The sequence below is a fragment of the Demequina mangrovi genome (assembly GCF_000759715.1).
Classification (GTDB): Bacteria; Actinomycetota; Actinomycetes; order Actinomycetales; family Demequinaceae; genus Demequina; species Demequina mangrovi.
The window spans coordinates 1-46,773 of record NZ_BBLU01000012.1 but is presented as its reverse complement, the minus strand read 5'-3'; the positions used below and the strand labels follow the sequence as shown (position 1 = coordinate 46,773).

46 protein-coding genes and 1 tRNA gene are annotated in these 46,773 nt (G+C 72.6%); 37 read left to right on the top strand and 10 right to left on the bottom strand.

The features are described 5' to 3' along the window. The 10 genes from TR42_RS15350 to TR42_RS10490 all read left to right on the top strand — a co-directional run. Positions 1 to 1,016, top strand: a 1,016-nt coding sequence (locus TR42_RS15350; RefSeq protein WP_042215613.1) for a tetratricopeptide repeat protein, incomplete at its 5' end; no start/stop codon positions are given. Next, entirely contained in the window at positions 1,013 to 2,014 is a 1,002-nt protein-coding gene (locus TR42_RS10525; RefSeq protein ID WP_042215612.1) for an HAD-IIA family hydrolase, read from the top strand. The genes TR42_RS15350 and TR42_RS10525, both read left to right, overlap by 4 nt. Before the next feature lie 11 nt (positions 2,015 to 2,025). Next, positions 2,026 to 2,199, top strand: coding sequence for a hypothetical protein (locus TR42_RS15035; protein WP_161786637.1), 174 nt, complete (start codon positions 2,026 to 2,028; stop codon positions 2,197 to 2,199). A gap of 2 nt (positions 2,200 to 2,201) precedes the next feature. Continuing rightward, positions 2,202 to 3,023 carry a TlyA family RNA methyltransferase gene (locus TR42_RS10520; protein WP_174435467.1) on the top strand — a complete coding sequence of 274 codons (822 nt, stop codon included), beginning with the start codon at positions 2,202 to 2,204 and terminating at the stop codon, positions 3,021 to 3,023. Further along, positions 3,020 to 3,886, top strand: a complete 867-nt coding sequence (locus TR42_RS10515) for an NAD kinase (RefSeq protein ID WP_042215608.1) — start codon at positions 3,020 to 3,022, stop codon at positions 3,884 to 3,886. The genes TR42_RS10520 and TR42_RS10515 overlap by 4 nt, the downstream gene beginning before the upstream one ends. Beyond that, positions 3,886 to 5,568, top strand: a complete 1,683-nt coding sequence (gene recN / locus TR42_RS10510) for a DNA repair protein RecN (protein ID WP_042215606.1) — start codon at positions 3,886 to 3,888, stop codon at positions 5,566 to 5,568. The genes TR42_RS10515 and recN overlap by 1 nt, the downstream gene beginning before the upstream one ends. Before the next feature lie 5 nt (positions 5,569 to 5,573). Further along, positions 5,574 to 6,704, top strand: a complete 1,131-nt coding sequence (gene steA / locus TR42_RS10505; RefSeq protein ID WP_052405956.1) for a putative cytokinetic ring protein SteA — start codon at positions 5,574 to 5,576, stop codon at positions 6,702 to 6,704. Beyond that, on the top strand, positions 6,701 to 7,579 hold the full coding sequence (locus TR42_RS10500; RefSeq protein WP_042215604.1) for a copper transporter: 879 nt from the start codon (positions 6,701 to 6,703) through the stop codon (positions 7,577 to 7,579). Before steA ends, TR42_RS10500 begins: the two co-directional genes overlap by 4 nt. Positions 7,580 to 7,617: 38 nt before the next feature. Then, positions 7,618 to 9,306, top strand: coding sequence for a CTP synthase (pyrG, locus tag TR42_RS10495; protein WP_042215602.1), 1,689 nt, complete (start codon positions 7,618 to 7,620; stop codon positions 9,304 to 9,306). Beyond that, positions 9,306 to 9,932 carry an NUDIX domain-containing protein gene (locus tag TR42_RS10490; protein ID WP_042215600.1) on the top strand — a complete coding sequence of 209 codons (627 nt, stop codon included), beginning with the start codon at positions 9,306 to 9,308 and terminating at the stop codon, positions 9,930 to 9,932. Before pyrG ends, TR42_RS10490 begins: the two co-directional genes overlap by 1 nt. Positions 9,933 to 9,952: 20 nt before the next feature. Here the strand turns inward: TR42_RS10490 and ilvA are convergent, their stop codons facing one another. Continuing rightward, positions 9,953 to 11,179 carry a threonine ammonia-lyase gene (gene ilvA / locus TR42_RS10485; protein WP_042215598.1) on the bottom strand — a complete coding sequence of 409 codons (1,227 nt, stop codon included), beginning with the start codon at positions 11,177 to 11,179 and terminating at the stop codon, positions 9,953 to 9,955. 2 nt (positions 11,180 to 11,181) lie between these two features. Continuing rightward, on the bottom strand, positions 11,182 to 12,129 hold the full coding sequence (locus TR42_RS10480; protein WP_052405954.1) for a COX15/CtaA family protein: 948 nt from the start codon (positions 12,127 to 12,129) through the stop codon (positions 11,182 to 11,184). Between the two features lie 238 nt (positions 12,130 to 12,367). Between TR42_RS10480 and TR42_RS10475 the strand changes: the two genes are divergently transcribed. From TR42_RS10475 to TR42_RS10435, 9 genes are all read left to right on the top strand, one after another. Beyond that, positions 12,368 to 13,018, top strand: a complete 651-nt coding sequence (locus tag TR42_RS10475) for a helix-turn-helix transcriptional regulator (protein ID WP_042215597.1) — start codon at positions 12,368 to 12,370, stop codon at positions 13,016 to 13,018. 2 nt (positions 13,019 to 13,020) lie between these two features. Further along, a complete protein-coding gene (sufB, locus tag TR42_RS10470; RefSeq protein WP_042215596.1) occupies positions 13,021 to 14,448 on the top strand; it encodes a Fe-S cluster assembly protein SufB in 1,428 nt (475 codons plus the stop codon). Further along, positions 14,445 to 15,632, top strand: a complete 1,188-nt coding sequence (gene sufD / locus TR42_RS10465) for a Fe-S cluster assembly protein SufD (RefSeq protein WP_052405952.1) — start codon at positions 14,445 to 14,447, stop codon at positions 15,630 to 15,632. The genes sufB and sufD overlap by 4 nt, the downstream gene beginning before the upstream one ends. After that, on the top strand, positions 15,625 to 15,981 hold the full coding sequence (locus TR42_RS10460) for a non-heme iron oxygenase ferredoxin subunit (RefSeq protein WP_042215594.1): 357 nt from the start codon (positions 15,625 to 15,627) through the stop codon (positions 15,979 to 15,981). Before sufD ends, TR42_RS10460 begins: the two co-directional genes overlap by 8 nt. Further along, on the top strand, positions 15,978 to 16,733 hold the full coding sequence (gene sufC, locus TR42_RS10455) for a Fe-S cluster assembly ATPase SufC (RefSeq protein ID WP_042215592.1): 756 nt from the start codon (positions 15,978 to 15,980) through the stop codon (positions 16,731 to 16,733). Before TR42_RS10460 ends, sufC begins: the two co-directional genes overlap by 4 nt. Before the next feature lies 1 nt (position 16,734). Continuing rightward, a complete protein-coding gene (locus TR42_RS10450; protein WP_042215591.1) occupies positions 16,735 to 18,006 on the top strand; it encodes an aminotransferase class V-fold PLP-dependent enzyme in 1,272 nt (423 codons plus the stop codon). Further along, positions 18,003 to 18,485 (top strand): Fe-S cluster assembly sulfur transfer protein SufU, encoded by a 483-nt coding sequence (gene sufU / locus TR42_RS10445; protein ID WP_042215589.1) that lies wholly within the window; start codon positions 18,003 to 18,005, stop codon positions 18,483 to 18,485. Before TR42_RS10450 ends, sufU begins: the two co-directional genes overlap by 4 nt. Next, the gene (locus TR42_RS10440; protein ID WP_042215587.1) at positions 18,482 to 18,811 is read left to right on the top strand and encodes a metal-sulfur cluster assembly factor; all 330 of its coding nucleotides are present in this window, start codon (positions 18,482 to 18,484) and stop codon (positions 18,809 to 18,811) included. Before sufU ends, TR42_RS10440 begins: the two co-directional genes overlap by 4 nt. A gap of 117 nt (positions 18,812 to 18,928) precedes the next feature. Continuing rightward, complete coding sequence (locus TR42_RS10435; protein WP_042215585.1) at positions 18,929 to 19,474, top strand: DUF1697 domain-containing protein; 546 nt, start codon at positions 18,929 to 18,931, stop codon at positions 19,472 to 19,474. Here TR42_RS10435 and TR42_RS10430 read toward each other — a convergent pair. Genes TR42_RS10430 through TR42_RS10420 form a run of 3 tightly spaced genes read right to left on the bottom strand, consistent with a single transcriptional unit; the run spans position 19,471 to position 21,704 of the window. Then, on the bottom strand, positions 19,471 to 20,298 hold the full coding sequence (locus tag TR42_RS10430) for an energy-coupling factor transporter transmembrane component T family protein (protein WP_042215583.1): 828 nt from the start codon (positions 20,296 to 20,298) through the stop codon (positions 19,471 to 19,473). The two genes, TR42_RS10435 and TR42_RS10430, sit on opposite strands and share 4 nt — an antisense overlap. Next, complete coding sequence (locus tag TR42_RS10425; RefSeq protein ID WP_042215581.1) at positions 20,295 to 21,002, bottom strand: energy-coupling factor ABC transporter ATP-binding protein; 708 nt, start codon at positions 21,000 to 21,002, stop codon at positions 20,295 to 20,297. Before TR42_RS10425 ends, TR42_RS10430 begins: the two co-directional genes overlap by 4 nt. 9 nt (positions 21,003 to 21,011) lie before the next feature. Beyond that, positions 21,012 to 21,704: a biotin transporter BioY gene (locus TR42_RS10420; RefSeq protein ID WP_052405950.1), complete on the bottom strand. Its 693-nt coding sequence runs from the start codon at positions 21,702 to 21,704 to the stop codon at positions 21,012 to 21,014. A gap of 130 nt (positions 21,705 to 21,834) precedes the next feature. Between TR42_RS10420 and TR42_RS10415 the strand changes: the two genes are divergently transcribed. Further along, the gene (locus tag TR42_RS10415) at positions 21,835 to 23,433 is read left to right on the top strand and encodes an ABC-F family ATP-binding cassette domain-containing protein (protein WP_042215580.1); all 1,599 of its coding nucleotides are present in this window, start codon (positions 21,835 to 21,837) and stop codon (positions 23,431 to 23,433) included. A gap of 91 nt (positions 23,434 to 23,524) precedes the next feature. Here the strand turns inward: TR42_RS10415 and TR42_RS10410 are convergent, their stop codons facing one another. After that, a complete protein-coding gene (locus TR42_RS10410) occupies positions 23,525 to 24,361 on the bottom strand; it encodes an SURF1 family protein (RefSeq protein WP_052405948.1) in 837 nt (278 codons plus the stop codon). Between the two features lie 61 nt (positions 24,362 to 24,422). Here TR42_RS10410 and fabG point away from each other — a divergent pair, with 61 nt between their 5' ends. From fabG to TR42_RS10390, 4 genes are read left to right on the top strand one after another with little or no spacing between them, the layout of a single operon-like run. Further along, on the top strand, positions 24,423 to 25,127 hold the full coding sequence (gene fabG, locus TR42_RS10405) for a 3-oxoacyl-ACP reductase FabG (RefSeq protein ID WP_042215579.1): 705 nt from the start codon (positions 24,423 to 24,425) through the stop codon (positions 25,125 to 25,127). A 53-nt stretch (positions 25,128 to 25,180) separates the two neighbouring features. Further along, entirely contained in the window at positions 25,181 to 25,948 is a 768-nt protein-coding gene (gene fabI / locus TR42_RS10400; RefSeq protein ID WP_042215577.1) for an enoyl-ACP reductase FabI, read from the top strand. A 4-nt stretch (positions 25,949 to 25,952) separates the two neighbouring features. Then, on the top strand, positions 25,953 to 26,465 hold the full coding sequence (locus TR42_RS10395; RefSeq protein WP_042215575.1) for a SixA phosphatase family protein: 513 nt from the start codon (positions 25,953 to 25,955) through the stop codon (positions 26,463 to 26,465). Beyond that, positions 26,462 to 27,400 carry a glycoside hydrolase family 88 protein gene (locus tag TR42_RS10390; RefSeq protein WP_081953313.1) on the top strand — a complete coding sequence of 313 codons (939 nt, stop codon included), beginning with the start codon at positions 26,462 to 26,464 and terminating at the stop codon, positions 27,398 to 27,400. The genes TR42_RS10395 and TR42_RS10390 overlap by 4 nt, the downstream gene beginning before the upstream one ends. Positions 27,401 to 27,740: 340 nt before the next feature. Here TR42_RS10390 and serB read toward each other — a convergent pair whose 3' ends face one another. Together serB and glgC are read right to left on the bottom strand one after the other, a co-directional pair. After that, entirely contained in the window at positions 27,741 to 28,373 is a 633-nt protein-coding gene (serB, locus tag TR42_RS10385; RefSeq protein ID WP_042215574.1) for a phosphoserine phosphatase SerB, read from the bottom strand. After that, entirely contained in the window at positions 28,370 to 29,611 is a 1,242-nt protein-coding gene (gene glgC / locus TR42_RS10380; protein ID WP_042215572.1) for a glucose-1-phosphate adenylyltransferase, read from the bottom strand. The genes serB and glgC overlap by 4 nt, the downstream gene beginning before the upstream one ends. A gap of 69 nt (positions 29,612 to 29,680) precedes the next feature. Between glgC and glgA the strand changes: the two genes are divergently transcribed. From glgA to TR42_RS10350, 6 genes are all read left to right on the top strand, one after another. Next, positions 29,681 to 30,883, top strand: a complete 1,203-nt coding sequence (glgA, locus tag TR42_RS10375; RefSeq protein WP_042215570.1) for a glycogen synthase — start codon at positions 29,681 to 29,683, stop codon at positions 30,881 to 30,883. 10 nt (positions 30,884 to 30,893) lie between these two features. After that, complete coding sequence (locus TR42_RS10370) at positions 30,894 to 31,676, top strand: ABC transporter ATP-binding protein (RefSeq protein ID WP_042215568.1); 783 nt, start codon at positions 30,894 to 30,896, stop codon at positions 31,674 to 31,676. Positions 31,677 to 31,679: 3 nt separating this feature from the next. Continuing rightward, complete coding sequence (locus tag TR42_RS10365; RefSeq protein WP_042215566.1) at positions 31,680 to 32,153, top strand: RrF2 family transcriptional regulator; 474 nt, start codon at positions 31,680 to 31,682, stop codon at positions 32,151 to 32,153. Positions 32,154 to 32,240: 87 nt separating this feature from the next. Continuing rightward, on the top strand, positions 32,241 to 33,149 hold the full coding sequence (locus TR42_RS10360; protein ID WP_042215620.1) for a sulfite exporter TauE/SafE family protein: 909 nt from the start codon (positions 32,241 to 32,243) through the stop codon (positions 33,147 to 33,149). Positions 33,150 to 33,254: 105 nt separating this feature from the next. Continuing rightward, positions 33,255 to 33,698, top strand: a complete 444-nt coding sequence (locus tag TR42_RS10355; protein WP_236623427.1) for an NfeD family protein — start codon at positions 33,255 to 33,257, stop codon at positions 33,696 to 33,698. Position 33,699: 1 nt separating this feature from the next. Then, entirely contained in the window at positions 33,700 to 34,776 is a 1,077-nt protein-coding gene (locus TR42_RS10350; RefSeq protein ID WP_042215564.1) for an SPFH domain-containing protein, read from the top strand. Between the two features lie 86 nt (positions 34,777 to 34,862). Here TR42_RS10350 and TR42_RS10345 read toward each other — a convergent pair whose 3' ends face one another. After that, a complete protein-coding gene (locus TR42_RS10345; RefSeq protein ID WP_042215563.1) occupies positions 34,863 to 35,876 on the bottom strand; it encodes a DUF2157 domain-containing protein in 1,014 nt (337 codons plus the stop codon). Between the two features lie 96 nt (positions 35,877 to 35,972). Between TR42_RS10345 and TR42_RS10340 the strand changes: the two genes are divergently transcribed. From TR42_RS10340 to TR42_RS10320, 5 genes are all read left to right on the top strand, one after another. Further along, positions 35,973 to 36,773, top strand: a complete 801-nt coding sequence (locus tag TR42_RS10340; protein WP_042215561.1) for a TrmH family RNA methyltransferase — start codon at positions 35,973 to 35,975, stop codon at positions 36,771 to 36,773. Positions 36,774 to 36,913: 140 nt separating this feature from the next. Further along, positions 36,914 to 37,615, top strand: a complete 702-nt coding sequence (imuA', locus tag TR42_RS10335; protein ID WP_074789532.1) for a DnaE2-dependent mutagenesis accessory factor ImuA' — start codon at positions 36,914 to 36,916, stop codon at positions 37,613 to 37,615. After that, complete coding sequence (locus TR42_RS10330) at positions 37,612 to 39,315, top strand: DNA polymerase Y family protein (protein ID WP_052405945.1); 1,704 nt, start codon at positions 37,612 to 37,614, stop codon at positions 39,313 to 39,315. The genes imuA' and TR42_RS10330 overlap by 4 nt, the downstream gene beginning before the upstream one ends. Then, positions 39,308 to 42,718, top strand: a complete 3,411-nt coding sequence (locus TR42_RS10325) for an error-prone DNA polymerase (RefSeq protein WP_042215559.1) — start codon at positions 39,308 to 39,310, stop codon at positions 42,716 to 42,718. The genes TR42_RS10330 and TR42_RS10325 overlap by 8 nt, the downstream gene beginning before the upstream one ends. An 82-nt stretch (positions 42,719 to 42,800) precedes the next feature. After that, on the top strand, positions 42,801 to 45,875 hold the full coding sequence (locus tag TR42_RS10320) for a P-loop NTPase fold protein (RefSeq protein ID WP_042215557.1): 3,075 nt from the start codon (positions 42,801 to 42,803) through the stop codon (positions 45,873 to 45,875). Here the strand turns inward: TR42_RS10320 and TR42_RS10315 are convergent. Further along, complete coding sequence (locus tag TR42_RS10315; protein ID WP_042215555.1) at positions 45,850 to 46,221, bottom strand: hypothetical protein; 372 nt, start codon at positions 46,219 to 46,221, stop codon at positions 45,850 to 45,852. The two genes, TR42_RS10320 and TR42_RS10315, sit on opposite strands and share 26 nt — an antisense overlap. Positions 46,222 to 46,435: 214 nt before the next feature. Here TR42_RS10315 and TR42_RS15135 point away from each other — a divergent pair, with 214 nt between their 5' ends. Both TR42_RS15135 and TR42_RS10310 read left to right on the top strand, forming a co-directional pair. Continuing rightward, positions 46,436 to 46,579, top strand: coding sequence for a GPGG-motif small membrane protein (locus tag TR42_RS15135; RefSeq protein ID WP_169742210.1), 144 nt, complete (start codon positions 46,436 to 46,438; stop codon positions 46,577 to 46,579). 105 nt (positions 46,580 to 46,684) lie between these two features. Next, positions 46,685 to 46,770 (top strand) — tRNA-Leu (locus TR42_RS10310). The last annotated feature ends 3 nt before the right edge of the window (positions 46,771 to 46,773 follow it).

The following is a 46,773-nucleotide window of genomic DNA, read 5'->3' as shown; positions in this document are numbered from 1 at the left end:
GGCGTTCCTTCGACGGTGACCGTGGCCCCCGCCGCGACGGCGACCGTCCGCAGCGTTCCTACGACGACCGTCCCCGTCGCAGCTTCGACGGCGACCGCGGACCCCGTCGCGACTTCGACCGTGACCGCGCGCCCCGCGGCTCCGGCCGTCCCGGCGCGCGCCCCGACCGCGGCGGCCGTACCCGGCCCGAGTCGGAGGAGCGCACCGCCCGCGTCGCCGGCGTGCCCCTCACCAAGTCGCAGATCGTCGAGGCCCCCGAGGTTCCCGAGGAGATCACGTACGGCCAGCTCGACCGCGCGGTCCGGGCTCGTCTGCGCACGCTGAGCAAGGACAACGCCGAGGACGTCGGCCGCCACCTCATCATGGCGGGCAACCTCGTCGACCTCGACCCCGAGCTGGCCTACCGCCACGCGCAGGTCGCGCTTCAGCGCGGCGGCCGCGTCGACGTGGTCCGTGAGGCCGCCGCGCTCACCGCCTACGCCACCGGGCGTTACGCGGAGGCGCTGCGCGAGCTGCGCACCGTCCGCCGTCTCGGCGGGTCGATCGAGCACCTGCCGCTCATGGCGGACTGCGAGCGCGGCCTCGGCCGGCCCGAGCGCGCCCTCGCCATCGCCGACGAGCCCGACGCGAAGCTGCTCCCGCACGACTCCGCGGTCGAGATGCAGATCGTCATCGCCGGCGCTCGCCTCGACATGGGCGACCCGGAGGCCGCGCTGCTGGTCCTCACGCGCCTCGAGACCAAGAACGAGGAGCTCCAGGTCCGCGCCGACGAGGCGCGGGTCGCGGTGCTGCGCGCGCTCGGCCGCGACGCCGAGGCGGACGAGCTCGAGGCCTCGCTGCCCGAGGAGGTCGAGGAGGAGATCGAGGAGGACATCGTCCTCTACGACACCGCCGAGCTGCCCGAGCCTGAGCCCGAGCCCTCCGACGAGGACGAGGCCATGGACGAGGACGAGGACGTCGCGTACGACGACGAGGACGGCCTCCACGAGGTCGACGAGGACGAGGACAAGGCATGACCGCAGGCCTGCTCGGCACCGAGGCGGCCCTCCAGGACACGTTCGACGTCGCGCTCGTCGACCTCGACGGCGTCGCCTACAAGGGCGCGAACGCGATCCCCTCGGCGCCGCCGGCGCTGGGGGAGGCGCGGGACGCGGGCATGGCGGTCGTCTTCGTGACCAACAACGCGTCGCGCGAGCCCGAGACGGTCGCAGAGCACCTCGCCGAGCTGGGCATCCCGTGCGCCCCGCACGAGGTCATGACCGCCGCGCAGGCGGGCGCCGAGCTGCTCGCGGAGCACATCCCCGCGGGGCAGAAGGTGCTCGTGGTCGGCGGCGCGGGCCTCTATACCGCGGTGCACGCCAAGGGCTACGTCATCGTCGAGTCCGCGGACGATCACCCGGCGGCCGTGATCCAGGGCTTCGCCCCGAACCTCGGCTGGAAGGAGCTCGCGGAGGCGACCTACGCGATCAACGCCGGCGCCCGCTACTTCGCGACCAACCTCGACCTCACGCTCCCTACGGAGCGCGGCTTCGCGCCGGGCAACGGCTCGCTCGTGGGCGTGGTGCGCACCGCCACCGGTGTCGACCCGCTCGCCGCCGGCAAGCCCGAGCCCGCGATGCTGCACATGGCCGCCAGGAAGGCGGGCGCGAGCCGCCCGCTCATGATCGGCGACCGCCTCGACACCGATCTCAAGGGCGCGCGCGCCGCCGAAGTCCCGGGGCTGCTGGTCCTCACGGGCGTGTCGACGGCCCGCGACGCCGTGCTGGCGGTGCCGGGGGAGCGCCCGTCGTTCATCGGCGAGGACCTCTCGACGCTGGCCGAGAGCCACCCCCTGCCCGTGCTCGCGGAGAGCTGGTGGCACGTGGGCGACGCGCGTGCGCGGGTGACCGACGGCCACCTCTCGGTCGACGGCGGCTCGCCGATCGATCGCGTCCGTGCGGCCTGCGCCGCGGCCTGGGAGGCCGCCGACTCCGGCGCGCGCGTCGATGTCGACACCCTTCCGCACTTCGGCTAGCCTCCTGACCCATGGCGGACCTCAACAATTCGCGTGACTTCAAGGGCCAGCTCGAGTACCCGGCCGAGGTGAGGGCGGCTCTGCAGGCCGTGACCGAGCTTCCGGACGACCCGGAGCAGCAGGCCGAGTTCTTCGACAAGGTGCAGGAGGCGCTCTCGACGCGCCTCCGCGACGAATCGCGCTGAGCATGCGGCTGGACCGCGCGCTCGTGGCGCGCGGGCTGGTCACGTCCCGCACCCGTGCGCAGGAGCTCATCGCGGCGGGCGCGGTCGAGGTCGACGGCGTCGCCGTCGTGAAGGCGTCGCTCGACGTCGCGGACGATGCGCGGGTCGAGGTGACGGCCGACGACGGCTACGTGTCGCGCGCCGCGCACAAGCTCATCGGCGCGCTCGACGCATGCCCCGAGCTGGACGTGGACGGCCGGACGTGCCTCGACGTCGGCGCCTCGACCGGCGGCTTCACGCAGGTGCTGCTCGAGCGCGGCGCCGCGCTCGTGCACGCGATCGACGTGGGTCATGGGCAGCTCGCCCCCCGGATCGCGGACGATGCGCGGGTGATCGCCCGCGAGGGCCTGAACGCGCGCGAGCTGGTCGCCGCGGACCTCACCGGGCCCCCGCCCGACCTCGTGGTGGCGGACGTGTCCTTCATCTCGCTCACGCTGCTTCTCACGCCGATCGTGGGCGTGCTCGCGGACGATGCCGACCTCCTTCTCATGGTCAAGCCGCAGTTCGAGGTGGGGAAGGACCGGCTCGGCCGGGGCGGGGTCGTGACCGACCCTGGCGACCGTGCCCGGGCCGTGATGTCGGTGGCGTCCGCCATGATGTCCGCAGGCCTGGCGGTCCATCGGATCGCGCGCTCGACGCTGCCCGGTCCGCACGGCAACGTCGAGTTCTTCGTGTGGGCGTCGCGCGCATGGCAGGCTGGTGACGACGCGCGCCACCGACCGGCGCCGCTGACAGAAGCCCAGGTCCGGGCCGCGATCGAGGATGAGACGGGAGGGACGCCATGACACGCAGGATCCTGCTGGTGGTCCACCCGCATCGTCCCGAGGCGCAGGAGGCGGCGAGCCTCGCCGCCGCGGCGCTCGAGGCTGACGGCATCGCGACCTGCACCGACTTCGAGCGCGGCGTCGACGCGCCGATCGAGGCCGCCCTCGTCCTCGGCGGCGACGGCACCATCCTTCACGCCGCCGACATGACGCGCGGCACGGGCATCCCGCTGCTCGGGGTGAACCTCGGGCACGTCGGCTTCCTCGCCGAGCTCGAGCGCGACGACGTCGCCCACGCCGCGCGCCGGCTCGCCGCGGGTGAGTACGACATCGAGGAGCGCGGCACGCTCGACGTGGTCGTGACCCTCCCCACGGGCGAGCAGACCTCCGGGTGGGCGCTCAACGACGTCACCATCGAGCGCGCGAACCTCCGCACCACGATCGAGGTCGCGCTCGACATCGACGACCACCCGCTGTCGACCTTCGGCTGCGACGGCGTGGTGATCTCGTCGGCGACGGGCTCGACCGCGCACGCCTTCAGCGCCGGCGGCCCCGTCCTGTGGCCCGACGTCGACGCGCTCCTCGTGGTGCCGCTCGCCGCCCACGCGCTGTTCTCGCGCCCGCTCGTCGTGAGCCCGTCCTCCCAGGTGCGCGTCGAGATCCTCGACCGCTCGTCCAGCGACGGCCAGGTGGTCCTCGACGGCGCGCGTGCGCTCGACCTCGCCCGCGGGGGCCGCGTCGAGGTGTCCCGCGGCTCGCAGACGGTGAGGCTTGCGCGCATGTCCGACGCGCCGTTCAGCGAACGCCTGGTGCAGAAGTTCGCGCTGCCGGTCGACGGCTTCCGCGGCGAGCGCCCCATCTCCGACTCCGGGGCGGGGATCTAGTGCTGCACGAGCTCGCGATCGAGAACCTCGGGGTGATCGAGTCCGCCCGGGTCGACCTCGGCCCCGGTCTCACCTGCGTGACGGGTGAGACCGGCGCCGGCAAGACCATGGTGCTCACCGGCCTCGGGCTCATCATGGGCTCGAAGTCCGTGCGCGCGACCGTCCGCACCGGTGCCGAGGCCGCCGTCGCCGAGGCGGTTGTCGACGTCGCGCCCGGCTCGTGGCCCGCGGAGCGCCTCGAGGAGGCCGGCGCCGCGTTCGACGACGACGGCACGGTGATCGTGAGCCGGTCGGTCGGCGCCACCACGCGCTCGCGCACCGTCGTCGGCGGACGCACGATGCCGCAGGCGGTCCTCGCCGAGGTCGCCTCCCACTGGCTCACCGTGCATGGCCAGAGCGACCAGGCCCGGCTGCGCTCGTCCGCCGAGCAGCGCGCGATCCTCGACGGCTACGCCGACCACGGCCCCCTGCTCGAGCGCTACCAGGAGGCCTGGTGGGCGTGGCGGCAGGCGCAGGACGAGCTCGAGCGCATGGAGTCCGGAGCCGAGCGTGCCCGTCTCGAGGCCGCGCGCATGCGCGACGACCTCGACGCGATCGACGCCGTCGCCCCCGAGGCGGGGGAGGAGGCGCGCCTCAAGGCCGAGTCAGAGGTGCTCGAGAACTCCGAGGCAGTCCGAGCCGGGGTCGCCGGCGCGATGGCGGCGATCGACGGCGAGTCCGAGATGACGCTGGTGATCGCCGCGGACGCCGCGCGCCGCGCGCTCGGCGAGGCGGCGCGCCATGATCCCGCGCTCGAGGAGCTCGAGACGCGCCTCAACGATGTCGCGTACGCCGCGGCGGACATCGGCCATGAGCTCGCGTCGTACCTCGACCGCATGGAGGCGGACCCCGCGCGGCTCGAGCAGATCCAGCTGCGTCGCGCCGAGCTGGGCGGCCTCATGCGCCGCATCGGCGCGGATCTCGACGGCGTTCTCGCGTACCGCGAGCGGGCGGCCGCGGCGGTGCTCGAGGACGACACGTGGGACGAGACGCTTGAGGCGCGCCGCGAGGCCGTCTCAGTGGCGGCTGCCCGGGTCGAGGCGCTGGCCGACGAGCTCTCGGCGAGCCGGAGCGAGGCGGCCGCGCGGCTCGCGGTCGACGTCGACGCCGAGCTCGCAGGGCTCGCGATGCCCGATGCGAGCTTCGCGGTCGAGGTCGCGCGCGCCGAGCTGCGCCACTCCGGGGCCGACGAGGTCTCGATGACGCTCGCGTCCCATCCCGGCGCGCCGCATCGTCCGGTCGCGGAGGCGGCGTCGGGAGGCGAGCTCTCGCGCATCATGCTCGCGATCGAGGTCTCGCTCGCGCGTCACGCCGCCGCGCCTGGCCACACGTTCGTGTTCGACGAGGTCGACGCGGGGGTGGGCGGCAAGGCCGCGATCGCGATCGGCAGGCGTCTCGCGGAGCTCGCGCGCACCCACCAGGTGCTCGTGGTGACGCACCTCGCCCAGGTGGCGGCGCACGCGGACCGGCACGTGGTGGTGGCGAAGGCCTCGGACGGCTCTGTGACCCGGTCGCAGGTCCACGAGGTCGCCGGGGAGAGCCGCGTCGAGGAGCTCGCACGCCTGCTCTCGGGCCACGAGGACTCGAAGACCGCACTCGCCCACGCACGTGAGCTGCTGGAGGCCTCCCGCGTGGCACCATAGCCGCCATGACCACCGCCGCCACGCTCGTCTCGGGACCTGCCCGGGTGGATCCGTCGCCGCACGCGCTCGCGCGGCGGCTGCAGCCCGGCGACGTGGCGATCGTCGACGCGCTCGACCTCGACAGGAGCGCCGCGGCGGCCCTGGCCGAGCGGCGTCCCGCGGCGGTGGTGAACGCGCGGTCCTGCATCTCCGGACGCCTGCCGACCACCGGCGCGCTCGCGCTCCTCGAGGCGGGGATCCCCGTGGTCGAGTCCGCGGGCACCGGCGTGCTCGCCATCCGCGACGGTGCACGCGTGACGGTCGACGGCGCGCGCGTCTCCGGCCCCGGCGTGGAGGCGCCCGAGGGCACGCGGCTCACGCGCGAGGACGTCGAGGAGCGCGTCCGCGCGGCCGACGAGGACCTCCACGTCCACGTCGCGTCGTTCACGGTGACGGCGCTCGACCTGCTCAACGAGGACGCCGGGCTGCTGCTCGACGGCGTCGGCCTGCCCGAGCTGAGGCTCCCGATCGACGGCCGTCCCGTGGTCGTGGTGACGGAGCGCTTCGCGGGAGCCGACCCGGTGCTCGCGCGCTTCGCCCGCGAGAGGCGGCCCGTGGTCATCGCCATCGGCGAGGGCGCCGACGCCGCACGCGCGGCGGGGCTCAACCCCCGCATCGTCCTCGGGGACATCGAGGGCGTGAGCGAGGAGGCGCTGCGCCGCGCGGCGCAGGTGATCGTGCACGATGCGGACGGTCGCGACGGCGGCCGCGCCCGCGCCCTCGCGATCGGTCTCACGCACGACTCGTGCGACGCGAACCTCGCGAGCGAGGACGTCGCGCTGCTGGCCGCCCACCGCGCGGGAGCCTCGGTGGTCGTGGTCGCCGGCGCGCGCGACGGGCTCCTCGACCACGTGTCCGACCGGTCGACCGCGGGCGCGGGCGCGCTGCTGTCTCGCCTGGTCGCCAGCGGATCCGTGGTCGACGCCGCGGTCCTTCCCGCCGTGTACCGGCACCGGTACAGCGCGCTCACCACGTGGGGCGCGCTCGGCCTCGCGTGCGCGGCGCTCGCGCTGGCGGCGTGGGGCACCCCCGAGGGGCACGATGCGATCGCGGGAGCGTGGGACTGGCTCGCGGCGACCGTCGGAGGCGGTCGATGACCGACGCCCGCACCAGGCTCGTCTCCGCGGGCGCGGGCGTCGCGGTCCTCGCGATCGGCGTGGTGCTCGGCTCCGGCCCGTTGCGGGCCGCGCTCCTGGGCGAGACAGGGGAGCGGATCGACTCCCTCGAGAGCGACCTCGCCGCCGCCGAGCAGCACGTCGACGACGCGGACGCCCGCGCGGATGTCGCGGTGGACTACGTCGACGCCACGGCGCCGACCCTCCTCATCGACCTCCTGCCGGGCACCGACGTGGTCCTCGTCTCGGCGCCGGGCGCCCCGGCGGCCGCCCGCGACGCGGTGTCCGCGCGCCTGCCGCTCGCAGGCGCGACCGAGGCCGCGGCCGTGAGCCTCGGCGACGGCTGGCAGGACGCCGCGACCAGCGAGTTCCGTGCCGCGCTGGCCGACCAGGTGGTGCCGTCCCTCGTGGGAGTCGACGCCTCCGACCCGGCGACGGTCCTCGCTCATGCGTTCGTGCAGGGTGCCACCGGCGCCGCCCCCACGGGCGCGGGCCGCGCCGACGTCTCCGCGGCCGGCGCCGACCGCGGGCCGGTCCTGTGGGACCTGCTCACGCAGGCGGAGCTGGCCGAGGGGGACCGTGCGGAATCCGCCGATGCCGTGATCCTCATCGCGGGTGACGCCGAGGCCACGCAGGTGCTCGTGGAGGCCTTCGCCGCGTACGACGCACCGGTGACGGTGGTGGGCGCCCCCGGGGCGATCGCCGCCGACACCAGGCGCGACGATGTCGCGACCGTCGCATCGTCCGACTGGACCCTCGGCTCCGTGACCGCCGTCGCGACCGTGGCCGAGACCCTCGCGGGAGAGCGTCCGCACTACGCCGACGGGGCCGTCCCGGGACTTCTCGGCGTTTCCTGAGACGCACCCGGGTCTTCCGGCTGTTAGCATTGAAGCCCGTGGAGCGAACGCGATTCTCGTCCGGCACGGACCATGTCACCCGTCAGATCTTCGTCACCGGAGGCGTGGTGTCCTCCCTCGGGAAGGGCCTGACGGCCTCCTCCCTGGGACGGCTTCTCCGCTCGCGCGGCCTGCGCGTGACGATGCAGAAGCTCGATCCCTACCTCAACGTGGACCCTGGAACGATGAACCCGTTCCAGCACGGCGAGGTCTTCGTCACCGATGACGGTGCCGAGACCGACCTCGACATCGGCCACTACGAGCGCTTCCTCGACGTGGAGCTCTCGGCCGCCTCGAACGTCACCACGGGCCAGGTCTACTCGCAGGTGATCGCCAAGGAGCGCCGCGGCGAGTACCTCGGCGACACCGTGCAGGTGATCCCGCACATCACCGACGAGATCAAGCGCCGCATGCGCCAGCAGGCGGGCCCGTCGGTCGACGTCATCATCACCGAGATCGGCGGCACCGTCGGCGACATCGAGTCGCAGCCCTTCCTCGAGGCCGCGCGCCAGGTCCGCCACGACGTGGGCCGCGACAACGTCTTCTTCCTGCATGTCTCGCTGGTGCCGTACATCGGCCCCTCGGGCGAGCAGAAGACCAAGCCGACCCAGCACTCGGTGGCCGCGCTGCGCAGCATCGGCATCCAGCCCGACGCCCTGGTGCTGCGCTCCGACCGCGAGGTCCCGACCTCGGTCAAGAACAAGGTCGCGCTCATGTGCGACGTCGAGCCCGGCGCCGTGGTGAACGCCGTCGACGCGCCGAGCATCTACGACATCCCGAAGGTGCTGCACGCCGAGGGCCTCGACGCCTACGTGGTGCGCCGCCTCGACCTGCCCTTCCACGACGTCGAGTGGGGCGCCTGGAACGACGTCCTCAAGCGCGTGCACAAGCCCGCCCGCGACGTGGAGATCGCGCTGGTCGGCAAGTACATCGACCTGCCCGACGCGTACCTCTCGGTCTCCGAGGCGCTCCGCGCCGGCGGCTTCCACCACAACGCGAAGGTCCGCATCCGCTGGGTGGCCTCGGACCGCTGCCAGACCCCGCAGGGCGCGCAGGAGGCCCTCGGCGGCGTCGACGGCGTGCTGGTGCCCGGAGGCTTCGGCGTGCGCGGCGTCGACGGCAAGATCGGCGCGCTGCGCTGGGCCCGCGAGAACCAGGTGCCGACGCTCGGCATCTGCCTCGGCATGCAGACGATGGTGATGGAGTACGCGCGCAACGTGCTCGGCCTCGAGGGCGCGTCGAGCTCCGAGTTCGACCCCGAGACCCCGCACCCCGTGGTCGCGACCATGGAGGAGCAGCTCGACATCGTCGAGGGCAAGGGCGACCTGGGCGGCACGATGCGCCTGGGCGAGTACCAGGCCGTCCTCAAGGAGGGCTCGGTGGTCGCCGCGACCTACGGCAAGTCGACCGTGGGCGAGCGCCACCGCCACCGCTACGAGGTCAACAACGCGTACCGCGAGCAGCTCGAGGAGGCGGGCCTGGTGGTGTGCGGCGAGAGCCCCGACCGCTCGCTCGTCGAGTTCGTCGAGCTCCCGGCCGACGTGCACCCGTACTACGTCGCGACCCAGGCGCACCCCGAGTTCCTCTCGCGCCCGACCAAGGCGCACCCGCTGTTCGCGGGGCTCATCGGCGCGTCGATCGCGCGCCAGGACGAGGCCGCGGCACCGGTCGACACCGCGACCGTCTGATGATCGCCGACGTCCCGGGCGCACGGCCCGTCGCGCAGTCGCGCCTGGTGTTCCAGGGCGGCGTGTGGGACGTGCGCTCGGACGACGTCGATCTGGGGGAGTCGGGCGTGGTGACGCGCGACTACATCCACCACACCGGCGCGGTCGCCATCATGGCGCTCAACGACGCCGACGAGCTGTACCTGGTCCGCCAGTACCGCCACCCGGTGCAGGCCGAGACGTGGGAGCCGCCCGCGGGTCTGCTCGACCTCGCGGGCGAGCCTCCCGTCGACGCCGCCGCGCGCGAGCTCCACGAGGAGGCGGACCTGCGCGCGGGCCGCTGGGACACGCTGCTCGACTTCATGACGTCCCCCGGCGGCTCCTCCGAGGGCATCCGGATCTTCCTCGCGCGGGACCTTTCCGAGGTGCCGGAGGCCGAGCGGCACGCGCGGCACGAGGAGGAGCGGGACATGGAGGGGCGCTGGGTGCCTCTCGCCGAGGTCCTCGCCTCGATCTGGGCGGGCGAGGCCCAGAGCCCGACCATCGTCGCGGGCGCGCTCGCGCTCGACGCCGCGAAGCGCTCGGGATGGGAGCTGCTGCGCCCGGCCGACGCGCCGTGGCGCCGTCCCCCCTCGCTGCTCGACTGAGCGGCGCGTGAGGTCGCGGCTCAGCCGCCGACGACCTCCGGCGCGTATCCCGCGGCGCGCAGCGCGTCGATGACCGCGGTCTGATGGTTCGGACCGCGGGTCTCGACGCTCATCTGGAGCACCACGTCGTTGAGCGTGAGCCCCTGGTCGTGACGGGTGTGGAGCACCTCGATGACGTTCGCGCCCTCGCGAGCGAGCAGCTCGGACACGCGCGCGAGCTGTCCCGGGCGGTCGGGGAGCGGGATGCGGATGGTCATGTACCGCCCCGAGGCGACCAGCCCGTGGGCGACGATGCGCTGCAGCAGCAGGGGATCGATGTTGCCGCCCGAGACGAGCGCGACAGTCGACCCGTGGGGCTCGATCAGCCCCTCGAGGATCGCCGCGACCGCAGCGGCACCCGCCGGCTCCACGACCAGCTTCATGCGCTCGAGCAGGGTGAGCACGGCGCGCGCGAGGTGGTCCTCCTCGACCGTCACCACCTCGTCCACGAGGTCGCGGACGATCGGGAACGTGTGCTCGCCGGGCCTCACGACCGCGATGCCGTCGGCGATGGTCGCGCCGCGCTCGATGGTGACCGGGTGGCCGGCGGCGAGCGAGGGCGGGAAGGCGGCTGTCGCGGCCGCCTGCACGCCGACGATGCGGATGTCGCGGCCCTGCTGGGCGGCCACGGCCTTCGCGGCGACGGCGACGCCGGCGATGAGCCCGCCTCCGCCGATCGGCACGACGATCGTGTCCGCGTCCGGGACGTCCTCGAGGATCTCGAGACCGATGGTCCCCTGACCCGCGATCACGTCCGCGTGGTCGAACGGGTGGATCATGATCGCGCCGGTGCGCTCGGCGTGCGCGGCGGCGAGCGCGAGGCACTCCTCGACGGTCGCGCCGTCCGTCACCACGGTCGCGCCGTACCCCATGGTCGCGAGCAGCTTGGGCACGGGCGCGCCGAGCGGCATGAAGATGGTCGCCTCGACGCCCAGCTGCTGGGCCGCGAAGGCCACGCCCTGCGCATGGTTGCCGGCCGAGGCCGCGACCACGCCTCGCGCCCGCTCCTCGTCGGTGAGTCGTGAGAGGCGGTAGGTCGCGCCGCGCAGCTTGAAGGAGCCGGTGCGCTGGAGGTTCTCGAGCTTGAGCGACACGGGGCAGCCGTGCAGCTCCGAGAGGTACGTCGCGTGGTCGAGCGGGGTGCGCTGCGCGACGCCGGCGAGGGCGCAGGCGGCGTCCTCGACGTGCGCTAGCGTGACCTCGTGCACGGTCAGGCCGCCGTGTCGCGGGCCGTGAGGCGGAAGAACGCCGAGTGAGCGGCGGTGAGCACCGCGGCGCCGAGCAGGTGCGCGCCGACGATGAGCGCGGGCAGCCCGGTGAAGTACTGGACGTAGCCGATCGCTCCCTGGGCGAGCGTCACGCCCGCGAGGACCCAGAACGACAGGCGGGCCTCGTCGCGGTCGTCCGCGCTGCGGTCACGACGGATCCGCCAGCCGATCCACACCAGCAGCGCGATGAAGGCCCACACCGCCATCGCGTGCGCACGCGCGATGAGCGCGGGATCGAGCGCGAGGCGCTCGGTCGCCTCGGCGTCGCCCGAGTGCGGGCCGGCGCCGGTGGTGAGCGCGCCGAGCACGAGCAGCACCACCAGGAGCGCGGCCGAGGCCCAACGCTCGATGACGAGAGGACCGCCGAGGCGCCCACGGGCGTCGCGGTAGCGCAGCGCGAAGCGGACGGAGTACCAGACGAGCGCGAGGCTCAGCAGCATGTGAGGCGCGACCACGAGCGGGTGCAGCTCGACGAGCACGGTGATGCCGCCGAGCACCGCCTGCCCGAGCACGCCGGCGAGCGGCACGAGGCCCCACCACCGGAGGTCGCGGCGCGTGCGCCACACGCCGATCGCGAGGAGCGCGGCGACGACGAGGAGCACGAACGTGAGCGTGCGGTTGCCGAACTCGACGGCCGGGTGGAACCACAGGCCCTCGTGGAACTCCGGGGTGAAGGAGCCGGGCTCGCACTGCGGCCACGTGGAGCAGCCCAGGCCCGAGCCCGTGAGCCGCACGGCCCCGCCGGTGACGATGATGCCCGCCTGGGTGCCGATGTTGAGCAGCGTGAGGCCGCGGGTGCGGCGGCCGATCGCGTCGCCGACGCGTCCGGGCAGGCCGCGGACTCCGCGGGCGGGGGAGGGGGCGACGGGGGGCTGCTCGGTCGTGCTCACCGGGCAAGTCTAGGTGCGGCGCCGGAGGGGACGATGCGCGCCGCGTCCCCGTAGGATGGACGGCCGGATCCCGGGCACATCCGGGAGGCCGGAAGCGTTGCACCTGGGGCGACCCGAGGGAGCCGGCGCGGGTAAGGGTGGCCTTGCTTGCGGCGTTTTTTTTAATGAATCAAAATGTTGCTTAATTGGAGCGAGGGCGTCAGCGCGCCCGCTCCCGGGACGAAGGAGAGGCCACCGGATGCATGCCGACACCACGCGCGACCGCGTGCTGAGCCTCATCGCGACGGCCGGCCCGATCACGGCGGCGGCCCTCGCGACCGAGCTCGGCGTCACGCCGGCCGGCGTGCGCCGTCACCTCACCGCGCTCGAGGACGAGGGGCACATCGTCGACCACGAGCCGCCGGGGCAGCAGGCCCGCGGCCGCGGCCGTCCCGCCCGCTCGTTCGTCGCCACCGGGGAGGGCCAGCGCGCCCTCGCCACGGCGTACAAGGACGTCGCAGTCGACGCCGTCGAGTTCCTCCGCGATGCGGGCGGTCTCGAGGCGTTCGTCGAGGCCAAGGCCAAGGAGCTCGAGGACGCCGTCTCCGGCGCCGTCGACCCCGATGCGCCGATGGCCACCAAGGTCGAGGAGCTGGCCGCCGCGCTCGGCGAGCGCGGCTTCGCGGCATCGGTCCGTCCCGGGCCGGGCGGCATCACCGTCCAGCTCTGCCAGGGGCATTGCCCCGTCCAGTCCATCGCGGAGAAGACCCCGGAATGGTGCGAGGCCGAGGCCCGCGCCTTCTCCAGGGTCCTCGACGTGCACGTGCAGCGGCTGTCGACCCTCGCGGGCGGCGCGCATGTCTGCACCACCACGATCCCGCTCGCCACCCCCACCCGTAAGGAAGGATGAGCATGAGTGCTCCGACCGAGCCCATGACGCAGGACGAGGCCATCGCCTCGATCGGCAACTACCAGTTCGGATGGCATGACTCGGATGAGGCCGGCGCGCTTGCCAAGCGCGGCCTCAACGAGGACGTCGTCCGCGAGATCTCGGCGCTCAAGAACGAGCCCCAGTGGATGCTGGACCTGCGTCTCAAGGGTCTGAAGATGTTCGAGAAGAAGCCGCTGCCCAACTGGGGCTCCGACCTCACCGGCATCGACTTCGACAACATCAAGTACTTCGTCCGCTCGACCGAGAAGCAGGCCACCAGCTGGGAGGACCTGCCCGAGGACATCAAGGCGACGTACGACAAGCTCGGCATCCCGGAGGCGGAGAAGCAGCGCCTCGTCGCGGGTGTGGCCGCGCAGTACGAGTCCGAGGTGGTGTACCACCAGATCCGCGAGGACCTCGAGGAGCAGGGCGTCATCTTCCTCGACACCGACACGGCTCTCAAGGAGCACCCGGAGCTGTTCGAGGAGTACTTCGGCACCGTCATCCCCGTCGGCGACAACAAGTTCGCGGGCCTCAACACGGCCGTGTGGTCGGGCGGCTCGTTCGTCTACGTGCCGCCGGGCGTCCACGTCGAGATCCCGCTCCAGGCCTACTTCCGCATCAACACGGAGAACATGGGCCAGTTCGAGCGCACGCTCATCATCGCGGACGAGGGCTCGTACGTGCACTACGTCGAGGGCTGCACCGCGCCGATCTACTCGAGCGACTCGCTGCACTCGGCCGTCGTCGAGATCATCGTGAAGAAGAACGCCCGCGTGCGCTACACGACCATCCAGAACTGGTCGAACAACGTGTACAACCTCGTGACCAAGCGCGCCACGGCCGCCGAGGGCGCCACCATGGAGTGGGTCGACGGCAACATCGGCTCGAAGGTCACCATGAAGTACCCGGCGATTTTCATGCTCGGCGAGCACGCCAAGGGCGAGACGCTGTCGATCGCCTTCGCGGGCGAGGGCCAGCACCAGGACGCGGGCGCCAAGATGGTGCACGCCGCCCCGAACACCTCGTCGTCGATCATCTCGAAGTCCGTCGCCCGCGGCGGCGGCCGCACCTCGTACCGCGGCCTCGTGCAGGTCCTCGAGGGCGCCAAGAACTCGAAGTCGAACGTGCTGTGCGATGCGCTGCTCGTCGATCAGATCTCCCGGTCCGACACCTACCCGTACGTCGACGTCCGCGAGGACGACGTCCACATGGGCCACGAGGCATCCGTCTCGAAGGTGTCCGAGGACCAGCTGTTCTACCTCATGTCCCGCGGTCTCGAGGAGTCGGAGGCCATGGCGATGATCGTGCGTGGCTTCGTCGAGCCCATCGCGCGCGAGCTCCCCATGGAGTACGCCCTCGAGCTGAACCGCCTCATCGAGCTCCAGATGGAAGGATCCGTCGGTTGACCGTCACCGATCACACCCAGGCCACCGCTGACGCCGCGCACTCGCACGGCATCATCCCCGACAAGTCCCGCGCGGACCGTCCCACGTCCTTCGACGTGGACGTGTTCCCCGTGCCGACCGGTCGCGAGGAGAACTGGCGCTTCAGCGCGGTGCGCGACCTCAAGCCGCTGTTCGCGGACGAGGCGGCCGACGGCCACCTCGAGTGGACCACCAGCGACCTCCCCGAGGGCGTGAGCCTCGTCGAGGTGCCCGTGGACGAGGCGCAGGCCCGTTCCGTGCGCGCCCCCGGCGACCGCGCGTCGGCCATCGCGGCCAAGCGCTCCGGCGGCGCGATGGCGCTCACGATCGCGGCGAACACCGTGGTCGAGGAGCCCATCACCATCGACCTCAACGGCACGGGCGGCGACGTCCGGGGCCACCTCCTCGTCGAGATCGGCCAGAGCGCCGAGGCGACCGTGGTGATCACCCGCACGGGCACCGCGCGCTACTCGGAGCTCGTCTCCGTCGACCTCAAGGACAACTCGGGCCTCAACCTCGTGCTGCTGCAGCAGTGGGACGAGGACGCGGTCCACGCCGGCGAGGTGGTCGCCCGTCTCGGGCGCGACTCGCGTCTGCGCGGCACCGTGGTGACGCTCGGCGGCAAGGTCGTACGCCTCAACACCTCGGCGGCCTTCGCCGGCGAGGGCGCGAGCGTCGACCTCTTCGGCCTCTACTTCGCGGACTCGGGCCAGCACCAGGAGCACCAGCTCTTCGTCGACCACGCCGTCCCGAAGTGCACCTCGCGCGTCACCTACAAGGGTGCGCTCGCCGGCAAGACCGCACGCTCCGTGTGGATCGGCGACGTCCTCATCCGCGCCGCGGCCGAGGGCACCGACACCTACGAGCTCAACCGCAACCTCGTCCTCACGGACGGCGCGCGTGCGGACTCGGTCCCGAACCTCGAGATCGAGACCGGCGAGATCGAGGGCGCGGGTCACGCGTCCGCGACCGGCCGCTTCGACGAGGAGCAGATGTTCTACCTGCGCTCGCGCGGCATCTCGGAGGAGCAGGCCCGCAAGCTCGTGGTCCGCGGCTTCTTCGCCGACCTCATCCACGAGATCGGCGTGCCGGCGGTCGAGGAGTCCCTCATGCGCCAGATCGACCTCGAGATCGCTCACGTCGAGGAGGAGCTCGAGAATGAGTGAGCAGCTCGCGTGCATGGTGGCGGACCTGAAGCCGGGCTCCGCCATGCTCGCCGAGCTCACTCTCGAGAACGGCGCCGACGTCCCCGTGGCCATCGTGCGCGCGGATGACGGCGACTTCTACGCGATCGACGACATGTGCACCCATGGAGAGGTCTCCCTCTCCGACGGCGACGTCGAAGGGTGCTTCGTCGAGTGCTGGGGCCACGGCTCCCGCTTCGACGTCCGTACGGGCGAGCCGGACGAACTGCCCGCGATCACCCCCGTCAAGACCTACCCCGTCCGCGTCGACGGCGAGCGTGTGCTCGTCGACGTCGACGCACCCAAGAATTCTCAGAAGGAGAACGCATGAGCACCCTGGAGATCCGCAACCTCCACGTCACCGTCGAGACCCCCGAGGGCACCAAGGAGATCCTCAAGGGCGTCGACCTGACCATCAACTCGGGCGAGACGCACGCCATCATGGGCCCCAACGGCTCCGGCAAGTCGACCCTGGCGTACTCGATCGCCGGTCACCCCAAGTACGAGATCACCGAGGGCTCGGTCACGCTCGACGGCGAGGACGTCCTCGAGATGTCGGTCGACGAGCGCGCCAAGGCCGGCCTGTTCCTCGCGATGCAGTACCCGGTCGAGGTCCCCGGCGTCTCGGTGTCGAACTTCCTCCGCACCGCGAAGACCGCGATCGACGGCGAGGCCCCCAAGCTCCGCACGTGGGTCAAGGACGTGAAGGGCGCCATGGAGAACCTCCGCATGGACCCGTCGTTCGGCGAGCGCGGCGTCAACGAGGGCTTCTCGGGCGGTGAGAAGAAGCGCCACGAGATCCTCCAGATGGAGCTCCTCCAGCCCAAGATCTCGATCCTCGACGAGACCGACTCGGGCCTCGACGTCGACGCGCTGCGCATCGTCTCCGAGGGCGTCAACCGCGCCAAGGACAACACCGGCCTGGGCGTCATGCTGATCACGCACTACACGCGCATCCTGCGCTACATCAAGCCCGACTACGTGCACGTGTTCGTCAACGGCCGCGTCGCCGAGGAGGGTGGCCCCGAGCTCGCCGAGCGTCTCGAGGCCGAGGGCTACGACCGCTACCTGGCCAGCGCCTGACATGTCCCCGGATCTGCGCGACGACTTCCCGCTCCTCGCCCGCACGGTGAGGAACGGGAGGTCGCTCGTGTACCTCGACTCGGGCGCGACGGCGCAGAAGCCGCTCGCCGTGCTCGAGGCCGAGGCCGCCTTCTACCGTGAGCGCAACGGCGCCGTCGCGCGCGGCGCCCACCTCCTCGCGGAGGAGGCGACCGAGGCCTTCGAGTCCGCGCGTGCGGACGTCGCGGCGCTCATCGGCGCGGCGGCCGACGAGGTGGTGTGGACCTCCGGCGCCACCGCGGCGATCAACCTCGTCGCGAACGGCATGCTGCAGGCGTCCCTGGGCGCCGGCGGCGCGGAGGCCGAGCGCTTCCGGGTCGGCCCCGGCGACCGCATCGTGGTGACCGAGCTCGAGCATCACGCGAACCTCATCCCGTGGCAGCAGCTCGCCGCCCGCACGGGCGCCGAGCTCGCCTGGATCCCCGTGGACGATGACGGCGTGCTCCGGTACGACGAGGTCGACTCGGTCATCACCCCGGAGACGCGCGTCGTGGCCTTCACGCACGCGAGCAACGTCACCGGCGTGGTCACGGACGTCGAGGCGATCGTGCGCCGCGCGCGCGAGGTCGGGGCGATCACGGTTCTGGACGGCTGCCAGTCGGTGCCGCACCTGCCCGTGGACGTCGCCGAGCTGGGCGTCGACCTCATGGCCTTCTCGGGCCACAAGATGCTCGGTCCCACCGGCATCGGCGCGCTGTGGGGTCGCAAGGACCTGCTCGACGCGCTCCCGCCCTCGATGTTCGGCGGCAGCGCGATCCGGGTCGTCACCATGGAGACCACCACGTGGCTCGAGGCGCCGCAGCGCTTCGAGCCCGGCACCCAGCCGGTCGCTCAGGCGGTCGGCATGGCCGCCGCGGCCCGCTACCTCATGGACGTCGGGATGGACGAGGTCGCCCGTCACGAGGCGCACCTCGCGCAGCTGCTGCGCGAGGGCGTGGCCGCGCTCCCCGGCGTGCGGCTGCTGGGCCCCGTGGGCGGGTCGGGTGCGCTCGACGTGCTCGGCCTCGCGGCGGTGGTGGTCGACGGGGTGCACGCGCACGACGTGGGCCAGATCCTCGACGACCGCGGCATCGCCGCGCGGGTGGGCCACCACTGCGCCCAGCCGCTCCATCGCCGCCTCGGCGTCACGGGCTCGACCCGCGCGTCCGCCCACCTGTACACCACCGAGGACGATGTCCGCGCCTTCCTCGAGGCGCTGGCCGGAGTCCGCGAGTTCTTCGGAGTCACCGTATGAGCCTCGAGGCCATGTACCAGCAGGTCATCATGGACCACGCCCGCGAGGGCCATGGTCGCGGCCTGGTCGAGATCGACCTCCCGCACCGCGGGGAGTCGCACCAGGTCAACACCACTTGCGGCGACGAGGTCACGCTGCGCGTCGGCGTGGACGGCGACACGCTCGCGCGCATCGCGTGGGAGGGCCAGGGCTGCTCGATCTCTCAGGCGTCGATCTCGGTGCTCTCCGAGCTGCTCGAGGGCGAGTCCCTCGAGACGGCCGACGAGACGTTCGAGGCGTTCCGCGCGCTCATGCAGTCCAAGGGCGAGCACCTCGACGAGGAGCGCGAGGACATGCTGGGCGACGCGACGGCCTTCGTCGGGGTCGGCAAGTATCCTGCACGCATCAAGTGCGCGCTCCTGGGCTGGGTGGCCCTCCGGGACGCGCTCATCCAGGCGCGCGGCGCATCGTCCGCCGGCGCGGAAGGAGGAACCGCATGACCGAGGAGACCAAGGCTCCGGCCAATGCCGCGGACGTCGAGGAGGCGCTCCGCGACGTCATCGACCCCGAGCTCGGCATCAACGTCGTCGACCTCGGACTGGTCTACGGCGTGATGCTCGACGAGAACCGCCACGCGGTGATCGACATGACGCTCACGTCGGCGGCGTGCCCGCTCACGGACGTCATCGAGGACCAGGCGGGTCAGGCCCTCTCGGGTCTGGTCGACGGCTTCCGCATCAACTGGGTGTGGATGCCGCCGTGGGGCCCCGACAAGATCACGGACGACGGCCGCGAGCAGTTGCGCGCGCTCGGCTTCAACGTCTGAGCAGCCTCGTCGCGAGAGCCCTCGATCCCTCCGGGATCGGGGGCTCTCGGCGTTGTGGGGGAGGCCGCGCGGGTGTGACGATGGGCGGGTCCAGCACGAGCGCGCAGGGGAGGGACGATGCCCGCAGCGACCCATGTCGCCCTCATCCGCGGGATCAACGTCGGCGGACGCAACGCCGTGCCCATGGCGCGCCTCCGCTCGGCGCTCGAGGAGCGCGGCGTTACCGCGCGCACGTACATCCAGTCCGGCAACGTGCTGGTCGAGACGCCGGACAGCGACGAGGCGCAGGTGGGCGCGCTGGTCGAGCAGGTGCTGGCGGAGGAGTTCGACGTGGTGACAGTGGTGGTCGCCGTGGCCGCGGAGCGCCTGCGGGCCGCGGTCGACGATGCGCCGTCCGGCTTCGGCACCGAGCCCGACGTCTACCACTCGGACGTGGCCTTCCTCCGCGCGGGGGTGGACGTGGGGGAGGCGTTCGGCGCCTTCGCCATGCGTGAGGGCGTGGACGCCGGCTGGGCGGGGAAGGGCGTGATCTACTTCCGCCGGCTCAGCGCGCAGCGCACGCGCAGCCGCATGAACAAGGTGATGTCGACGCCGTTCTACAAGGACATGACCATCCGGAACTGGGCCACGACCACGACCCTGGTCGCGATGCTCGACGGTTAGGCGGTCGGGTCGTCCTCGAGGGGCGGCTGCGGGGCCTCCTGGGCCTGCTGCGCCTCCCGCTCGCGCTGCTCCCGGCGCTCCCGGCGCGAGCGCCGTGTGCCGGCAGGGGTCACCGTCGGGGTCTCGCCGCTGGGGACCTCGCGCACGGGCGGCGCGGCGAGCAGGGGAGCGGAGGCCTCCTCCTGCTCTCGGGGCTCGGGCACCTGGTACTTCGAGCGGCCGTGCTCGGCGATGCCGCGCGCGTGGAGCGCCTGGCCCAGCTGGAGCGCGAAGCCGACGGTGCGGGACGCCGAGGGGATGAGGACGGCGCGCATGTCGCGGTCGAGCCCGCGCGCACGGGCGGCGACGCGCGCCTCGGTGATGATGCGCGCCGCCTCGGGGATGGAGCGCAGCGTGAGCGACACCATGACGCCGATGGTCTCGGGCGGCAGGATCCACCGCAGCGGACGCGCGAGCGTGGTGATGAGCTCGAGCATGTCGCTCATCGAGGTCGAGCTGGAGACGGCGAGCGCGAGCGCCGCGATCGAGATGAGGTCGCCTGCGAGGTCGAGCGCGCGCACGTAGTCGCCGCGCAGCAGCTGGAACACCGTGGTGAGGCACGCGATCAGCACGATCACCGCCATGCCCTTGACCGTCGCCTTGAGCGGCGGCTGGGTCGAGGCGAGCAGCAGCACGCAGGCGGCGGTGATGCCGACGCTCGTCACGGGATCCGAGATCACGAGGCAGGCGATCGACATCCCGACCAGCAGCAGCATCTTGAACCAGGCCGGCGCGAGGTGCATCGGGGTGCGCCCCGGCCGGTAGATACCGAGGAGGGTGATCACGCCGTGGCGCCCTGCGACGCGCGGCCGAACATGAGGTCGCGGTAGAGCTGCACCGCCTCCCGGGGGTCGCCGTCGAAGACCACGCGCCCCAGGTCGACCACGAGCGTGCGCTCGGCGCGGGCCGCCGAGTCGAGGTCGTGGGTCACCTCGATGACCTGGAGGGGCAGCGAGCGCAGGAGCGCACCGACGTGGGCGCGCCAGCGCAGGTCGAGCAGCGTCGTGGGCTCGTCGGCGACCACGATCGACGGCGTGCACGCAAGCACTCCCGCGAGCGCGAGGAGCTGACGCTGCCCGCCCGAGAGGGCGTTGACGGAGACGTCGGCCTTCGAGGCGAGGCCGATCTCCTTGAGCGCGGCCAGCGCCGCATCGTCACGCTCGCGACGGTTCTTGATGACGCGACGCAGCGACAGCGCGACGTCCTCGATCGCGGTCGGCATGATGAGCTGCGCCGAGGCGTCGGTGAAGAGGTAGCCGACCTTGCGACGCACCTGCGCCCCATGCTTCTGGGTGTCGAGCCCGTCGACCTCGACGGACCCGGACACCGGGAGCACCAGGCCGTTGATGAGACGCGCGAGCGTCGACTTCCCCGAACCGTTGGCGCCGATGATGCTGACACGGTCCTCGGTGAGGGTCAGCGTGGTCGGCTCGAGGATCGGCACCCCGGAATCGGGCGCGACGACAGCCGCGTCCTTGAACTCGATCATGCGACAAGGCTACGCGGTGGCGCGCGCCGCCTCGTCCTCGGGGGCGTCCTCGTCGGCGTGCACCGAGCCGGAGGCGGCGCGGCGGGCGGCGCCGAGCAGGCCCGGGTACGCGCGGTGGATGGCCGCGGCGACGAGCGCGGCGAGGAAGACCTTGAGCAGGTCGCCGGGAAGGAACGGCACGGTGCCGACCGTGATGCCGGTGACGCACCCGCTGGCGAAGTCGCCCACGCCCTCGCAGTCCGCGGGCAGCGTGAAGACGTTGAGGCCCAGCTTGCTCGCGAGGACGGGAACGCCGAAGGCGTAGATGATCGGGATCGACACGAGACCGGCGCCCAGGAGCGGTACGTAGGTGAGGCTGCCGCGGCGCGCGAGGAGCTGCGCGATGAGGCCCACCACCGGGGCCGCGACCAGCATGCCGAGCAGGTAGCCCCAGCTGGGGCGCGCGAAGATCGCGAAGCCGGCGACCCCGTTGGAGAAGATCGGCGCGCCCGCGAGACCCACGGCGATGTAGAGCGCGGTCGCGGCGAGCGCCCGCCAGGGGCCGAGCACCAGCGCCGTCACCACGACCGCGAAGGTCTGGAGCGACAGCGGGACCCCGGCGGCGAGAGTGATCTCGGGGGTCAGGGTCGAGGCGGCGATGAGGCCGGCGAAGACCGCGACGAGCGCGATGGACTGGGCCGTGAAGCCGCGGTGCTGGAACATGGGGACCCCCTGGGATAATGGACGCGGTCACCCTATCCGCGCCGCATGTCCCCGAGGCCGGGTTCTCTCACGGGTGCAGAAACGTTGTGGGGACACCACAACATCGGCCACCCGGCGGCAAGGAGAACGTGTGATCATCGCCAAGGATCTGGAGATCCGCATCGGCGCGAGGGTGCTGGTGCACCCCGCCAGCTTCCAGATCGGACCCGGCGACCGGGTGGGCCTCGTGGGCCGCAACGGCGCAGGCAAGACCACGATGACGCGCATCCTCGCGGGCGAGGGCCAGCCCACGGGCGGCCAGGTGACCCACAAGGGCAGCATCGGCTACCTCCCGCAGGACCCCCGCGAGGGCGAGCCGACCCAGCGCGCGCTCGACCGCATCCTGTCGGTGCGCGACCTCGCCGGGCTGATGAGGAAGCTGCGCGAGGCCGAGGAGGGCATGGCGAGCCCCGACCCGAAGGTGATGGAGAAGGCGATGAACGCCTATCCGCGCCTCGACGAGCGCTTCCGCGCGGCCGGCGGCTACGCGGCCGAGTCCGAGGCGCAGCGCATCGCCGCGAACCTCGGCCTCGACGAGCGCATCCTGTCGCAGCCGCTCGGCACGCTGTCCGGCGGTCAGCGCCGCCGCGTCGAGCTCGCCCGCATCCTCTTCTCCGACGCCGAGACCCTGCTGCTCGACGAGCCCACCAACCACCTCGACGCGGACTCCATCGTGTGGCTGCGCGGCTTCCTCGCCTCGTTCCCCGGGGGGCTCGTGGTGATCTCGCACGACGTCGAGCTGCTGCGCGCGTCGGTGACGCGCGTGTTCCACCTCGACGCCAACCGCGGCGAGCTCGACCAGTACGCGCTCGGCTGGGACCTCTACCTCAGGCAGCGCGAGACGGACGAGAAGCGCCGTCGCCGCGAGCGCGACAACGCCGAGAAGAAGGCGGCCGCGCTCATGGCGCAGGCGAACAAGATGAAGGCGACGGCCACCAAGGCGGTCGCGGCGCAGAACATGGCCAAGCGCGCCGAGCGGATGCTCTCCGGCGTCGAGGGCGAGCGCGTGCAGGACCGTGTGGCCGCGCTGCGGTTCCCCACGCCCGCGCCGTGCGGCAAGACGCCCCTGCGCGCCGCGGAGCTGTCGAAGTCCTACGGCTCGCTCGAGGTCTTCACCGACGTCGAGCTCGCGATCGACCGCGGCTCGCGCGTGGTGGTGCTGGGCCTCAACGGCGCCGGCAAGACCACGCTGCTGCGCCTGCTCGGCGGCGTCGAGGACCCGGACACCGGCGAGGTCCAGCCGGGGCACGGTCTCAAGCTCGGCTACTACGCGCAGGAGCACGACACGCTCGACATGGACGCGACCGTGCTCGAGAACCTCCGTCACGCCGCTCCGGACCTCGACGACACGGCCGTGCGCAACGTGCTCGGCTCGTTCCTCTTCATCGGCGATGACGCGCACAAGCCGGCCAAGGTGCTTTCGGGAGGCGAGAAGACCCGCCTCGCGCTCGCGACCCTCGTGGTCTCGCAGGCCAATGTGCTGCTGCTCGACGAGCCCACCAACAACCTCGATCCCGCCTCGCGCGCCGAGATCCTGCGCGCGCTGCGGACCTACGAGGGCGCGGTGGTGCTCGTGACCCACGACGAGGGCGCGGTCGAGGCGCTCGAGCCCGAGCGCGTGCTGCTGCTGCCGGACGCCGTCGAGGACCTCTACAACGAGTCCTACCGGGAGCTCATCTCCCTCGCCTGACCGACTCCCAATGAAGCATGTGAAGGATGTGACAGCGTGGCGCGGCTCGCGCGGTCACACCTGTCACGTTCGTCATCGGCAGTCGTGAAGGCTAGAGGGCGTCCTCGATCTCCTCGTCGGAGGGGCCGCGCTCGCGGCGGCGCCGCGGCGTCTTCGGCGGGGACGATGCGCGGGCCGGGCGGGGAGCATCGTCCCCGTCCTCACCGGTGAGCTGCCAGTCGCGGCGCGCGAGCAGCACGCCGCCGATCGGCGCGATCACCGCGAAGCCGAACCACTGCCACGTGTACGCGAGGTGCGAGCCCAGGCTGAGGTGCGGCAGCGGCACCGGCGAGCCGAGCGCCTCGACGCACCCGTCCGCGCCGCAGATCTCGCGGACCATCCCGTAGCCGTCGATCGCCTCGGCGTCGGGCGCCGGCATCTGCGCGGGGGTGATGCGGGTCGCGCCCTCGTCGCGTCGCCCGTCGTCGGGCTCGGCGGCGCGCAGCACCACGGTGAGCGTGACGGGTCCCTCGGGAAGGTCGGGGACCACGTCCGCGGGCTCGCCGCTCTCGGGGATGGGGACCCAGCCCGCGTCGACCATGAGCGCGCGTCCGTCCACGGTGTCGAACCAGGCCAGCAGGTGCCACGTGCGCTGGCGGTCGACCGGGCGGTTGCGCAGCAGCGTGGTCGAGCCCTGCACGAACTCGCCCTCGACGGTGACGCGCGTCCACTCGGCGTCGCCGACCGCCTCGCCCTCCGGCACCGCCTCCGCGAGCGGGACCGGCTCCGCCTCGGCGTTCGCCTCGTACAGGGCGATCGCGTCCGCGCGCTCGACATGGCGGCCGTGCTGCCAGAAGCCGGCGCGCACGGCGACGGCGCACACCAGGAGCGACACCAGGACGATCCCGACGACGCGCAGCACGCGCGAGGAGCGGGAGGGGGTGGTCACCCGACGATGCTAGTGCTCGCGCTTTCGCGGATCGGACGGCGCCTCCGCTAGCGTGGCCCCCATGACCCGCCACGTCCTCGTCACCGGTGCCGCGCGCGGCATCGGCCGTTCCATCGCCGAGGCCTTCGTGGCCAACGGCGACACCGTCTCCACGATCTACCGCGGGGGCGACCTCCCCGAGGGTGTCAACGGCGCGATCGCCGACATCACCGACACCGACGCCGTCAACGCGGCCTTCGACGAGCTCGAGGCGCAGCACGGGCGTGTGCGCGTGCTCGTCGCCAACGCGGGCATCACCAAGGACGGCCTGCTCATGCGCATGAGCGACGAGGACTTCGCGAACGTGGTCGACGTCAACCTCACCGGCACCTTCCGCTGCGTGCGCCGCGCGGTGAACTCGATGATGCGCCAGAAGTACGGGCGCATCGTGCTGGTCGGCTCGGTCGTGGGACTCATGGGCAACCCCGGCCAGGTCAACTACGCGTCCTCGAAGGCCGCGCTGGTCGGCATGGCGCGCTCGATCACGCGCGAGGTCGGTGCGCGAGGCATCACCGCGAACGTCATCGCGCCGGGCTTCATCACCACCGACATGACCGCGCAGCTGCCCGAGGACACCGTCAAGCAGTACGAGGGGACCATCCCCGCCAAGCGCTTCGGCGCGACCGCCGAGGTCGCCGCCGCCGCGGTCTACCTTGGCTCCGACGCCGCGGGCTACGTCTCGGGCGCGGTGCTGCCCGTCGACGGCGGCCTGGGCATGGGCCACTGAGCGCCGCGCCTCACCCTCCTTTCCGCATCGTCCCCACCCCCTCAGGAGCAACCATGGGAATCCTCGAAGGCAAGAACATCCTCGTCACCGGCGTCCTCACCGAGGGCTCGATCGCGTTCGAGGTCGCCAAGCTGTGCCAGGAGCAGGGCGCCACCGTCGTGCTCACCGGCGTGGGCCGTTCGCTCAAGATCACGCAGGCCATGGGCCGCCGCCTCCCCGTCGAGGCGCAGGTGGTCGAGCTCGACGTCACCGACCCGGAGCACCTCGAGGCGCTCGCGGACAAGGTCCGCGCGCACGTGCCGCACCTCGACGGCGTGGTGCACAGCATCGGCTTCGCCCCGCAGTCCGTCATGGGCGGCAACTTCATGTCGGCCGAGTGGGACGACGTCTCCACCGCGGTCCACATCTCGGCGTACTCGCTCAAGGCGCTCGCGCAGGCGACCGCGCCGCTGATGACGGGCGGCGGCTCGATCGTGGGCCTCACCTTCGACGGTCGCTTCGCGTGGCCGGTCTACGACTGGATGGGCGTCGCGAAGGCCGCGTTCGAGGCCGTCAACCGCTACGTCGCGCGCGACCTCGGCCCGCAGGGCATCCGCTGCAACGTGGTCTCCGCCGGCCCGATCAAGACGACCGCGGCGAAGCACATCCCCGGCTTCGAGCAGATGGAGGGCCGCTGGTCCGAGCGCGCGCCGTTGGGCTGGGACTCCGAGGCGACCGAGCCGACCGCGCGCGCGGTGACGGCCCTGCTGTCCGACTGGTTCCCCGCCACCACCGGCGAGATGATCCACGTGGACGGCGGCGTGCACGCTATGGGACAGTGACACCGTGCCTACGCTGATCCTCGCCCGCCACGCCAAGGCCGAGGCCCCCGCGCCCGGCCTCAACGACTCGGACCGCGCCCTCGAGCTCATCGGTCGCAAGGCCTCCACGCGCCTGGGCCAGGTGATCGCCGAGGCGGGTCTCAGCCCCGACCTCGCGCTCGTCTCGCCGTCGGTGCGCACGCAGCAGACGTGGAAGCTCATGTCCGCCGCGCTGCCCGACTGCGACACCCGGTTCGAGGAGGAGCTGTACGAGACGCACGTCGCCGGGCTCCTCGAGGTGCTGAACGGCGCGGGCGACGCCGAGACCGTCGTGGTCGTGGGTCACGAGCCCACGTCGTCGGCCGCGGCCGCGCACCTCGCCGGCCCGGGCTCGGACAAGACCGCGCTCCAGCGCGTCGCGCACGGGCTGCCGACGGGCACCGCCGCGGTGCTCGAGTTCGACTGCCCGTGGTCCGAGATCACCTCGCGTTGCGGTCGCCTCACCGCGGTCCTCTCGGGCCGCGACGTCGAGGAGTGACCTCCGTCTCCACCGCTTCGCTCTGGCGTGCGCTGCTGAGCATGCAGCGCTTCGCGTGGGAGCAGGGCGTTGCCTCGCACGCCGCGATCGACTCGGGCGATGAGGTGCTCGCGCGCCTGCTCGCGCGCGACGCCGTCGCGCGCCAGGACGCCGACGGTCAGCTCGGCGCGATGGACGATGCGGGGGCCGTGAACTCCGGCTCGCTCATCGAGGCCGCGCTGCTGCTGGGCGTGTCCGATGACGCCGCCGCGGAGGCCGCGCAGCGCCAGCGCTGGTGGCTGCTGCGCTACTCGCCGCGCGATGACTGGGGCGTGCTGCATCACCTCAAGGGCTCGTCCGAGGTCTGGGCGGACTCCGTGTACATGGTGGTGCCCGCGCTCGTCGCCGCCGGCGATCTCGCGCCCGCGGACATGCAGTACCGCATGCATCGTGAGCAGCTGTGGGACGAGGCGACCGGACTGTACCGGCATCGCTTCGACATGGCCTCCCGCACCTTCACCCGTGACGCGTTCTGGGCGAGCGGCAACGGCTGGATCGCTGCCGGCATGGCCCGCGCGCTTCACCTCGGGGTCGAGGCCGAGACGGTGCGCGAGCGCTGGCAGGCGGAGACCCGCGCGCTGCTGGACGCGTGCGCGCGTCACGAGCGCGAGGACGGCCGCTTCCACGACGTCCTCGACGACGCCTCGTCCTTCGTGGACGGCACCGCGGGGCTCATGCTGGCGTACGCGGCCTTCACGGGCGTCGCCGACGGCTGGCTCCCCGCCTCGTACGCGGACGATGCGGCGCGCTGGGCGGACGCGGCCCTCGCGCACGTCGACGCGGACGGCCTCGCGCACGAGGTGTGCGGCGCACCGGGCTTCGACGCGCCCGGCACCAGCGCCGAGGCGCAGGCCTTCGCGATCATGGCGATCGCCGCGCGCGCACGCCTGAGCTGATCGCTCGGTTCCGGCGCGTCGGGCCCGCGGAGTCTCGCCACCGGAGGGCCGCGGCGCACGAAGGGGCGGCGGCCTCGCAAGGTGGACACCTTCGTGTCGGCGTCCTCGCACCTTTCATGCACGAGCGCGCGGTCGCGACGAGGGTCGGCGTTCGCCACGATCCGACCAGCCCGTCACCACGCTCGTCCGTGAAAGGCGCGAGTGCGTGCCATCAGCCCCTCGCCGCCCGGGCCTTCGTGCGTGAAAGGTGCGAGGAGGCAGCACAGCACGTCTTCATGTCGCACGGTCCATCCGCATGCGCGCGCACGCGACTGCAAGCGCGCGACGAGGAACGCGTCGCTCAGCCGCGGCCGAGCAGGAGCGGCAGCGCCTCGGCGAGGCTGGGGCCGTTGAGGGCGATGTCCGCCTTCTCCTGGACCACGGGCTTGGCGCGCCAGGCGATGCCGAGGCCCGCGGTCGCCATCATGTCGAGGTCGTTCGCGCCGTCGCCGATCGCGACCGCGTCCTCGAGCGGGCAGCCGACCTCCGCCGCGAACTCGCGCAGCGTCTGCGCCTTGGCCGCCCTGTCGATCACGGGGCCGACGGTGCGGCCGGTGAGCCGGCCATCGGCCACCTCGAGGCGGTTCGCGCGGTAGCGCGTGATCCCCAGCGCGGACGCGAGCGAGCCGACCACCTCCTCGAAACCGCCCGAGACCAGCGCGACCTCCCAGCCGGCGGCCTGGAGCCCGGCGATGAGCTCGCGCACGCCCGGGGTGAACTCGACCTCGGCGCGCACCTCGGCGAACACGGTGTCGGGCACGCCCGCGAGGGTCGCGACGCGCTCGGCTAGGGAGGAAGAGAAGTCGAGCTCCCCGCGCATCGCGCGCTCGGTGATCTCCGCGACGCGCTCGCGCGTGCCCGCCCGGGCGGCGATGAGCTCGATGACCTCGGCGGTGATCAGGGTGGAGTCGACGTCGAGGACGCAGAGCCTCATCGGTCGACGACCGTCCCCTTCGCCACGACGGTGATCCCGGTCTCGGTGACGGTGAAGCCGCGCGCGAGGTCCGCCTCGCGGTCGATGCCGACGCGCGCGCCCTCCTGGACCACCACGTTCTTGTCGAGGATCGCGCGGTGCACCTGGGCGTGGCGGTTCACCTGGACGCCGTCGAGCAGCACCGAGTCGGACACGGTCGACCACGAGTGCAGGCGCACCCCCGGCGACAGCACCGAACCCGTCACCGTCGCGCCCGACACGATCACGCCGGGGGAGACGATGGAGTCCGCGGCGTGGCCGAGGCGTCCCTCCTCGGAGTGGATGAACTTGGCCGGCGGGTGCGTGACGAGGCCCTGGTGCAGCGGCCACTTGTCGTTGTAGACGTTGAAGACCGGCTGCACGGCGATGAGGTCCATGTGCGCGTCGAAGTACATGTCGAGCGTTCCGACGTCGCGCCAGTAGTCGCGGTCGCGGTCGGTCGAGCCCGGAACGTCGTTGCGGATGAAGTCGTAGAAGCCGCAGGTGCCCTTGTCGACGAAGTAGGGGACGATGTCGCCGCCCATGTCGTGCTTGGACGAGGGGTTGTCGGCGTCCGCGGTGAGTGCCTCGAGCAGCGCGTCGGCGTTGGCGACGTAGTTGCCCATCGAGGCGAGGATCTCGCCGGGGCTGTCCGGCAGCCCGGCCGGGTCCTTGGGCTTCTCGAGGAAGGCGCGGATGCGGTCGGGGCTCGCGGGGTCGACGTCGATGACGCCGAACTGGTCGGCGAGGGAGATCGGCTGGCGGATGCCCGCGACGGAGAACTCCGCGCCCGACTCGATGTGCGCGTCGACCATCTGCGAGAAGTCCATGCGGTAGACGTGGTCCGCGCCGACGATCACGACGATGTCCGGCGACTCGTCCTCGATGATGTTGACGGTCTGATAGATCGCGTCGGCCGAGCCGAGGTACCAGTGCGGGCCGCGGCGCTGCTGCGCGGGCACGGGGGCGACGTAGTTGCCGAGCAGCGGCGACATGCGCCACGTGCGGGCGATGTGGCGGTCGAGCGAGTGCGACTTGTACTGCGTCAGCACCACCACATGGAGGTACCCGGAGTTCACCAGGTTGCTCAGGGCGAAGTCGATGAGCCGGTACGTGCCTCCGAAGGGGACGGCGGGCTTCGCACGCGACGCGGTGAGGGGCATCAGTCGCTTGCCCTCACCTCCAGCAAGGACGATGGCGAGAACTTTCGGCGCTGACATATGTCCAGCATAAGGGGCATAGGGCGGGTGAGGGAGGCCCCGCGCCGGGCGAGCCGCTAGCGTGGGGCCATGCGCGTCGACATCCTCACCCGCGAGTACCCGCCCCACATCTACGGAGGTGCCGGCGTCCACGTCACGGAGCTCGCCGCGGTCCTCCGCGAGCACCTCGACGTGCGCGTGCGCGCGTTCGACGGACCGCGCGAGGAGCCGGGCGTCACCGGCTACGACGCGCTCGGGGGAGGGGTCGGCGACGCCTCGCTCGACGTGCTCGCGCACAACCTGCCGATGGCCAAGGACTGCGCCGGCGCCGACCTCGTCCATTCGCACACGTGGTACGCGAACATGGCCGGCCACCTCGCCGCGCGGCTGCACGGCGTCCCGCACGTGCTGTCCGCGCACTCGCTCGAGCCGCTGCGCCCGTGGAAGGCCGAGCAGCTGGGCGGCGGCTACCGTGTGTCGAGCTGGATCGAGAAGACCGCCTACGAGGCCGCGGACGCCGTGATCGCCGTGAGCGAGGGCATGCGTCAGGACGTGCTGCGCTGCTACCCGGACGTCGATCCCGCCAAGGTGCAGGTGGTCCACAACGGCATCGACGTCGACGCCTGGGCCGCGCCGTCGACCGACGAGGCGCGCGCGAAGGCCGATGCGGTGGTCGCCGAGCACGGCATCGACCCGACCCGCCCGGCCATCGTCTTCGTCGGCCGGATCACGCGTCAGAAGGGCCTGCCGTACTTCCTCAAGGCGGTCGAGCAGCTCCCCAAGGACATCCAGGTGGTGCTGTGCGCGGGCGCGCCGGACACCAAGGAGATCGCCGCCGAGGTCTCGGGCGCGGTCGCGGGGCTCCAGGAGGAGCGCTCCGGCGTGGTCTGGATCGAGAAGATGCTGCCGCGCCCCGACCTCGTCGCGGTGCTCGACGCCTGCACCGCGTTCGTGTGCCCGTCGGTCTACGAGCCGCTGGGCATCGTCAACCTCGAGGCCATGGCCGTGGGCCTGCCGGTGGTCGCGACCGCGACCGGCGGCATCCCGGAGGTGGTGGTGCCGGGCGAGACCGGCACGCTGGTCCCGATCGAGCAGGTCCAGGACGGGACGGGCACGCCGCTCGACCCCGAGGGCTTCGCCGGCGACCTCGCCGCCGCGCTCACCGACATGGTGTCGGACCAGGAGCGTGCGCGGACGATGGGCGAGGCGGGCCGTCGTCGCGCCGCGGAGAGCTTCTCGTGGGAGGCGATCGGGGAGCGCACCTTGGGCGTGTACCGCTCGATTCTTGGATAGGCTCACCGCCATGACTGAGGTGCTCGGCTTCGAGGGCGTGCGGGTGCGCCGTGGTGACAACGAGATCCTCCGGGACGTGTCCTGGAGCGTCGCGGACAGCGACCGGTGGGTGATCCTCGGTCCGAACGGCGCGGGCAAGACCACGCTGATGCAGATCGCGTCCGCGCGGATGTTCCCGACCGAGGGGTCGGCGACCGTCCTCGGCGAGCACCTGGGCGACACCGACACGCGGGAGCTCCGTGTGCGTGTGGGCCTGTCGAGCGCCGCGCTCGCGGAGCGCATCCCTCCGCACGAGACCGTCCGCAACGTCGTCATGACGGCCGCGCACGGGGTCACCGGGCGCTGGCAGGAGGAGTACGACTCGTTCGACGAGGATCGCGCCGACGCGCTGCTGTGGGCCTTCGGCATGGAGGGCTTCGCGGACCGCGAGTTCGGCACGCTGTCCGAGGGCGAGCGCAAGCGCGTCCAGGTGGCGCGCTCTCTCATGCCGGACCCCGAGGTCCTGCTGCTCGACGAGCCCGCGGCCGGCCTCGACCTCGGCGGCCGCGAGGAGCTGCTTTCCGCGCTCTCCGAGCTGGCCGGCGATCGGCGCTCCCCGGCGATCGTCATGGTGACGCACCACGTCGAGGAGATCCCCGTGGGCTTCACCCACGTGATGCTGCTGCGCGGCGGTGAGATCGTCGCGGCCGGCCCCATCGAGGAGACGCTCACCGCGGAGGCGCTGTCGCAGACCTACGGCATGCCCGTCGAGCTGGTCGCCTCCGGCGGCCGCTACGCCGCCCGCCGCGCCTGACGCATGAAGATCTCCGCGCGCGCCGACTACGCCCTGCGGGCCGTCGCGGAGCTCGCCCGCGCCGGCGTGCCGTGCACCACCAGCGAGATCGCCGCGAGCCAGGCGATCCCGCGGAAGTTCCTCGAGGGGATCCTCACCGCGTTGCGCGACGAGGGGCTGGTGGTGGGCCAGCGCGGCATCGGCGGCGGCTACCGGCTCACGCGCGACGCCTCCGAGATCTCGCTCGCGGACGTGGTGCGCGCCGTCGACGGCCCCCTCATCTTCGTGCGAGGGGAGCGGCCGTCGGGACTCGAGTACGACGGCGCCGCCTCCGAGCTGCTCACCATCTGGGTCGCGGTGCGCGCCGCGATCCGAGGCGTGCTCGAGCGCGTCACCGTCGCCGACCTCGCGGCCGGCGCGCTGCCGGGGGAGATCCGTGCGCTCGTCGACGACCAGTCGGCATGGGAGGACGCGCAGACCAACCTATCTGTTGAGTAGGGATTGATTCCTACCCACTAGGTAGGTATGTTTAGCGTCACCCGACTCATGGTCGCGCCGCGCGCCCGGCTCGGGTGGAGGCATCTCATGCGCACACTCGTCCTGGTGGCGATCGTCGGCTTCGGAGCGCAGCTCGTCGACGGCAGCCTCGGCATGGCGTACGGCGTCACCTCGTCCACGCTCATGCTCGCCGTGGGGCTGTCCCCGGCCCTCGCCTCGGCGACCGTCCACCTCGCGGAGGTGGGCACCACGCTCGCGTCGGGCATCGCGCACGCGCGCTTCGGCAACGTCGACTGGCGCGTCGTGTGGCGCGTCGGCGTCCCCGGCGCGATCGGCGCGTTCGCCGGCGCCACCTTCCTGTCGAGCATCTCGACCGACGCCGCCGGACCGATCATGGCCATGGTCCTGTTCGCGCTCGGCATCTACGTCCTCACCCGCTTCACCGGCACCAAGGTGAGCGCCGAGAAGGCCGCGCGCCCGCTGCGCACGCGCTTCCTCAGCCCGCTCGGCCTCGTCGCGGGCTTCGTCGACGCGACGGGAGGTGGCGGTTGGGGCCCCATCGGCACGCCGACGCTGCTCGCCTCGGGCCGCATGGAGCCGCGCAAGGTCGTCGGCTCGATCGACACCTCGGAGTTCCTCGTCGCCGCCGCGGCCTCGGTCGGCTTCCTCTTCGGGCTCGGCACCTCGGGCATCGACTTCGGCTGGGTCCTCGCCCTCCTCGCGGGCGGCCTCGTCGCCGCGCCGCTCGCCGCCTACCTCGTCCGGCACGTGCCCCCGCGCATGCTCGGCGCGGCGGTCGGCGGCATGATCCTCCTCACCAACGCGCGCACCCTGCTGCACACCGACACGCTCGCGGCTGTGGCACCGTACGCATGGGCCGTCTACGCCGTGATCGTGGCGGTCTGGGCGTGGGCGATCTCGCGCGCGTGGCGCGGCCACCGCGCGGACCGGGCGGCCGCGACCGAGGCGCGTAACTCGGAGCCCCTCGCCGCCTGACACCAGGCATGACGCTCCATCCTGGGGGAGGAGGCGCGCATCGTCCCGGCGGACGATGCGCGCCTCCTCGCGTCCCTGCTAGCGTCCCAGGAGAAGGAGGATGCTGTGGAACAGTTCCTATGGTGGTTCATCGCGGCGATGGTGCTCGGCGCGGTCGAGATCTTCACTCTCGACCTGCTGTTCATCATGCTCGCGGGCGGTGCGATCGCGGGCGGTGTCGCCGCTCTGCTGGGCGCGCCCTGGTGGCTGAGCGTCATCATCGCGCTCGCGGTCGCGGCGGCGCTGATCGGAGGGCTCCGGCCCTTCCTGCTGCGCTCCCTGCGCGCGAAGGGCGAGGGTGCGGCCAGCACCAACACGGCGGCGCTCGTGGGCCGGGAGGCCCGCGCGATCGACGCTGTCACGGAGACGACCGGTCGGGTCAAGCTCAACGGGGAGGTGTGGTCGGCGCGCACCGAGGACGATGCGCCTGCGATCCCCGAGGGCTCGGACGTGACCGTGCTGAGGATCGATGGCGCGACCGCTGTGGTCGCGCCCGAGAAGGAGAGCTGAGATGGATGACATCGGCACGATCATCGTCTGGGTGGCGCTCGCCGTCCTCGCGATCTTCGTCATCGCCGCGATCGCGCGCGCGATCATCGTGGTGCAGCAGACGCAGGCCTACCTGGTCGAGCGCCTGGGGCGCTACCACTCGACCATGGACGCGGGCCTGCACCTGCTGGTGCCCTTCATCGACAAGGTGCGCGCCAAGGTCGACCTGCGCGAGATGGTGTACTCCTTCCCGCCGCAGTCGGTCATCACGTCCGACAACCTCGTGGTCGACATCGACACGGTCATCTACTTCCAGGTGACGGACCCCAAGTCGGCGGTCTACGAGATCGCCAACTACATCACCGGTGTCGAGCAGCTCACGACGACCACGCTCCGCAACATCGTCGGAACCATGGACCTCGAGCAGACGCTCACCAGCCGCGACCAGATCAACGGCCAGCTGCGCGGCGTGCTCGACGACGCGACCGGCAAGTGGGGCATCCGCGTCAACCGCGTGGAGCTGAAGTCGATCGAGCCGCCGCTGTCCATCAAGGACTCGATGGAGAAGCAGATGCGCGCCGAGCGTGACCGCCGCGCCGCGATCCTCACGGCGGAGGGTGTCAAGCAGTCGGCGATCCTCACCGCGGAGGGCGAGAAGCAGTCGGCGATCCTCAAGGCCGAGGGCGAGGCGCAGTCCAGGATCCTCAAGGCCGAGGGTGAGGCGCGCGCGATCCTCCAGGTGTTCGACGCGATCCACGAGGGCGACGCGGACTCCAAGCTGCTGTCCTACCAGTACCTCCAGATGCTTCCGGAGGTCGCGAAGGCCAACAACAACCAGATGTGGTTCGTGCCCACCGAGTTCACGGGTGCGCTCAAGGCCGTGGCCGCGGGCTTCGGGGTGACCGACGAGGCGGAGCCGCTCGAGCGCGACGCGGAGCGCGCGAAGCAGCGCACCTCGCGGATCACGTCGGCGCTCGCCGACCCGCGCGCCGCGCTCGAGGAGGCGCGCCGCCAGGCGGAGGGCTTCTCCGCCGAGGCGGAGCAGGCGGGCACGGGCTCCGGCAAGCCGTTCGACCCGGACGCCGAGAAGGGTCAGTAGCAGGTTCCCGACGGGCCCCGGAGGAGCGATCCTCCGGGGCCCCCGCGTGTCCCCGCCGCGTGTGACGGCCCGCGGCGGGGACGGCCTCAGGGCGTGACGACGGTCTCGTCCTCGGCGTCGGCCGCGGGTCCCGGCCCGCCGGGCGGGCGGCGGCGCTCGCGGACCATCCAGATCGCGACGCCGACGAGCGCGAGCCCCGCGACCAGCACGCCCAGCCAGGTGAGCACCGCGTCGCCGACGAGGTGATCGATCAGCTGCGGCACCCCCGCGAGGACCCCGACCGCGCCAGGGACGATGAGCGGCACCAGCGGTCGGCGGACGGCCGCGACGACCACGGCCCACGCACCGAGCGCGACCAGTGCGGCGAGCATCCAGCCGCGCACGTCCCCCTCGGCCGCGATCTGCAGCCCGAGGCAGGCCATCAGACCGCCGGTGACGAGCGCGGGCGTGCGGGGCGGCAGGAGCGGCGTGAGCGCGAGCGCGACCCAGCCGAGCCCGAGCACCGTCCAGGGCAGCCCGAGCGCGAGCGCGGTCCGCTCCGCCTCCCACGGCTCGGTGAAGGTCTGCAGCGCCCAGGCGAGCGAGACGAGCAGCGCGATCTGCGTGAGCCCGCGCCGCCTGGCCAGGTAGACGGCCGTCGCGGCGAGCGCGACCACGCCCGTCACCCATCGGCCGATGTGCTCGTCGTCGACGCCGGCCGCATCGTCCGCGACCACCCAGGCGAGCCATCCGCTGAGCGCCACCGCCGCGACCAGCAGCACCGACGCGAGACGCTGCGCCGGCGCCGCGGCGGTGCGCGCCGCCATGGCTCCCGCGGTGGCGACGAGCGCGGTGAGCGCGGCGGCCAGCGCGATCCGTCCGGCGGTGGGGAGGTCCTCCCAGGCGCGCCCCAGGAGGAACGCAACAGCCGAGACGGCGAGGACGGCGCCGAGGTAGCCGATGACCTCGCCGATGAGCGCGAGCGAGCGGCTCGAGGTCGGCGTCTCTGCGGCCGCGGGCTCCGGGTGCGCCGCCTCGAATCGGCGCAGGTCGGCCGCCGTCTCCGGGGTGATGATCCCCGCCTCGACCCACCGGTCGAGCCTCTGGTCGAGCCCGTGCATGGCCGCTTCCCTCCAGCGGTATCGACGGCATCGTCGATACCTCCACGCTACGCCCGACGGCGCCCGGCCGCCCGCGGACGCTGGGACAATGCCCTCATGACCGTGATCGCCGTCGACGACCCAGCCGACCCCCGCCTCGCCGACTACCGCGGGCTCACCGACGTCGCGCTGCGGCGCGTGCTCGAGCCCGAGCGCGGCCTCTACATGGCGGAGGGTGCGAAGGTGATCGCGCGGGCGCTGCGGGCCGGGCATCGTCCCCGCTCGGTGCTGGTGAGCGAGCGCTGGCTCGACTCGGTGACGCCGGTGGTGCCCGACGGGACCGCGGTGTACCTCGCGCCCGCGGCGCTGCTCGAGGACGTGACCGGCTACCAGGTGCATCGGGGCGCGCTCGCGTCGATGGAGAGGCCCGAGCTGCCGGCGCTCGCGGACCTGGTGCGCGACGCACGACGGGTCGTGGTGCTCGAGGGGCTGGTCGATCACACCAACGTCGGCGCGATCTTCCGGTCCGCGGCGGGCATCGGCGCGGACGCCGTGATCGTCTCGCCCACGTGCGCCGATCCGTTGTACAGGCGCTCGGTCAAGGTCTCCATGGGCACGGTCTTCCAGGTGCCGTGGACGCGCGCCGAGTCCTGGCCCGACGCGCTCGACGAGCTGCGCGGTCTCGGCTTCACGGTCGCCGGGCTGGCGCTGCGGGACGATGCGGCGGCGCTGGACGACTTCGCCGCGCGCGCGGGGGAGCGGGTCGCGCTCCTCATGGGCACCGAGGGAGACGGGCTCACGCGCCAGGCGCTCGCGCATGTCGACGAGGCGGTCGTCATCCCCATGCACGGGGGCGTGGACTCGCTCAACGTCGCCGCCGCCTCGGCGGTCGCGATGTGGGAGCTGCGCGTGCGCTGACGTCCGTTCCGTCCCGCCCCTCCGCGCCTTCCTGCGGTGTTGCCCGCTGTCGGAGGGGCGCGTCATAATCGAACATATGTTCGAACGAATGTTCGAGCGGATGGTCGACGGCGCGGGGACGATGCGGGAGGTGGGGCCTCATGGAGACGGCCGAGGCGAGGCTCGCCCGGGCGCGTGAGGCGCTCGCGGGGGTGCAGCGGCGCGTGGGCACCACGCGAGAGCGCTGGGAGGCGCCCGCGCTTCCGCTCGCCCCGATGCTCGACCAGGTGATGCCCCAGGGGCTGCGCCGCGGTCAGGTGGTCTCCGTGGTCGGCTCGACCTCCCTCATGCTCGCGCTCGCGGCCGCGGCCTCCGAGGAGGGCTCGTGGACCGCGGCGGTGGGGATGCCGTCGCTCGGGGTCGTCGCGGCGGCGAGGCGCGGGCTCGATCTCGCGCGGCTGGCGCTCATGCCTCATCCCGGCGCGCAGGCGGCCACGGTGGCCGGCGCCTGCGTCGACGGCATGGACGTGGTGCTGCTCGGGCCGCGGCTCGCGCTGTCCGACGCGGACCGCCGCCGGCTCGCCTCCCGTGCGCGCGAGCGCGGCTCCGTCATCCTCGCCGAGGGTCCATGGACGGGCGCGCATGTCGCCCTCACCGCGGTCGCCTCCCGCTGGCACGGGCTCGGCGCGGGCGACGGCCGCCTGCGCGGGCGCGAGCTCACCGTGCGCGTCGAGGAGCGTCGCGGGGGTCTCGCGCGGCTCGTGACGCTGCCGATCGAGGGGGCGTCCGTGGGCGTCGCCCCGGTGCGGCGCGGTGCGGAGGCGCCGTCGATGTCCCTGCGCGCGCTCGGGGGTGCGGCATGAGCGTGGTGACCGTGGTGCGGCGCGCCGTGCTGTGGGTGCCGGACTGGCCCGTGGTCGCGGCGATGACGGAGGCGGGCCTGGGCGCGGACGCGCCGGCCGCGGTGCTGCACGGGCGCGGGTTGGTGGCGGTGTCCGCCGCGGCCCGGTCCGCCGGGGTGAGGCGAGGGAGCACGCGCCGGCTCGCGCAGCGCGCCTGCCCCGAGCTGGTGATCCTGCCGCACGACGAGGGGCGGGACTCGCGCCGCTTCGAGGCCGTCGCCGCGGCGGCCGAGCAGGTGGTCTCCGGCGTGGAGATCACGCGCCCGGGGCTGCTCGCGATCCCCGCGGACGGTGCCGCGCGCTTCCACGGCTCGGAGGAGGCGCTCGCGGAGGCGCTCGTCGGCGCGGTCGCGGAGCAGGCGGGGGTGGAGTGCGCGGTCGGCGCGGCGGACGGGCTGCTCGCCGCCGTGCTCGCGGCGCGGTCCTCGGAGCTGGTGCCCGCGGGAGCCTCGCGGGACTACCTCGCGCCCGCGCCCATCGACTCGCTCGCGCTCGCGGCCATGGAGCGGGTGCAGCGCACCGAGGTGGACCGTCTCGCGAGCGTGCTCACGCGGCTCGGCATCATGACCCTCGGGGACCTCGCGGCGTTGCCCTTCGCGGACGTGCTCGCGCGCTTCGGCCCGGTCGGGGTGTGGGCGCATCGGCTCGCCTCGGGCGAGGACCTCGCGCCGCCGGTGCTGCGCCGCAGCGAGGAGGACATCGCCGTCGAGCACGTGTTCGAGGACCCCGCCGAACGGATCGAGCAGCTCACCCACGCCGCGGCGGTCGCCGCCGCGAGCCTCGACCAGGCGCTCCTCGACGCGGGGGTGCGCTGCGGGCGCGTGCGCATCACGGCGCGCACCGAGAAGGGCGAGGAGCTCGAGCGCGTGTGGCGCACCGACGTCGGCACGCGCGCCGGCGCGTTCGCGCGCCACATGACGGACCGCGTGCGCTGGCAGCTCGAGGGCTGGCTGTCCGGCACCGCGGGCGGCGGGGAGAAGGGGGGCGAGGCTCCCGCGCCGTCGGGGCTGGTCTCCCTCGGGCTCGTCGCCGAGGACGTGGTCCCGCTCGGAGCCGAGCAGGCCTATCTGTGGGGCGGGACGTCGGGCGCGGACTCGCGCGCGCATCGTGCCCTCGAACGCGTCCAGGGGCTGCTGGGCCTCGAGGGCGTGCTCGCGGTCGCCGAGCAGGGCGGACGCTCTCCCCGCGACAGGGTGCATGCGGCGCCCTGGGGCCAGGAGGCGTCACCCGCCCGCGCGGTCGCGCACCCGTGGCCGGGCCGGATCCCCGACCCGCCTCCCGCGACGGTGCCGCCCGTGGCGCGTCCCGCGCTCGTGCTGGACGCCGGCGGCAGCCCCGTCACCATCAGCAGGCGCCTCGCCGTCAGCGCGCCGCCCACCTGGGTCCGGCTCGAGGCGGAGGCGTCGGACGAGCGCGCCCGCGCCGCGAACCGCCACCCCTCCTCGGGCCACGTCGGCCACGTCGAGGGCCCCGTGTGGGACCGCCCCCGGCCGGTCGAGTCCTGGGCGGGACCGTGGCCGGTCTCCGAGCGCTGGTGGTCCGAGGACGCCTCGCGGCGGGCGTACGTGCAGGTCGCGCTGCGCGACGGCGAGGACGAGGTGACCGCGGTGCTGCTCGCGTACGGCGGCGGCGCGTGGGCGCTGGAGGCCGTCTATGACTGACGTGCCCGAGTACGCCGAGCTCCACTCCCACAGCGCCTTCAGCTTCCTCGACGGCGCGAGCCAGCCCGAGGAGATGGCGGCCGAGGCGGGGCGGCTGGGCCTCAGCGCGCTCGCGATCACCGACCACGACGGCCTCTACGGCGCCGTGCGCTTCGCCGGCGCGGCACGGGAGATCGGCCTGCCCACGGTGTTCGGCGCGGAGCTCAGCCTCGCCGTCGAGGGTCCGGGCGGGCCTCCCGTCCTCGACCCGCCCACCGGGGTGCCCGACCCGCGCGCCTCGCATCTCGTGGTGCTCGCGCGCGGCGCCTCCGGCTACTCGCGTCTCAGCCACGCGATCGGCATGGCGCATCTCGCGACGGGGGAGAAGGGCATGGCCCGCTACACGCTCGAGTCGCTCGCCGAGGCGGGAGGCGGGGACCTCCTGGTCCTCACCGGCTGCCGCAAGGGGCCGGTGCGGGCGGCGCTCACGGGGCTCGGGGGTGCGGGCCTGGGAGGCGGCGCGCGACGCGCGGGGGCCGATGCGCTCGCCGGCGGCATCTCGCGCGAGGGCTACGCCGCGGCGCGGGGCGAGCTCGACCGGCTGGTCGCGCTCTTCGGGCGCGAGGGCGTCGCGGTGGAGATCACCGACACCGGATCGCCGTACGACTCCGAGGTCAACGCCGCGCTCGCGGACCTCGCCTTCGACGCCTCGCTGCCCCTGGTCGCGACCACCAACGCGCACTACGCGACCCCGCGCGACGCGGACCTCGCGGGAGCGCTCGCGGCCGTCCGGGCCCGGTCCTCGCTCGACGACATGGACGGCTGGCTGCCCGGCTCTCCAGGCCAGCACCTGCGCAGCGCGGGGGAGATGGCCTTCCGGCATCGTCGCCACCCGCAGGCGGTCGCCACGGCCGCGCGGCTCGGCGCGGAATGCGCCTTCGACCTCGACCTCGTCGCGCCGAACCTCCCGCCGTACCCCGTGCCCCCGGGCCACACCGAGGCGACGTGGCTGCGGGAGCTCACCTACCGCGGCGCGCGCGAGCGCTACGGTCCTCCCGACGCGGAGCGGGTGCCGGGGGCGTGGAGGCAGATCGAGCACGAGCTCACGGTCATCGAGGCGCTCGACTTCCCGGGCTACTTCCTCATCGTCCAGGACATCGTGGCGTTCTGCCGGAGGTCGGACATCCTGTGCCAGGGGCGGGGCTCGGCCGCGAACTCGGCCGTGTGCTTCGCGCTCGGGGTCACCGCGGTGGACGCGGTCACGCACGGGCTGCTGTTCGAGCGCTTCCTCGCGCCCGAGCGCGACGGGCCGCCGGACATCGACGTCGACATCGAGTCCGACCGTCGCGAGGAGGTCATCCAGTACGTCTTCCAGCGCTTCGGGCGCATCAACGCGGCGATGGTCGCGAACGTGATCCAGTACCGGCCGCGCTCCGCGGTGCGCGACGCCGCGCGGGCGCTCGGCTTCGACGTGGGCCAGCAGGACGCGTGGTCCAAGTCCATCGACCGCTGGAGCGCGCTGCGCGTCCCGCCGGAGAAGCAGGAGGAGTGGGCGGCCAAGCAGCGCGACGCGATGTGGCCCGAGCCGCCGCCCGCGCAGGAGCTCGACCACATCCCCGAGAACGTCCTCGACCTCGCCGACCGCTTCATGCGGCTGCCGCGCCACCTGGGCATCCACCCGGGCGGCATGGTGCTGTGCGACCGGCCCGTGATCGACGTGTGCCCGGTGGAGTGGGCGCGCATGCCCGGGCGCACCGTGCTCCAGTGGGACAAGGACGACTGCGCCGACGCGGGCCTGGTGAAGTTCGACCTGCTCGGCCTCGGGATGCTGTCCGCGCTCAAGTACGCGTTCCGCTACATGCAGGAGGTGCGAGGCGAGGACCTCGGCCTGCACTCGCTGCCGCAGGAGGACCCGGCCGTCTACGACCTCCTGTGCGCCGCCGACACCGTGGGCGTGTTCCAGGTCGAGTCGCGCGCCCAGATGGCGACCCTGCCCCGGCTCCGTCCGCGGCGGTTCTACGACATCGTCATCGAGGTCGCGCTCATCCGACCCGGCCCCATCCAGGGCGGCTCCGTGCACCCCTACATCAACCGGGCGCGCGGACGGGAGGAGGTGACGTACCTGCACCCGCTGCTCGAGAGGTCGCTGGGCAAGACCCTCGGGGTGCCGCTGTTCCAGGAGCAGCTCATGCAGATGGCGATGGACGCCGCCGGCTTCGACGGCGCCCTCGCGGACCAGCTGCGCCGCGCGATGGGCTCCAAGCGCAGCCCCGAGCGGATGGAGGCGCTGCGCGCGCGCTTCATGGTCGGCGCGAACGAGCGCGGGATCACAGCCGAGGTCGCGCACCAGATCTTCGACAAGCTCAAGGCGTTCTCGGACTTCGGCTTCCCGGAGTCGCACTCGTTCTCGTTCGCGTACCTGGTCTACGCGTCGAGCTGGCTCAAGGTGAACCGGCCCGCAGCCTTCTACGCGGGCCTGCTCGCGGCGCAGCCCATGGGCTTCTACTCGCCGCAGTCGCTCGCTGCGGATGCGCGCCGCCACGGTCAGGCGATCCTGCGACCCTGCGTGGTGCGCTCCGAGGCGCTCGCGCGCGTCGAGAAGCTCGAGGCGCCGTTCCCGACGCCGGAGGAGGTGCGCGAGGACATGGCGCGGCTCGTGCACGTCGACCCGCTGCTGGGCGTGCGGATGGGGCTGGGCGCGGTGCGCGGGCTCGGGGACGATGCCGCGGCGGCGATCGTGGCCGCGCGGGAGGAGCGTCCGTTCGCGGATCTGCACGACATGGCGCGCCGGGTGCGCATCCGACCCAAGGGCGTCTCCGGTCAGGCGGGCCTCGCGCCCGAGAAGGGGCTGACCACCGCCCAGTGGGAGGCGCTCGCCACCGCGGGCGCGCTCGAACGTCTCGGCGTGACGCGACGCGAGGGACTGTGGGCGTCGGGGGTGCTGTCGCGCGAGGGACCCGACACGCTGCCCGGGACCGTGCCCGGCGCGCAGGCGCCCATGCTGCCCGGCATGAGCGTGGTCGAGGAGGCTGTGGCCGACGTGTGGGCCTCGGGCGTCTCGGTCGAGGGCTACCCGACGCGCTTCGTGCGCGAGGGCCTCGACAAGGCGGGCGTGCTCCGCGTCGCGGAGGTGCTCACCCACGAGGCGGAGCGGCGCGTCACCGTCGCCGGCGTGGTCACGCACCGCCAGCGGCCCGGCACGGCGCGCGGCGTCACGTTCATCTCGCTCGAGGACGAGACGGGCTTCCTCAACGTCATCTGCTCGGTCGGGGTGTGGAAGAGGTTCCAGGCCGTCGCTCGCCGCTCGCCCGCGCTCATCATCCGCGGCCGCATCGAGCGGGCCGACGGCGCGACCAACCTCGTCGCGGAGCACCTTTCGCCGCTGTCGCTCAAGGTGCCCTCGAAGAGCCGCGACTTCCGGTGACGTCTTCGTCTTGAGGCGTACGAATTGTCTCCAAGGCGGGATCTCCCTGGACTCTTGTCGCGTGCCGTGGTGAGAATGGCCCATGACAGGCGCGCCCGGCACTGTGAGGCTCGAATACGTGCGCGAGGACGAAGAGATCGCGCTACGCCTTGCCGCCGAACTGGAAGAAGCCGGGCTGGAAGTCACGAAGGCACCCGGCGGGTGGAGCGTGCTGGACCCGCTGCTCGGCGGTAAGGCCGCACGGACGGATCCAGCGATCGTAGTGTGGTCAGCCGCTGCGGTCCGGAGCATGAGTTTCGCCATGGGAGTGGAGATCGTCGTCGCTGCGGGCAAGGGTGTGGTCGCAGCCATCGATGAGACGTCCCTGCCTCAACAGATTCGCGGCGAGGAGCCGGTTGATCTTCGCGGCTGGATGGCGCGAGGCGACGGCGCGATTGCTGAGCTCCTGGTCGCGAGGTTGGCCGAGGCGCTGGACCGCGCACAAGACGTCGATGCACTCGGTGACATTCTGGTGCGAATGGGGAATCGCGCGACCGCCACGGGCTCACGGGAGGTGCTAGGTGACTCCGCGCCGCCCGGAACCGATGTGCGCCGCAGCCCCTCTGCAGACGAGCTCCTGGTCTTCGCACGTCAGGTCGCGGGGATGCGGGGGCACTCTGCGGCGACGCCCGGCGATCTGCTGGTCGCGGCGATCGGGCGCCCATTCGCCACGCGGGACCGCGAGGCGGCGCGCACATCGTCAGTCACGGCGGCGCCGTATGCGGCGATCGGCCGCATGTCCCGAGAATCTGTCGCGCAGGCGCTCGCTGGACTGGGGGTGGAGCTGGGGCGTATGAGGTCGGGCCGCCCTACCGACGCGTCGCTTCCGACCGCGCATGACCTCGTGGACCAGGCCGTTGACGTCTGCGGCGCGGTCGGCGCGCTGGAGGTGGACTCACGCCATGTCGTCGCCGTCGCGGTCCGAGGCGCCGACAGCGATCCCGCGGTCGCGAAGGTGTTCGGCATCACCCCGCAAGACTTCCGGACCGCACTGCTTGAGGCTTGGCGCAACAAGCCTGCGGGTGAGGACCTGGACGCCGTCGAACGCATGCTTGCTGCACCAGCGGCAGTTGAGGCAGAGGAGTCGGACGGGGCAGGTCTGCTCACCGCGGGCTACTCGCCCGACACTCCGAGCGTCACCGACACGCTGCACCGCTCGACACGGGATCGGGCAGCGATGGCGGCGCTAATCGCGTCGAAGGCCGTGAGCCCACCGATCGCGATCGCGGTTTTCGGTGCGTGGGGGTCGGGGAAGTCGTCGTTCATGGAGCAGCTCGCAGAACAGGTCGACTCGCACCAAGGCAAGCCCGGCTTCGTGCGACGCGTGCGTCACGTGCGCTTCAACGCCTGGCATTACGCCGAGTCGGAACTGCTTGCGAGCCTGCTGCAGGCGGTCTGGGACGAGATCGGCGACAAGGAGGTCGTCAGGGCCTCGGTCGCGAAAGACGCGGCAGCTGACCTGGCACAGGCGCGCGCGGAGCGCGACGCGCTCAAGGCGAGGCAGGCGAGAGTGGTCCTTGAGGAGGCTGCGAACGCGCTCGACGAGAGCGGCCCGCTTAAGGGGCTCAACCTCGGTAGGCTCGCTGACGAGCTGCGTGGGACGCGATACGCATGGAACGTCGTCCGCACCGCGCGTCCGCATTGGCGCGACCTGGTGCTGATCGTCGTGGCGCTCGTGCTCGCTGCTGCCGGGATCGTGCTCACCCATCTCGCGCTTCCTGGAGGGTTCGCCGTGGCGGCAGCGGTGATCGCGGCCCTCGGTGCTGCGGTGGGTCCGTTGCGGCGGTCCCTCGCACGGCTTGGGGTGGTGTCGCGTGCAGTCGACGACGAGATGCACGCGATCGATGCTCGCATCGAGAACCTCGAGAAGCGGCGGCGGACGCTGCGGAACCCGACCGTCGCCGACCTCGCGAACGAGCTCCGGGCGGATCACGCGCTACGAGAGCGATTGGGTGTCCACGCGATCGCCCAGGGGCAACTGAGGCGACTGTTCGACGTGGTCGGGCAGGATCCCGCCAGGGAGCGCATCGTCCTATACGTCGACGACCTCGACCGTTGCTCGCATGAGCGCGTGGTGGAGGTCCTCGAAACCGTCCACCTCTTGCTCGCTGAGACAGGCTTCGTGGTGGTGGTCGCGGTCGACCCCCGTTGGCTTGAGGCGTCGCTCACCCGCAAGTTCCCCGACATGCTCACCGCTCGTGCCGATCGAGCAGGCCTGTCGCGTGCGCATGCAGGGCGCGCCGCGACCACGGTCGAGTACCTGGAGAAGATCTTCCAGATCGCCTACAAGATCCCGGACTTTCGGACCGTGGAGGACTTCGGGTCGTTCGTGCAGGGGCTGGTCGGCGAGCAGGGCGCAGTCGACGCGGCCGAGCCCGTGGGCGACGGCGACCCAAGCGCAGCTGGCGCCGCTGGTCGGGAACGCGGGCCTGTGGTCGGATCCGCACCCCAGGGGCGCAACGAAGCGGCCAACACTCTGCGCCTACTCGGAGAAGAAGAACGGGGCTCGGTGCCGCTTTCGGATGCGGACTTGCTGCGAGAGGTCGCGGACAATCTAGGCGAAGGCGCGGAGGCGGATGCGATATTCACGGCGCCCAGTGCGCCCGCTCCGAGGCCCCCGGTCGAGGTCGAGGCGCGGGCGTTGCTGCTGGAGCCTGAGGAGATCGCCCTCATCGCCGCGGTGATGCCGCACCTCACGTCTCCTCGCAATGGCGTGCGCATGGTGAATATCTATCGCCTCGTGCGCGCCGCGAACGACCCGACGGGGAAGGGCATCACCTCGGCGCGGCGTGCGGCCCTCGTGATGCTGATTGCCGCGCAGGTCGCGCACCTTGCCGACGCGCGTGTCCTCTTCGACGTCCTTGCTGTCAGCGAGGATGCGGCGCCTCTCGCCGAGATCGCCAGCGGACTCCCCAGCGGCCTCGCGGCGCTGGTGGGGACGGTGGTCGCGCAAACGGAGGCCGACGCGGAGCCGCCCGTGTGCGCGGACGCGGCGCACTGGCTGCCAGCGGTACGGCGCTACGCGTTCGACGCCCCGCGGGGCGTGCCGTCACCCACGCGTCGCCGCCGCAGCGGCCCGGCGCGGGCCCCCGTCAGGCGGCGACAGGAGCCTTCGTGAGCAGGTGCCGCAGCGTCGCCATGGCCCACTTCACGAGGACCGTGACCGCGAGCAGGACCACCGCCGCCGTCGCGCCGGTCACCAGCGCCCACACGAGCGCGCCGGTCGCGACGACGCTCAGCAGCGAGCCGATCCGGTGGTACCACCGCTTGCGGGTCGGGTCGGACTCCCAGGACTCGGCCGAGAAGGTCGCGCACGCGCCCAATCCGAACAGGTAGACGAGCCCTGCGGTCACGCGCGCGGAGTCCGTGAAGGGGATGTCCGCGCCGGTCGCGTGCCCCCACGCGAGCGCCGCCGCGACCGCGACGAACGCGGTCGAGATCACGTCTCGCACCGACGCGATCACGGTGCACCTCCTGCCGCCGAACGGGCTGTGGGGGACCGCTCCTCACGCTACGCGCGCGGGCACCTCCGACGAGGGTCGAAGGTCCCTCCGGTCGACGCGCGCGAACGGGCGTTCTGAGCGACGATGAGCAAGAGGTTGGAATACCTGGGGCGTCGCCGATGGTTGACCCCGGTGCAACAACCTGACATCGCATGACCGAACGAAAGGAAGCACCATGACCTTCATCCTCTGGCTCCTCGCCGTCATCCTCGTCGTCGCGGGAATCATCCGCCTCTTCCAGAAGCAGGTGCTCTGGGGCATCGTCCTGATCGTCGTCGGTCTGCTGGTCGGCCCGGGTGGCGTCAGCATCTTCACATGACGGCGGTATCACCAAGTCATTCCGGAAAGTGGTCAAGAGCCGTCTCCAGACCGTGCTAAAGTTCTTCTCGCGCTGAGGCGCTCGGAAGAGCTCCTCGGACCACCTGTCCGGGTGGCGGAATTGGCAGACGCGCTAGCTTGAGGTGCTAGTGCCCGTATTAGGGCGTGGGGGTTCAAGTCCCCCCTCGGACACCG

What these genes read in the sequence shown, in the direction of transcription:
- fabG (WP_042215579.1), top strand. Translation starts at nt 24,423, where the DNA reads ATGACCCGCCACGTCCTCGTCACCGGTGCCGCGCGCGGCATCGGCCGT.
- sufB (WP_042215596.1), top strand. Translation starts at nt 13,021, where the DNA reads ATGAGTGCTCCGACCGAGCCCATGACGCAGGACGAGGCCATCGCCTCG.
- glgA (WP_042215570.1), top strand. Translation starts at nt 29,681, where the DNA reads ATGCGCGTCGACATCCTCACCCGCGAGTACCCGCCCCACATCTACGGA.
- TR42_RS10520 (WP_174435467.1), top strand. Translation starts at nt 2,202, where the DNA reads ATGCGGCTGGACCGCGCGCTCGTGGCGCGCGGGCTGGTCACGTCCCGC.
- TR42_RS10460 (WP_042215594.1), top strand. Translation starts at nt 15,625, where the DNA reads ATGAGTGAGCAGCTCGCGTGCATGGTGGCGGACCTGAAGCCGGGCTCC.
- imuA' (WP_074789532.1), top strand. Translation starts at nt 36,914, where the DNA reads ATGGAGACGGCCGAGGCGAGGCTCGCCCGGGCGCGTGAGGCGCTCGCG.
- TR42_RS10490 (WP_042215600.1), top strand. Translation starts at nt 9,306, where the DNA reads ATGATCGCCGACGTCCCGGGCGCACGGCCCGTCGCGCAGTCGCGCCTG.
- TR42_RS10325 (WP_042215559.1), top strand. Translation starts at nt 39,308, where the DNA reads ATGACTGACGTGCCCGAGTACGCCGAGCTCCACTCCCACAGCGCCTTC.
- TR42_RS10320 (WP_042215557.1), top strand. Translation starts at nt 42,801, where the DNA reads ATGACAGGCGCGCCCGGCACTGTGAGGCTCGAATACGTGCGCGAGGAC.
- sufU (WP_042215589.1), top strand. Translation starts at nt 18,003, where the DNA reads ATGAGCCTCGAGGCCATGTACCAGCAGGTCATCATGGACCACGCCCGC.
- TR42_RS10370 (WP_042215568.1), top strand. Translation starts at nt 30,894, where the DNA reads ATGACTGAGGTGCTCGGCTTCGAGGGCGTGCGGGTGCGCCGTGGTGAC.
- TR42_RS10425 (WP_042215581.1), bottom strand. Translation starts at nt 21,002, where the DNA reads ATGATCGAGTTCAAGGACGCGGCTGTCGTCGCGCCCGATTCCGGGGTG.
- TR42_RS10420 (WP_052405950.1), bottom strand. Translation starts at nt 21,704, where the DNA reads ATGTTCCAGCACCGCGGCTTCACGGCCCAGTCCATCGCGCTCGTCGCG.
- TR42_RS10440 (WP_042215587.1), top strand. Translation starts at nt 18,482, where the DNA reads ATGACCGAGGAGACCAAGGCTCCGGCCAATGCCGCGGACGTCGAGGAG.
- fabI (WP_042215577.1), top strand. Translation starts at nt 25,181, where the DNA reads ATGGGAATCCTCGAAGGCAAGAACATCCTCGTCACCGGCGTCCTCACC.
- TR42_RS10450 (WP_042215591.1), top strand. Translation starts at nt 16,735, where the DNA reads ATGTCCCCGGATCTGCGCGACGACTTCCCGCTCCTCGCCCGCACGGTG.
- glgC (WP_042215572.1), bottom strand. Translation starts at nt 29,611, where the DNA reads ATGTCAGCGCCGAAAGTTCTCGCCATCGTCCTTGCTGGAGGTGAGGGC.
- TR42_RS10500 (WP_042215604.1), top strand. Translation starts at nt 6,701, where the DNA reads ATGACCGACGCCCGCACCAGGCTCGTCTCCGCGGGCGCGGGCGTCGCG.
- TR42_RS10350 (WP_042215564.1), top strand. Translation starts at nt 33,700, where the DNA reads ATGGATGACATCGGCACGATCATCGTCTGGGTGGCGCTCGCCGTCCTC.
- sufC (WP_042215592.1), top strand. Translation starts at nt 15,978, where the DNA reads ATGAGCACCCTGGAGATCCGCAACCTCCACGTCACCGTCGAGACCCCC.
- TR42_RS10365 (WP_042215566.1), top strand. Translation starts at nt 31,680, where the DNA reads ATGAAGATCTCCGCGCGCGCCGACTACGCCCTGCGGGCCGTCGCGGAG.
- TR42_RS10330 (WP_052405945.1), top strand. Translation starts at nt 37,612, where the DNA reads ATGAGCGTGGTGACCGTGGTGCGGCGCGCCGTGCTGTGGGTGCCGGAC.
- TR42_RS10360 (WP_042215620.1), top strand. Translation starts at nt 32,241, where the DNA reads ATGCGCACACTCGTCCTGGTGGCGATCGTCGGCTTCGGAGCGCAGCTC.
- TR42_RS10475 (WP_042215597.1), top strand. Translation starts at nt 12,368, where the DNA reads ATGCATGCCGACACCACGCGCGACCGCGTGCTGAGCCTCATCGCGACG.
- TR42_RS10515 (WP_042215608.1), top strand. Translation starts at nt 3,020, where the DNA reads ATGACACGCAGGATCCTGCTGGTGGTCCACCCGCATCGTCCCGAGGCG.
- TR42_RS10525 (WP_042215612.1), top strand. Translation starts at nt 1,013, where the DNA reads ATGACCGCAGGCCTGCTCGGCACCGAGGCGGCCCTCCAGGACACGTTC.
- TR42_RS10340 (WP_042215561.1), top strand. Translation starts at nt 35,973, where the DNA reads ATGACCGTGATCGCCGTCGACGACCCAGCCGACCCCCGCCTCGCCGAC.
- TR42_RS10345 (WP_042215563.1), bottom strand. Translation starts at nt 35,876, where the DNA reads ATGCACGGGCTCGACCAGAGGCTCGACCGGTGGGTCGAGGCGGGGATC.
- TR42_RS15135 (WP_169742210.1), top strand. Translation starts at nt 46,436, where the DNA reads ATGACCTTCATCCTCTGGCTCCTCGCCGTCATCCTCGTCGTCGCGGGA.
- TR42_RS10435 (WP_042215585.1), top strand. Translation starts at nt 18,929, where the DNA reads ATGCCCGCAGCGACCCATGTCGCCCTCATCCGCGGGATCAACGTCGGC.
- steA (WP_052405956.1), top strand. Translation starts at nt 5,574, where the DNA reads ATGACCACCGCCGCCACGCTCGTCTCGGGACCTGCCCGGGTGGATCCG.
- serB (WP_042215574.1), bottom strand. Translation starts at nt 28,373, where the DNA reads ATGAGGCTCTGCGTCCTCGACGTCGACTCCACCCTGATCACCGCCGAG.
- TR42_RS15035 (WP_161786637.1), top strand. Translation starts at nt 2,026, where the DNA reads ATGGCGGACCTCAACAATTCGCGTGACTTCAAGGGCCAGCTCGAGTAC.